General features: G+C 72.2%; 54 protein-coding genes, 2 tRNA genes and 1 pseudogene (2 of these 57 cut by a window edge). 30 read left to right on the top strand and 27 right to left on the bottom strand.

Translation table 11 applies throughout. The features are described from left to right. The 8 genes from ABD832_RS14965 to ABD832_RS15000 all read right to left on the bottom strand — a co-directional run. Positions 1–350, bottom strand: partial view of an MBL fold metallo-hydrolase gene (locus ABD832_RS14965; protein WP_344894595.1) — the 5' portion only. 286 nt of this gene lie to the left of the window's left edge; 350 of the gene's 636 nt are visible here — the first part of the coding sequence; it begins with the start codon at positions 348–350; its stop codon lies beyond the left edge, outside the window. A gap of 122 nt (positions 351–472) precedes the next feature. Further along, entirely contained in the window at positions 473–1,579 is a 1,107-nt protein-coding gene (locus ABD832_RS14970) for a LacI family DNA-binding transcriptional regulator (RefSeq protein WP_413224187.1), read from the bottom strand. Between the two features lie 55 nt (positions 1,580–1,634). Next, the gene (locus tag ABD832_RS14975) at positions 1,635–2,441 is read right to left on the bottom strand and encodes an IclR family transcriptional regulator domain-containing protein (protein WP_344894598.1); all 807 of its coding nucleotides are present in this window, start codon (positions 2,439–2,441) and stop codon (positions 1,635–1,637) included. Further along, positions 2,425–2,892 (bottom strand): 4-carboxymuconolactone decarboxylase, encoded by a 468-nt coding sequence (gene pcaC, locus ABD832_RS14980; RefSeq protein WP_413224186.1) that lies wholly within the window; start codon positions 2,890–2,892, stop codon positions 2,425–2,427. The genes ABD832_RS14975 and pcaC overlap by 17 nt, the downstream gene beginning before the upstream one ends. Further along, positions 2,889–4,259: a 3-carboxy-cis,cis-muconate cycloisomerase gene (pcaB, locus tag ABD832_RS14985; RefSeq protein ID WP_344894601.1), complete on the bottom strand. Its 1,371-nt coding sequence runs from the start codon at positions 4,257–4,259 to the stop codon at positions 2,889–2,891. The genes pcaC and pcaB overlap by 4 nt, the downstream gene beginning before the upstream one ends. 187 nt (positions 4,260–4,446) lie before the next feature. Then, positions 4,447–5,628 carry a thiolase family protein gene (locus tag ABD832_RS14990; RefSeq protein ID WP_344894604.1) on the bottom strand — a complete coding sequence of 394 codons (1,182 nt, stop codon included), beginning with the start codon at positions 5,626–5,628 and terminating at the stop codon, positions 4,447–4,449. Further along, on the bottom strand, positions 5,625–6,374 hold the full coding sequence (locus ABD832_RS14995) for a CoA-transferase subunit beta (protein WP_344895971.1): 750 nt from the start codon (positions 6,372–6,374) through the stop codon (positions 5,625–5,627). The genes ABD832_RS14990 and ABD832_RS14995 overlap by 4 nt, the downstream gene beginning before the upstream one ends. A 35-nt stretch (positions 6,375–6,409) precedes the next feature. Continuing rightward, positions 6,410–7,210: a CoA transferase subunit A gene (locus tag ABD832_RS15000; protein WP_344894607.1), complete on the bottom strand. Its 801-nt coding sequence runs from the start codon at positions 7,208–7,210 to the stop codon at positions 6,410–6,412. Positions 7,211–7,525: 315 nt separating this feature from the next. Between ABD832_RS15000 and ABD832_RS15005 the strand changes: the two genes are divergently transcribed. The 3 genes from ABD832_RS15005 (at position 7,526) to ABD832_RS15015 (ending at position 11,256) form a co-directional block, all read left to right on the top strand. After that, positions 7,526–8,632, top strand: a complete 1,107-nt coding sequence (locus ABD832_RS15005; RefSeq protein ID WP_344894610.1) for an epoxide hydrolase family protein — start codon at positions 7,526–7,528, stop codon at positions 8,630–8,632. Between the two features lie 313 nt (positions 8,633–8,945). Beyond that, positions 8,946–10,139 (top strand): CynX/NimT family MFS transporter, encoded by a 1,194-nt coding sequence (locus tag ABD832_RS15010; RefSeq protein ID WP_344895974.1) that lies wholly within the window; start codon positions 8,946–8,948, stop codon positions 10,137–10,139. A 19-nt stretch (positions 10,140–10,158) separates the two neighbouring features. Continuing rightward, positions 10,159–11,256 carry a glycerophosphodiester phosphodiesterase gene (locus tag ABD832_RS15015; RefSeq protein WP_344894613.1) on the top strand — a complete coding sequence of 366 codons (1,098 nt, stop codon included), beginning with the start codon at positions 10,159–10,161 and terminating at the stop codon, positions 11,254–11,256. A gap of 145 nt (positions 11,257–11,401) precedes the next feature. On the opposite strand, the gene ABD832_RS15020 is transcribed toward ABD832_RS15015, so the two are convergent. Beyond that, entirely contained in the window at positions 11,402–12,208 is an 807-nt protein-coding gene (locus ABD832_RS15020; protein WP_344894616.1) for a CPBP family intramembrane glutamic endopeptidase, read from the bottom strand. 124 nt (positions 12,209–12,332) lie between these two features. Between ABD832_RS15020 and ABD832_RS15025 the strand changes: the two genes are divergently transcribed. Continuing rightward, positions 12,333–13,484 carry a sensor histidine kinase gene (locus ABD832_RS15025; RefSeq protein WP_344894619.1) on the top strand — a complete coding sequence of 384 codons (1,152 nt, stop codon included), beginning with the start codon at positions 12,333–12,335 and terminating at the stop codon, positions 13,482–13,484. Then, entirely contained in the window at positions 13,481–14,146 is a 666-nt protein-coding gene (locus tag ABD832_RS15030) for a response regulator (RefSeq protein ID WP_344894622.1), read from the top strand. Before ABD832_RS15025 ends, ABD832_RS15030 begins: the two co-directional genes overlap by 4 nt. A 224-nt stretch (positions 14,147–14,370) precedes the next feature. Here the strand turns inward: ABD832_RS15030 and ABD832_RS15035 are convergent, their stop codons facing one another. Beyond that, positions 14,371–14,802 carry a PPOX class F420-dependent oxidoreductase gene (locus ABD832_RS15035; RefSeq protein WP_344894625.1) on the bottom strand — a complete coding sequence of 144 codons (432 nt, stop codon included), beginning with the start codon at positions 14,800–14,802 and terminating at the stop codon, positions 14,371–14,373. Between the two features lie 172 nt (positions 14,803–14,974). Continuing rightward, on the bottom strand, positions 14,975–15,907 hold the full coding sequence (locus ABD832_RS15040; protein WP_344894628.1) for an NAD(P)-dependent oxidoreductase: 933 nt from the start codon (positions 15,905–15,907) through the stop codon (positions 14,975–14,977). A 50-nt stretch (positions 15,908–15,957) separates the two neighbouring features. On the opposite strand from ABD832_RS15040, the gene ABD832_RS15045 reads away from it, so the two are divergent. Continuing rightward, complete coding sequence (locus ABD832_RS15045) at positions 15,958–16,374, top strand: MerR family transcriptional regulator (protein WP_344894631.1); 417 nt, start codon at positions 15,958–15,960, stop codon at positions 16,372–16,374. Between the two features lie 40 nt (positions 16,375–16,414). Here the strand turns inward: ABD832_RS15045 and ABD832_RS15050 are convergent, their stop codons facing one another. The 3 genes from ABD832_RS15050 to ABD832_RS15060 form a co-directional block, all read right to left on the bottom strand. After that, entirely contained in the window at positions 16,415–16,840 is a 426-nt protein-coding gene (locus tag ABD832_RS15050) for a nuclear transport factor 2 family protein (protein ID WP_344894634.1), read from the bottom strand. Positions 16,841–17,077: 237 nt separating this feature from the next. Then, positions 17,078–17,596: a cysteine dioxygenase gene (locus ABD832_RS15055; protein ID WP_344894638.1), complete on the bottom strand. Its 519-nt coding sequence runs from the start codon at positions 17,594–17,596 to the stop codon at positions 17,078–17,080. 145 nt (positions 17,597–17,741) lie between these two features. After that, on the bottom strand, positions 17,742–18,713 hold the full coding sequence (locus tag ABD832_RS15060; RefSeq protein WP_344894641.1) for an amidohydrolase family protein: 972 nt from the start codon (positions 18,711–18,713) through the stop codon (positions 17,742–17,744). A 239-nt stretch (positions 18,714–18,952) separates the two neighbouring features. Here ABD832_RS15060 and ABD832_RS15065 point away from each other — a divergent pair, with 239 nt between their 5' ends. Further along, positions 18,953–19,906, top strand: coding sequence for a LacI family DNA-binding transcriptional regulator (locus ABD832_RS15065; protein WP_344894644.1), 954 nt, complete (start codon positions 18,953–18,955; stop codon positions 19,904–19,906). 50 nt (positions 19,907–19,956) lie between these two features. Here ABD832_RS15065 and ABD832_RS15070 read toward each other — a convergent pair whose 3' ends face one another. After that, positions 19,957–21,363, bottom strand: a complete 1,407-nt coding sequence (locus ABD832_RS15070; protein ID WP_344894647.1) for an aromatic amino acid lyase — start codon at positions 21,361–21,363, stop codon at positions 19,957–19,959. A gap of 114 nt (positions 21,364–21,477) precedes the next feature. Further along, a complete protein-coding gene (locus ABD832_RS15075) occupies positions 21,478–21,846 on the bottom strand; it encodes a phage holin family protein (protein WP_344894651.1) in 369 nt (122 codons plus the stop codon). A 280-nt stretch (positions 21,847–22,126) separates the two neighbouring features. Between ABD832_RS15075 and ABD832_RS15080 the strand changes: the two genes are divergently transcribed. The 9 genes from ABD832_RS15080 to ABD832_RS15120 all read left to right on the top strand — a co-directional run bounded on the left by ABD832_RS15080 (position 22,127) and on the right by ABD832_RS15120 (position 28,599). Further along, complete coding sequence (locus ABD832_RS15080; RefSeq protein WP_344894654.1) at positions 22,127–23,188, top strand: NADP-dependent oxidoreductase; 1,062 nt, start codon at positions 22,127–22,129, stop codon at positions 23,186–23,188. Further along, a complete protein-coding gene (locus ABD832_RS15085; protein ID WP_344894657.1) occupies positions 23,185–23,508 on the top strand; it encodes a hypothetical protein in 324 nt (107 codons plus the stop codon). The genes ABD832_RS15080 and ABD832_RS15085 overlap by 4 nt, the downstream gene beginning before the upstream one ends. A 97-nt stretch (positions 23,509–23,605) precedes the next feature. After that, the gene (locus ABD832_RS15090) at positions 23,606–24,001 is read left to right on the top strand and encodes an OsmC family protein (protein WP_344894660.1); all 396 of its coding nucleotides are present in this window, start codon (positions 23,606–23,608) and stop codon (positions 23,999–24,001) included. Between the two features lie 746 nt (positions 24,002–24,747). After that, positions 24,748–24,824 (top strand) — tRNA-Lys (locus ABD832_RS15095). A gap of 132 nt (positions 24,825–24,956) precedes the next feature. Continuing rightward, a complete protein-coding gene (locus ABD832_RS15100) occupies positions 24,957–25,814 on the top strand; it encodes a 3-methyladenine DNA glycosylase (protein WP_344894663.1) in 858 nt (285 codons plus the stop codon). Positions 25,815–26,080: 266 nt separating this feature from the next. After that, positions 26,081–26,956 (top strand): lytic polysaccharide monooxygenase, encoded by an 876-nt coding sequence (locus tag ABD832_RS15105; protein ID WP_344894666.1) that lies wholly within the window; start codon positions 26,081–26,083, stop codon positions 26,954–26,956. A gap of 90 nt (positions 26,957–27,046) precedes the next feature. Further along, the gene (locus ABD832_RS15110) at positions 27,047–27,790 is read left to right on the top strand and encodes a DUF305 domain-containing protein (protein ID WP_344894669.1); all 744 of its coding nucleotides are present in this window, start codon (positions 27,047–27,049) and stop codon (positions 27,788–27,790) included. Between the two features lie 155 nt (positions 27,791–27,945). Continuing rightward, positions 27,946–28,215, top strand: coding sequence for a DUF6458 family protein (locus ABD832_RS15115; RefSeq protein ID WP_344894672.1), 270 nt, complete (start codon positions 27,946–27,948; stop codon positions 28,213–28,215). 132 nt (positions 28,216–28,347) lie between these two features. Then, positions 28,348–28,599, top strand: a complete 252-nt coding sequence (locus ABD832_RS15120) for a DUF4235 domain-containing protein (protein WP_344894675.1) — start codon at positions 28,348–28,350, stop codon at positions 28,597–28,599. Positions 28,600–28,867: 268 nt separating this feature from the next. On the opposite strand, the gene ABD832_RS15125 is transcribed toward ABD832_RS15120, so the two are convergent. Further along, the gene (locus ABD832_RS15125; RefSeq protein ID WP_344894678.1) at positions 28,868–30,139 is read right to left on the bottom strand and encodes a glycosyltransferase; all 1,272 of its coding nucleotides are present in this window, start codon (positions 30,137–30,139) and stop codon (positions 28,868–28,870) included. Positions 30,140–30,284: 145 nt separating this feature from the next. Between ABD832_RS15125 and ABD832_RS15130 the strand changes: the two genes are divergently transcribed. Continuing rightward, a complete protein-coding gene (locus tag ABD832_RS15130) occupies positions 30,285–30,530 on the top strand; it encodes a BON domain-containing protein (RefSeq protein ID WP_344894681.1) in 246 nt (81 codons plus the stop codon). Then, positions 30,527–31,240, top strand: coding sequence for a metallophosphoesterase family protein (locus ABD832_RS15135; protein WP_344894684.1), 714 nt, complete (start codon positions 30,527–30,529; stop codon positions 31,238–31,240). Before ABD832_RS15130 ends, ABD832_RS15135 begins: the two co-directional genes overlap by 4 nt. Before the next feature lie 433 nt (positions 31,241–31,673). On the opposite strand, the gene ABD832_RS15140 is transcribed toward ABD832_RS15135, so the two are convergent. Together ABD832_RS15140 and ABD832_RS15145 are read right to left on the bottom strand one after the other, a co-directional pair. Then, positions 31,674–31,823: a GPGG-motif small membrane protein gene (locus ABD832_RS15140; RefSeq protein ID WP_184719841.1), complete on the bottom strand. Its 150-nt coding sequence runs from the start codon at positions 31,821–31,823 to the stop codon at positions 31,674–31,676. A 22-nt stretch (positions 31,824–31,845) separates the two neighbouring features. After that, entirely contained in the window at positions 31,846–32,358 is a 513-nt protein-coding gene (locus ABD832_RS15145) for a DUF6328 family protein (RefSeq protein ID WP_344894687.1), read from the bottom strand. A 67-nt stretch (positions 32,359–32,425) separates the two neighbouring features. Here ABD832_RS15145 and ABD832_RS15150 point away from each other — a divergent pair, with 67 nt between their 5' ends. Next, complete coding sequence (locus ABD832_RS15150; RefSeq protein ID WP_344894689.1) at positions 32,426–33,019, top strand: nucleotidyltransferase family protein; 594 nt, start codon at positions 32,426–32,428, stop codon at positions 33,017–33,019. A 377-nt stretch (positions 33,020–33,396) separates the two neighbouring features. Here the strand turns inward: ABD832_RS15150 and ABD832_RS15155 are convergent, their stop codons facing one another. Continuing rightward, on the bottom strand, positions 33,397–33,768 hold the full coding sequence (locus tag ABD832_RS15155; RefSeq protein ID WP_344894691.1) for a PRC-barrel domain containing protein: 372 nt from the start codon (positions 33,766–33,768) through the stop codon (positions 33,397–33,399). Between the two features lie 270 nt (positions 33,769–34,038). On the opposite strand from ABD832_RS15155, the gene ABD832_RS15160 reads away from it, so the two are divergent. Then, a tRNA-Lys gene (locus tag ABD832_RS15160) sits at positions 34,039–34,115 on the top strand. Between the two features lie 265 nt (positions 34,116–34,380). On the opposite strand, the gene ABD832_RS15165 is transcribed toward ABD832_RS15160, so the two are convergent. The 5 genes from ABD832_RS15165 to ABD832_RS15185 all read right to left on the bottom strand — a co-directional run bounded on the left by ABD832_RS15165 (position 34,381) and on the right by ABD832_RS15185 (position 40,184). Further along, positions 34,381–35,238 carry a hypothetical protein gene (locus tag ABD832_RS15165; RefSeq protein ID WP_344894693.1) on the bottom strand — a complete coding sequence of 286 codons (858 nt, stop codon included), beginning with the start codon at positions 35,236–35,238 and terminating at the stop codon, positions 34,381–34,383. Positions 35,239–35,415: 177 nt separating this feature from the next. Then, entirely contained in the window at positions 35,416–36,921 is a 1,506-nt protein-coding gene (locus ABD832_RS15170) for an RICIN domain-containing protein (protein WP_344894695.1), read from the bottom strand. A gap of 25 nt (positions 36,922–36,946) precedes the next feature. Next, positions 36,947–37,855: a carbohydrate ABC transporter permease gene (locus ABD832_RS15175; RefSeq protein ID WP_344894698.1), complete on the bottom strand. Its 909-nt coding sequence runs from the start codon at positions 37,853–37,855 to the stop codon at positions 36,947–36,949. After that, positions 37,852–38,901, bottom strand: coding sequence for a carbohydrate ABC transporter permease (locus ABD832_RS15180; protein WP_344894701.1), 1,050 nt, complete (start codon positions 38,899–38,901; stop codon positions 37,852–37,854). The genes ABD832_RS15175 and ABD832_RS15180 overlap by 4 nt, the downstream gene beginning before the upstream one ends. Beyond that, a complete protein-coding gene (locus ABD832_RS15185) occupies positions 38,898–40,184 on the bottom strand; it encodes an ABC transporter substrate-binding protein (protein WP_344894704.1) in 1,287 nt (428 codons plus the stop codon). The genes ABD832_RS15180 and ABD832_RS15185 overlap by 4 nt, the downstream gene beginning before the upstream one ends. A 292-nt stretch (positions 40,185–40,476) precedes the next feature. Here ABD832_RS15185 and ABD832_RS15190 point away from each other — a divergent pair, with 292 nt between their 5' ends. From ABD832_RS15190 to ABD832_RS15200, 3 genes are read left to right on the top strand one after another with little or no spacing between them, the layout of a single operon-like run. Further along, a complete protein-coding gene (locus ABD832_RS15190; RefSeq protein WP_344894707.1) occupies positions 40,477–42,387 on the top strand; it encodes a DUF2264 domain-containing protein in 1,911 nt (636 codons plus the stop codon). After that, complete coding sequence (locus ABD832_RS15195) at positions 42,384–43,418, top strand: LacI family DNA-binding transcriptional regulator (protein ID WP_344894710.1); 1,035 nt, start codon at positions 42,384–42,386, stop codon at positions 43,416–43,418. The genes ABD832_RS15190 and ABD832_RS15195 overlap by 4 nt, the downstream gene beginning before the upstream one ends. 40 nt (positions 43,419–43,458) lie before the next feature. Beyond that, positions 43,459–44,550, top strand: coding sequence for an NAD(P)-dependent oxidoreductase (locus ABD832_RS15200; protein WP_344894713.1), 1,092 nt, complete (start codon positions 43,459–43,461; stop codon positions 44,548–44,550). Here ABD832_RS15200 and ABD832_RS15205 read toward each other — a convergent pair. Beyond that, the gene (locus ABD832_RS15205; RefSeq protein WP_344894715.1) at positions 44,510–45,805 is read right to left on the bottom strand and encodes an Nramp family divalent metal transporter; all 1,296 of its coding nucleotides are present in this window, start codon (positions 45,803–45,805) and stop codon (positions 44,510–44,512) included. The two genes, ABD832_RS15200 and ABD832_RS15205, sit on opposite strands and share 41 nt — an antisense overlap. 768 nt (positions 45,806–46,573) lie before the next feature. Between ABD832_RS15205 and ABD832_RS15210 the strand changes: the two genes are divergently transcribed. Further along, positions 46,574–49,534 carry a glycosyl hydrolase gene (locus ABD832_RS15210; protein ID WP_344894718.1) on the top strand — a complete coding sequence of 987 codons (2,961 nt, stop codon included), beginning with the start codon at positions 46,574–46,576 and terminating at the stop codon, positions 49,532–49,534. Between the two features lie 41 nt (positions 49,535–49,575). On the opposite strand, the gene ABD832_RS15215 is transcribed toward ABD832_RS15210, so the two are convergent. Beyond that, the gene (locus ABD832_RS15215) at positions 49,576–50,559 is read right to left on the bottom strand and encodes an SCO6745 family protein (RefSeq protein WP_344894720.1); all 984 of its coding nucleotides are present in this window, start codon (positions 50,557–50,559) and stop codon (positions 49,576–49,578) included. A gap of 290 nt (positions 50,560–50,849) precedes the next feature. Here ABD832_RS15215 and ABD832_RS15220 point away from each other — a divergent pair, with 290 nt between their 5' ends. The 6 genes and pseudogenes from ABD832_RS15220 to ABD832_RS15240 form a co-directional block, all read left to right on the top strand. Continuing rightward, a complete protein-coding gene (locus ABD832_RS15220; RefSeq protein WP_344894722.1) occupies positions 50,850–51,917 on the top strand; it encodes a hypothetical protein in 1,068 nt (355 codons plus the stop codon). A gap of 244 nt (positions 51,918–52,161) precedes the next feature. Next, the gene (locus ABD832_RS15225) at positions 52,162–53,247 is read left to right on the top strand and encodes a hypothetical protein (RefSeq protein WP_344894725.1); all 1,086 of its coding nucleotides are present in this window, start codon (positions 52,162–52,164) and stop codon (positions 53,245–53,247) included. Positions 53,248–53,443: 196 nt separating this feature from the next. Continuing rightward, positions 53,444–54,400: a TIGR03885 family FMN-dependent LLM class oxidoreductase gene (locus ABD832_RS15230; RefSeq protein WP_344894728.1), complete on the top strand. Its 957-nt coding sequence runs from the start codon at positions 53,444–53,446 to the stop codon at positions 54,398–54,400. A 506-nt stretch (positions 54,401–54,906) separates the two neighbouring features. Then, positions 54,907–55,050 (top strand): annotated as a pseudogene (locus ABD832_RS42140) (hypothetical protein); the annotation flags it as partial. Positions 55,051–55,105: 55 nt separating this feature from the next. Beyond that, positions 55,106–55,315: an ATP-binding protein gene (locus ABD832_RS15235; RefSeq protein ID WP_344894731.1), complete on the top strand. Its 210-nt coding sequence runs from the start codon at positions 55,106–55,108 to the stop codon at positions 55,313–55,315. Between the two features lie 170 nt (positions 55,316–55,485). After that, positions 55,486–55,558 carry the 5' end (the start) of an MFS transporter gene (locus ABD832_RS15240; protein WP_344894733.1) on the top strand. The gene runs 1,202 nt beyond the window's last position, so 73 of the gene's 1,275 nt are visible here — the first part of the coding sequence; it begins with the start codon at positions 55,486–55,488; the stop codon falls past the right edge of the window.

Genomic DNA, 55,558 nt, shown 5'->3' on the forward strand with positions numbered 1-55,558 from the left:
ACCGGTGGCACGTCGGGATGGCTGAAGTGGTGCTTGTCCCCCACGACCGACACCTCGAAGCCCGCGATCGGCAGCACGTCCCCCTCCTGGGCCACGTGCACGCGGTCACCGAGCCACTCCAGGTGCCGGGCCACGCCGGGGCAGGTGTACACGACCAGGCCCGGATCGGCGGTGGCGGCCGCGCGCAGGCGATCGGGCTCGAAGTGGTCGAAGTGCTCGTGGGTGATGAGCACGGCCTCCACGCCGGTCAGGGCGTCGGCCTCCGGGGTCATCGCGCCGGGGTCGATGACCAGGGCCCGTCCGTTCTTCTCCAGCCGCACGCAGGCGTGTCCGAACTTGGTGATTCTCATGTGTCTCATACTGGGCGCCACGGGGTGACCCCCCGTCCGGATCCGCCACGGGCGAACGTTCCCCGTGGGCCGGAACGGCGGGTCAGGGCCGGTCAGGGCAGGTCCGGACTCAACGGGACCGGTCAGGGCGGGAGCTCTCCGGATCCGCGGGGGATGAGCCGGGTCGGCAGCTCGATCCGCTCGGGGGCGCCGCGGTCGCCGGACAGGCGGCGGAAGAGCAGCTCGGCGGAGGTCCTGCCGAGCCCGGCCGGATCCTGGGCCACCACGGTCACGCCGGGGACCAGCAGGTCGGCCAGCTCGAAGTCGTCGAAGCCCACCAGGGCCTGGCGGTGCCCGGCGCGCAGCACCGCCACGGTGATCCGGCTGTTGCCGGTGAAGACCGCCGTGGGCGGGTCTCCACCGGAGAGCATCCGGGTCAGGGCGGCACCCGCCTCCTCGGCGGGGCCGGTCGAGACCAGCGACTCCTCGAAGGGCAGGCCGGCCTCCTCAAGTGCGCGGCGGTAGCCCCGCAGTCGTTCGCCCGAGGTGAAGATGGACGCCCTGTCGCCGACGAAGGCGACGCGCCGGTGCCCGTGCCGGATCAGGTGGCTCACCCCGGCGTACGCGCCCCCGGCGTTGTCGCACAGGACGGTGTCGCACGAGACGGCGCCGCCCGAGACGCCCGGGACGTCGTGACCGGGGCCGGAACCGGGGTCGTGACCGGGGGCGGAGCCGGGGCCGGGGGTCGTGCCGTACGCGGTGCCGTACGGGGCGGTGCCCGGTCCTCCCGGCCGGTCGGCGAAGACCGCGGCGATGCCCGCGTCCAGCTCGGGACGGAGGTAGTCGTGGTCGGTCCCGGAGGGCACGATGATCAGGCCGTCCACCCGGCGGGAGCAGAAGGTGAGGATCAGCTCCCGCTCGCGCAGCGGATCCTCCCCGGAGGAGCCGCTCAGCACCAGAGAGCCGTGCCGCAGGGCCACCTCCTCGACCGCGCGGCCGAACACCGAGTAGAACGGGTCCGCCACGTCCTCGATCACCAGGCCGATGCTGGACGTACTGCCCCGGCGCAGGACGCGGGCGCTCTCGTTGGGCCGGTAACCGAGCCGCTCGATGGCGGCGGAGACCCGTTCCGCGGTGGCCGGGGTGACCCCCGGTTCGTCGTTGACGACCCGGGAGACGGTCTTCAGCGCCACCCCGGCCGCCTCCGCGACGTCCTTCATGGTGGGACGTCCCCGCGCACTCTGTGTCACGTCTCGATCATCACCTAGGTTCGCCGTACCGACAACGTTGTCACCGGGTCGCCGGTCAGCGGCGCGAGGAGACGCCGCCACCGGCACCGGTGGCGTGCAGGTCGGCCTCCACCCGCGCGACGGTGGCCAGCAGCGGGGGCAGCAGGTGGCGGCGGGCCGAGTCGGTGGTCGTACGGCTGGCGTGCGAGGAGATGTTGATCGCGGCGGTCACCCGCCCCGACCGCTCCCTGACCGGCGCCGCGATCGAGCGCAGGCCCTCCTCCAGCTCCTGGTCGACCATGGCCCAGCCCTGGGCGCGGACCCGTTCCAGCTCCGCCCGGAGCGCGGCGGTCGAGGTGACCGTCCTGGCGGTGATCCTGCGCAGCTCGACGCGGCCGAGGTAGGCGTCGAGGTCGTCCGGGGACAGCCCGGCCAGCAGCACCCTGCCCATCGAGGTGCAGTACGCCGGGAAGCGGGTGCCGATGCTGATGGTCACCCGCATGATCCTGCTCGTCGCCACCCGGGCCACGTAGACGACGTCCTCGCCGTCGAGCACCGCCACCGACGCCGACTCGTGCACCTCGGCGACGAGCCGTTCCAGATGCGGCTCGGCCACCTCGGGCAGCGAGAGGCTGGACAGGTAGGCGTACCCGAGGTCCAGGACGCGGGGGGAGAGCGCGAACAGCCGCCCGTCGGTCCTGACGTAGCCGAGGTCGACGAGCGTCAGCAGGAAGCGCCGGGCCGCCGCCCTGGTCAGGTCGGTGGCACGGGCGACCTCGCTGAGCGTCAGCTCGGGGCTCGTGGCGCTGAACGCCCTGATCACGGAGAGGCCGCGGGCCAGCGACTGCACGTGGTCGGAGCCGCGGTCAACCGGTTCGATCATTCCCGTCCTCCTCGTCCCGGCCGGACTCCAGTGCCGCCCGCGCGACCGCGAACGCCCTGTTGGCCGCGGGCACGCCCGCGTAGATCGCGGTCTGCAGCAGCACCTCCTTGATCTCCTCCTCGGTCAGGCCGATCCGCAGCGCCGCCCGTACGTGCATGCCCAGCTCGTGCTCGTGCCCGAGCGCGGCGAGCATGGCCAGCGTGATGCAGCTCCGGGTACGCCGGTCCAGGCCGGGACGGGTCCAGATCTCCCCCCACGCGTAGGTGGTGATGAACTCCTGGAAGTCCGCGGTGAACGGTGTGCTCTCCGCGACGGCGCGGTCCACGTGCTCGTCGCCCAGGACGGCCCGGCGCGTCGCGTCCCCGGCCTCCCATCGGTCCCGGCCGGTGCCGGTGCCCGTGCTTGCGTCCGCACTCGTGCCGGTGCCCGTGTCGGCCCGTCTCGCGTTCATGGTCCTGCTCCCGTGCCGTTGTGGTGGGCGGCGAGCGCCCGGTCGACGAAGGTGTCGGCGGACCCCAGGGCGCCCGCGGGGTCGAGGGCCGCGTCGATCTCCTCGGCGCTCAGCGCGATGCCGGGGGCGGCGAGCAGCGCCTCGCGCAGGGACAGGCCCTCGTCCACGGCGCGCGCGCAGGCGGCGTCCACCGCCTGTCGGGCCCCCGGGGTGCCGCCGAGCCCGGCCACGACCCGCTCGGCCATGGGCAGCCCCCGGGTCAGGTCGAGGTTGGCGCGCATCCGGCCCGCGTCCACGGTCAGCCCCTCCAGCACCTCGCGGAGCCAGGCGGCGGCGCTGCCGGTGAGCCGGAGCAGCTCGCCCAGCGTCTCCCACTCGGCCTGCCAGGGACCGGCCGCGCGCTCGTGCTCGGCCACCATGCCACCGAGGATCGAGGCGACCAGCCCCGGGATCCGCTGCACGCAGGCGAGCACCGACATCGAGCCCACCGGGTTGCGCTTGTGCGGCATCGCACTGGAGGTGCCCCGTCCCGGCCCGGTGGGCTCGGCCACCTCCGCCACCTCGGTCTGGGCGAGCAGCTTCACATCGTTCGCGATCTTGGCGAGGGTCCCGGCGGAGACGCCGAGCGCGCAGGCCAGCCGGGCCACCGGGCCCCGGTCGGTGTGCCAGGGAACGACCGTCTCGGCCAGCCCCAGCTCGGCCGCGAGCAGCGGCGGCACCTCGTGGCCCCGGTCGCCCAGCACCGACAGGGTGCCGGCCGCGCCGCCGTACTGGACCGGCAGCGGCACCCGGGTCAGACCGGTCCGGGCGCCGTCCAGCGCGCTCAGCCAGAGCGCCGCCTTCAGCCCGAACGTGATCGGTACGGCGTGCTGCAGCACGGTCCGCCCGATCATGACGGTGCCGCGGTGCCCGGCGGCCAGGCGCGCGCACGCGCCGGCGCAGGCGGACAGATCCTCCAGGATCGGTTCCAGGGCACGGCGGGCGAGGAGCATCGCCGCGGTGTCGTTGACGTCCTGGCTGGTGGCGCCGTAGTGGACGAAACGTCGCAGGCCGGGGTCGACCCGCTCGCGCAGGGCGGCGACCAGCGGGATGACGGGGTTGCCGGTCCGCGCGGCCGCGCGTCCCAGCTCGGCCGGGTCGTAGAGCCCGGGACGGCAGGCGGCGGCCAGCGCCGCGGGCACCTCGGCGGGGACCAGGCCGATCCGCGCCTGCGCGACGGCCAGCGCGGCCTCGACGTCCAGCATGGCGGCCAGCCAGGCGGCGTCCGACACCTGCTCCGCGGCCCCGCCCCTGGCGGTCGTCCCGGAGAACAGCCCGCCCCCCGGGGACGCCGGAGGGAACGGCCCGTCGTTCGCCGGAGGACTCATGTCCACCTCCGCGTGCTCTGCGGCACCGGTGTCTCCGGAGCCGGTCGTGCGCCTGCCGTCCGTGTACCCGATCGTCGCGTACCGGCCGCCTGTGCACCCGATCGCCGCATACCGGCCGACGTCCCGGAGCGGTCCGCGGTCGTCGCGGTGCGACGGGTCACGGCCGTGCGCGGTGTGCCGTGGCCGTTCAGGACCCGTTCCCCTCCAGGACCACGGCCAGTCCCTGGCCGACGCCGATGCAGATGGCCGCCAGACCGTACCCGCCGCCCCTGCGGTGCAGCTCGTGGGCGAGGGTGCCCAGGATGCGCGCGCCCGAGGAGCCCAGCGGGTGGCCGAGCGCGATCGCGCCGCCGTTCACGTTGACGATCTCCGGATCGAGGTCGGGCCACTCGGCCAGGCACGCCAGCGACTGGGAGGCGAACGCCTCGTTGAGCTCCACCACGCTCAGGTCGCCCCAGCCGATACCGGCCCGCTTGAGCGCCGTGCGGGCGGCCTCGACCGGGCCGATGCCGAACAGCTGCGGCTCCACGCCGACCACCGCGCGCGAGACGATCCGCGCCAGCGGGGTCCGTCCCGCCCGCGCCGCCCCGGCCTCGTCGCCCAGCAGCAGCGCGGTGGCGCCGTCGTTCAGCGGGGAGGAGTTGCCCGCGGTGACGGTGCCGCCCGCGCGGAAGACCGGCTTGAGCCGGGCGAGCGACTCCTCGGTCGAGTCGGCCCTGATCGACTCGTCGTGGTCGAGGGCGTCGAGCGGGGCGAGCTCACCGGCGAAGACGCCACGCTCCCGGGCCGCGGCCGCGCGCCGGTGACTGCGCAGCGCGAACCGGTCCTGGGCCTCGCGGCCGATGCCGTAGCGGTCGGCGAGGATCTCGGCACCCTCGCCGAGCGCGACCGTCCACTCCTCGGGCATCCGGGGGTTGACCATGCGCCAGCCCAGCGACGTGTCGTGCAGGGTTTGGGGCCCCCGGTCGAAGGCGCGGGCCGGCTTGGGCATCACCCACGGCGCCCGGCTCATCGACTCCGAGCCCCCGGCGATCACCAGGGACGCGTCGCCCACGGCCACCGCGCGGCAGGCCGCGACGGCCGCCTCCATGCCGGAGCCGCAGAGCCGGTTGAGGGTGGTCCCGGGCACCGTGACCGGCAGCCCGGCGAGCAGCACCGCCATCCGCGCGACGTCGCGGTTGTCCTCGCCCGCGCCGTTGGCCGCGCCGAAGAACACGTCCTCGATCGCGGCGGGGTCCAGGGCGGGGGAGCGGTCCACGAGGGCCCGGACGACGTGCGCGGCCAGGTCGTCCGGCCGGACGCCGGCCAGCGCGCCGCCGTGCCGGCCGATCGGGGTGCGGACCGCGTCGAGGATGTGGACGTCGTTCATGATCGGTCACTCCTGTCCGAGGGATGCCGTCCGGTGAGCGCGCGCAGCGCGTCGAGTTCCGCGGCGGACGGGGCCGCGGTCTCGCGCAGGCCGGGGGCGGCCTCGAGGTCCCAGCCGGTGGCGGCGCGGGCGGCCTCCAGGGTGACGCCGGGGTGCAGGTGGGTGAGGACCAGCTCGCAGGTGCCCGGGTCGGGCTCCAGGATGCCCAGGTCGGTGATGACCGTACGCGGGCCGCTGCCGCGCAGGCCCAGGCGCTCGCGGTCACCCGGCCCCGAGCCGAAGCCCACCGAGGTGACGAAGTCCACCCGTTCGACGAACGCGCGCCGGCTCTGCCGCACGATCACCGTCACCTCGCGGCAGGACGCGGCGATCTCCGGGGCCCCGCCCGCGCCGGGAAGGCGGACCTTGGGGTCGTCGTACGGGCCGATCACGGTCGTGTTGATGTTGGCGAACCGGTCGATCTGGGCGGCGCCCAGGAAGCCGACGTCGATGCGGCCCGGCTGGAGCCAGTAGTTGAAGATCTCCGGCACGCTGACGACGGCGTCCGCGGTCTCGGCCAGCACGCCGTCCCCGATGGACAGCGGCGGCCGGTCCGGCTTGGCGCCGATGGTGCCGGACTCGTAGATCAGGACCAGGCCGGGGGCGTGCGTGCGGCGGGCGAGGTTGGCGGCGGTGCTGGGCAGGCCGATGCCGACGAAGCAGCACGCGCCGTCGCCCAGGCGCCGGGCCGCGGCCACCGTCATCATCTCGTCGGAGGTGTACGCGTCGGCGGTGGAGGATGTCACAGCACGTGCTCCCTCATCCAGGCCGCGAACGTCTCCCGGTCGCGGCTGATCTCGTCCCAGGCGAGGTAGAAGTCGTTGTCGCGGCTGGAGTACCCGGCGCTGTAGGACGGGTGCGAGCCGCCGGGCACCTCGCAGACGCGGGTGATCGCCCAGCCCGGCAGCACGATCGCGCCCGGCCGCGGCTCCAGCTCCTCGACGATCTCCTCGACGGTGACCAGCGAGCGGCGGGCGGCCAGGACGGCCTCCTTCTGCACGCCGGTGATGCCCCACAGCTGCACGTTGCCCTGACGGTCGGCGCGCTGGGCGTGCACCACCGCCACGTCGGGGTTGATCGCGGGGACGGCGGTCAGCTCCTCGCCGGTGAACGGGCAGGTGATGGGCTTGATGTTCGCGGTCCTGCCGGGCAGGTCGGTGCCCCGGTAGCCGCGCAGCACCGCGAAGGGGAGCCCGGAGGCCCCGGCGACGTAGGCGTTGGCGATGCCGGCGTGGCTGTGCTCCTCGATCTCCAGCGGGCCGGGCCAGCGGTTCTGCACGGCGTCGCGGAAGCGGTGCAGCGACCCCACCCCGGGGTTGCCGCCCCAGGAGAAGACGAGCCTGCGGGCACAGCCCATCCCGATGAGCTGGTCGTAGATCAGGTCCGGGGTCATCCTGATCAGCGTCAGGTCGCGGCGTCCCTGCCTGATGATCTCGTGGCCGGCCGCGTAGGGGATGAGGTGGGTGAACCCCTCCATCGCCACGCTGTCGCCGTCGTGCACGAGGTCGGCCACCGCCTCGGCGAGCGGAACCACCGTGGCCATTGATCCCCTCCCGATGTTCGCCATGCGAACGGATGTTCTTCCATCGAACATATCCGGCACGCCTCCGGACGGTCAACCCGGCCGGGGCCGTACGGGCGACGGGGTGCGCAGGCTCGGCCGGTGCGGGATCGCCGGTGGTCGGTGGTCGAGGGCCGGGCGGGTTCTCTCGGGCGGTAGGCGCCTTTCCCGGTGGAGTCTCCGGGGATGAGCCCGAACAAATCGTTGGTGTCACCAATGGTTATGGTATCGTCCGGACATCAAACGTTGGCCACGCCAACGTTTGGACACCGAACGCGTTCCCCTGGAGTCACGACCATGATCAAGCCGTTCCGCATCGACATCCCCCAGGCCGACCTCGACGACCTGGCCGACCGGCTCTCCCGCACCCGCTGGCCCAACGAGGTCGCCGACGCCGGGTGGGACTACGGTTTCCCGCTGGCGCGCCTGCGGGAACTGGCCGAGTACTGGCGCACCGGCTACGACTGGCGCGAGCACGAGGCCAGGCTCAACGAGCTTCCGCACTTCACCACCGAGATCGACGGCCAGAACATCCACTTCGTCCACGTCCGGTCCTCGAACCCGGACGCGCTCGCGCTGGTCCTCACCCACGGATGGCCCGGTTCGTTCCTGGAGTTCCTCGACGTGATCGAACCGCTCTCGCGTGACTTCCACCTGGTGATCCCCTCCATCCCCGGGTACGGCTTCTCCGGGCCGACCCACGAGCGCGGCTGGGACATCGTCCGGGTCGCGCGGGCCTGGGCCGAGCTGATGCGTCGTCTCGGGTACGAGCGTTACGGCGCGCAGGGAGGTGACTTCGGCTCGGGTATCTCGATGGCGCTCGGCGCCGTGGCACCCGAGCGGGTCGCCGGGGTGCACGTCAACTACCTGCCGACCCGGCCGGTCCCGGACGCCGGCATCGAGCTGTCCGAAACGGACGAGGCGCGGCTGGACAAGGTCAGGCAGCTGATGACGAGCCGTCCGCCGTACCAGGCCCTGCAGGCCACCACCCCGCAGACCATCGGCTACGCGCTGACCGACTCGCCGGTGGGCCAGCTGGCCTGGATCGCCGAGCGCTTCGCGCAGTGGACGGACCCTCGGTCGCCGATCGACGACGAGCGGATGCTCACCGACATCTCGCTGTACTGGCTGACCGCAACCGCGGCCTCCTCGGCCCGGCTGCACCGCGAGGCCCCGCGGCGGATCGAGCCGTGCCCGGTACCGGTCGGCGTGGCGGTGTTCGCGCACGACATCACGCAGTCGGTACGGCCGCTGGCCGAGCGGTTGTACGACGTCAGGCACTGGTCGGAGTTCGAGCGCGGCGGCCACTTCGCCGCGATGGAGGTGCCGGAGCTGCTCGCCGAGGACGTCCGGGCCTTCTTCCTCGCCCGCGTCACGTCCGACCTCCCGGACGCCACCCGCTGACAGGCCTGCGAGACCGTCGCCCGGAGAACCGGCCCCGGCCGCATCCGGTCCCCGCGACCGGGCCGCTCCTGAATCGATCCCGGCCACCCTCGATCCCCCACGGCCGGGCCGCGTCGGACCCACCCCTGAACCGATCCCGGCCACACTCGGTTCCCACGGCCGGAGCGCGTCGGGCCCACCCCTGAACCGATCCCGGCCACACCCGGTCCCCGCCGCCGGGCCGCGTCGGACCTACCCTTCGCCCGGTCGGCCGGGAGCGCTGTGGGAGGGTGGGGCGGTGCTGAAAGGGGTGGATGTGTCGCGTTTGTCGCGAATGTCGTGGGCGGTGCTCGTCGCGGGATTCGTGCTGGCCTCGCTCAACCTGAGGCCCGCGCTGGCGGGGGTCTCCCCGGTGCTGGACGAGATCATGGACGACCTCGGGCTGAGCGCCGCCGGGGGAGGGGCGATCACCACGGTCATGGTGGCCTGCCTGGGCCTGCTCGGCCCGCTCGCGCCGCTGCTCGCGCGCCGCTTCGGCCTGGACCGCACGCTCCTGGCCGGGCTGCTGCTCGTGGCCGCCGGGGTGGTCCTGCGCGCCGCCGGAGGCGTCCCCGCCCTGTACGCGGGTGCGGCCGTCGCCGGTACGGCCATCGCCGTCATGAACGTCGTGATGCCCGGCGTGGTCAAGCAGCACTTCCCCGGCCGGGTCGGGCCGTTCACCGCGGTCTACGTCTCCGGCCTGGTGCTGGGCGCCGCCGCCGCGTCCGGGCTGGCGGTCCCGCTGGAGCGTGCCACCGGGTACGGCTGGCGCGAGGTGACCGCCATGGCCGCGATCCCGGCGCTGGCGGCCGCGGCGCTCTGGCTGCCCCAGGCGTTGCGCCGCCCCGCCCGCTCCGAGGCCACGCCCCGGCCGTTCGCCCTGCTGCTGCGCACCCGGGTGACCTGGTACGTCACCGTCTACATGGGCCTGCAGTCGCTGACCTTCTACATCATGCTGGCCTGGCTGCCGACGATCTTCAAGGACGCGGGCCTGCCCGCCGACCAGGCCGGGTACATGCTCAGCCTCACCAACCTGGCCCAGGTGGCGGCCACCCTCACCGTCCCCGTCCTGGCGGGCCGGGCACGCTCGCAGGTGGCCTACGTCACGGCCGCGACCGTGCTGACCGTGGCCGGATACCTCGGCGTGCTCCTCGCCCCGGCCACCCTGCCGTGGCTGTGGATGGTCGTCCTGGGGGTGGGACAGGGCGCCTCGATCGCGCTGGCCCTGCTCATCATCACGCTGCGCGCTCCCGACCCGGTCTCGGTGACCGCGCTGTCGGCCGTGGCCCAGTCCTTCGGGTACGTGCTGGCCGCCCTCGGCCCGCTCCTGGTCGGCGCGCTCCATCAGAGTTCGGGCGGCTGGACGCTGCCGCTGCTGGCCGGGCTGGGCGCGTGCGGCCTGCAACTGGTGGCCGGTTTCCTGGCGGGCCGCCCGATCGTAGCGCCCGTCCCGCTTTCTTCGCGCATCGTTGTTCCTCCGGCCACCTGAGTCTTCTACCGTCCTGGGCATGATCCGTAGGCTTCTGGCCGCGGCGCTGGCGGTCCTCGCGACCGGTACCGTCGCCGTTGTGCTGCAACGACCCGAACCCGTCTCCGCCGACCTCCGCGGACGCGCCCCCCTCGTCATCGGCCACCGCGGCGCCAGCGCGCACCGGCCCGAGCACACGCTGCTCTCGTACGAGGCCGCCATCGCGCTCGGCGCCGACTACATCGAACCCGACCTGGTCTCGACCAAGGACCACGTGCTCGTCGCCAGGCACGAGAACGAGATCGGCGGCACCACGGACGTCGAGAACCACCCCGAGTTCGCCGGTCGCCGTACGACCAAGACCATCGACGGCACCCCCGTCACCGGCTGGTTCACCGAGGACTTCACGCTCGCCGAGCTGAGGACCCTCCGGGCCGAGGAGCGCATCCCCGACCTGCGCCCCGACAACACCGCCTTCAACGGCCTCGCGCAGATCCCCACCTTCGACGAGGTCGTCCAGCTCGCGCGGCGCCACGGCGTGGGCGTCTACCCCGAGACCAAGCACCCGAGCTACTTCGACTCCATCGGCCTCTCCCTGGAGGAGCCGCTGCTGGAGGTGCTCGGACGGCACGGCTGGAACGGGCGGCGCGCCCCGGTCTTCATCCAGTCGTTCGAGACCGCCAACCTGCGCGAGCTGAGCAGGAAGACCAGGGTGCCGCTGATCCAGCTGATCACCGCCACCGGTTCCCCGTACGACTGGATCGCGGCCGGTGACCCGCGCACCTACGACACCATGGTCACCCCCGCCGGACTGCGCGAGGTCGCGGGCTACGCGGCCGGTATCGGCGTCGACACCCGGCGCCTCGTGCCCGTCGGCCCGGACGGCAGGCTCCTGCAGCCCACCACCCTCGTCAGGGACGCCCACCGGGCCGGTCTGAAGGTCCACACCTGGACGGTCAGGAACGAGAACGCCCAGCTCCCGGTGGACTTCCGGCTCGGCAACCCGGCCAGCCCGGCCTACCCGCGCGCCACCGGAGACGTGATGGGCTGGCTGGAGAAGCTCTACGGCCTCGGCCTGGACGGCGTCTTCGCCGACGACCCGGGAGTGGCCAGGGCCGTCCGGGAACGGGTGAGCTGACCCTCCCCTTTCGTTCCCCCTCCCACCCCCGGTCCCGCTGCTCCCACTCCCGGTCCCGCTGCTGCTCGGTCTCGCCGACGGCGCCGGGACCGGGGTGGTGGGCGATGGCCTGGGATCCCCCGCCCTGACACGGGTGGAGGAGATGTCATACACGGGAGTGGAGAGCCGCGTCGGCCGGGCGCGGGCTTGTGCGGGACCGGGGCAGGACGGCCAGCCCGACCAGGAAGAGGATGCAGGTCAGCAGGATGAGCTGCACGTCGTAGCGGAGGTCCTTGGTGGGCGTCAGCATGTTGCCGATGTGGAAGCCGGTGTGCACGCCGACCGCCATCCACACCGCGCCGCTGCGCGCCCGTGCGGCCGTGCAGGCGAAGCCCAGGGCGGTCGCCTGCACGACGTAGAGCAGTTTCTCGGCGACGCTGTCGGCCGGGCTCTGAGAGACGATGTGCAGGACACCGAAGCCCGCCGACACGACGAACAGGACCATGCGCGGCGAGAGGCGGCCCGAGAGCGTGTCGAACAGGTGCCCCCTCCAGAGCAGCTCCTCGGGGAACGCCTGGCCGAGAACGACGAACGCGACCGCGAGCGCGATGTAGGGCGGCGTGGGCGCCACCCCCTGCTCCCACGACGCCCAGGTGGCCACGCCCAGCGCCACCGAGAGCGCGTTCCCGGCGACCATCGGCACGACGCCGACGAGGATGCCGGCCGGCAGGTGCCACGCGGCCGACCAGGACCGTGTCAGCCGCACCCCCGACCAGCTCTGACGGCCCAGGTAATGGCGGATCGCGTACACCAGGGCGATCGAGGCGACCGTGATGCCGAGCATGCCCAGCGGTCTGTAGAGCGGGTTCGCCCGGTCCATCAGCAACGTGACGGGCAACGTGCCGGCCAGGACCTGGACGAACATGGCGGCCATCGTTATCGGTACGGCCCAGACGGGGTGAGTGGCTCTCATGGACGGCAACCCTAGGAACGGAAGCCGCGTGGCACATCGAGCGGCGGATAGAGACGACCATGACCACGGTCATGGTGCCTCTGGGGGGATCACCCGGGGGAGTCCGGCGGCCTAAGGTCGTGACATGCCGCGTTTGGACTGGCTCCGCGACGACGACCGGCCCTTCCTGTTCAGCGTCGTGTTCTGGAGCGTGCTCGTCGCCACCGCCGTCGCCCACGCGCTCTCTCCCAGCGGCCCGCTCGCCCGCGTGCTGACCGGGCTGAACCTCGCGCTGGTCGCGGGCCTGTGGCTGGTGCTGCCGTGGGACCTGTCACGGGGCCGCCACTTCGTGGCCCCGATGTTCCTGGTGGCCACCCTGCTGCTGGGGGCCACCGGCTCCAACGGCACCCACACGCTGCTCCCGCTCATCGCCGTCGCCAACCTCGCCTTCCTGTACGGCATGCGCGCCGCGTCGGTCATCCTGACGTCACTGGGGGTGTGCCTGTTCGCGGCCGTCCCGCTGCTCTTCGGCAAGCCCGTCCTCGACGGGCTGGCCCAGGTCGGGAAGATGGCGATGTTCTCCGTGTTCGTGCTGGGGATGGCCTCCTCCACGCTGGCCGCGCGCCGCAGCCGCGAGGAGACGCGGCGTCTGCTGGGACGGATCAGGGAGCTCGCGGTCGCCGAGGAGCGGGCCAGGATGGCCGCGGAGATGCACGACTCGATCGGGCACCACCTGACCGTGATCAAGATGGACCTGGAGAACGCCGAACGCTTCCGCGAGCGCCGCCCGGAGGCCGCCTGGGACGAGGTGCGCCATGCCAAGGAACTGACCGTCGAGGCGCTGACCGACGCCCGGCGCTGGGTGCGCGCGCTACGCCCGCTCGCCCTGGACGGCCGGGTCGGCAGCGCCGCGCTGGAACGGCTGGCCGCCTCGTTCGACGGCACCGGCATCACGGTCACCTTCGAGGTCGAGGGCACCGAGCACCGGCTGGAGGCCGATGTCGAGCTGGTGCTGTACCGGGTGCTGCAGGAGGGGCTGACCAACGCGCTGCGGCACTCCCGGGCGCTGCACGTGACCGTCAGGCTCGTCTTCGGCGAGGCGCGGATCGTGCTCGTGGTCACCGACGACGGCAAGGGCTCCGGCGAGGGCTCCAGGCGGGGGTTCGGGCTGACGTCGCTGACCGAGCGGGCCCGGGCCCTCGGCGGTACGCTGACCGGCGGGAACGCCCCCGAGGGCGGGTTCGCGTTACGGGCCGAGCTGCCGGTCGCGCCGGCCGGGGTGGGGAGGCGGTCATGAGCTCGATCAGGATCGTCCTGGTCGACGACCAGGTGCTGATGCGCCAGGGGCTGCGCAAGCTGCTGGAGGTCGAGCCCGGGATCGAGGTGGTGGGGGAGGCGGCCGACGGGGTGGAGGCGCTGCGGGTGGTGGCGGAGACCGACCCGGACGTGGCCCTGGTGGACGCGCGGATGCCCGGGATGGACGGGGTGGAGCTGATCGTCCGGCTCTCCGCCGAGCACCCGCGGGTGGCCGCGATCGTGCTCAGCACCTTCGACGAGGACGACTACATCTTCGGCGCGCTGCGCGGCGGTGCCCTCGGCTACCTGCTCAAGGACTGCTCACCCGAGGAACTGGTCTCGGCCGTCCACCGGGTCGGCCGGGGAGAGACGGTGCTCGGCGCACCGGTGGCCGCCAGGCTGGTCGCCGAGCTCCGGCACGCACCCGCGGCGGGCGGGGGGCCGCGGGCGGAGGACCTGCTGGCCGCCCGCTTCCGCGGACAGGAACTGCTCTCCACCCGCGAGGTCGAGGTGGCCAGGATGGTCGCCCAGGGAGCCGCCAACCGGGAGATCGCGGCCCGGCTGTTCATCACCGAGGGCACGGTCAAGAACCACGTCTCCAGCGTGCTGCGCAAGCTGGGCCTGCGCGACCGGATCCAGCTCGCCCTGCACCTCAAGGAGTGACGGTGACCGGATCCGGCTCGTCGTGTGCCCAGGGGGATCATGATCGGAGTCGTCCCGCTCCGCGTCCCGGGGAGTGACCAGATCAGGTTCGTGCTGTGCCCCGGGGAGTGACGGTGACCGGATCCGGCTCGTCGAGGAATCGTGACCGGATCCCTCCCCCCTCCGGGAAGGATCCGCCCGCCGGGGCGGGGCATGGTGGACGTGGCGGGTCGTCCCCGGTGCCGTCAGCGGATCTCGGCGCCGTACACGTGGTCGACCGTCATCATCATGAGCACCCTGCGATCGGCCACCACCACCGACCGGTACTCCTCCCAGTCCGGGTGCTCCCCGGCGGCGAGGCGGTAGTAGTCCACCAGCGCCTCGACCTCGGGGCCGTGGGGGTCGGTTCCCGGGCCGGTGAGCGTCGCGATCCCCTCGGCGGTGGCCCAGGACAGGCCGTCGGGGCCGGTGACCTCCAGCGTGGCACGCGGGTCCCGCCGCAGATTCGCCGTCTTGGCCGTTCCCTCGTTCATCGAGACGTAGACGAGCTCGGTCGCCCGGTCGTAGAAGGGCATGACAGGGGAGAGCTGAGGACGGCCGTCGGACTTGATCGTCGCGAGGACACCGAGCCGGCTCTCCGCGAGCAGCGCGCGCGGGCTGAACGGAGTGGCGGTCATGTCCGGGACCGGGTGGTGACCGGACGCCGCCCGATCCCGGAGGTCCCGGAGGTCCCGGAGGTCCTGGCGGTTCCTGCGGTTCCGGGCCGGTGACCGGCCGCGCCCGCGCCCCCGCGACGGGCGTACGTGACCGGCCACCGGCCGTTCGCGGCGGTTCCGGGCCGGTGGCCGGTCACGCCCGCGCTCCCGCGGCGGGCGTGCGGAACTGCTCGATCATCGCCGCGTAGCCGTCACCGCCCCGCCCGTCGGCCACGGCCCGCTCGGCCAGGGCCTTGACCAGCCGGGGGAACTCGGTGCTGACCCCGAGGGACTCGCTCTCGTGGACGAGGTGCTCCATCGCGGTCAGGTGGGTGCCGATGGTGGCGTCGGGGGCCGGGTACGTGCCGTCGTCGATCTGCTGCGCGTAACCGGCCACCCAGTCGGCCACGGTGGCGATCCCGGTCGTCGCGACCGGGGTGAACGCCGTGGCCTTCACACCCGCGGCGCCGAGCAGGGCGGCACCCTGCAGGAAACCGTTGAGGATGCCCCACATCAGTCCCAGCACGGCCACGTCGTACAGCGACGACAGGGCGTGGTCGTCACCGAGGTACGTCGTGCCCGCGCCGAGGACCCTCAGGGTCGGCTCGTGCGGGTCGAAGGCCGATCGCGGCCCGCTGTAGAGGATGGCGGCATCGGCGCCGATGCCCTGAGGGGCGGCCAGGATCGCGCCGTCGAGATAGGCGCCGCCCTTCCGCTCCACCCGTTCCGCGGTCTCGCGGGCCGTCAGCGACGTGCCGGAGGTCAGGTTCACCAGGACCCGGCCGTCGAGGACGTCACCGAGGGAATCGAGGAGTTCCCGTACGGCGTCGTGGTCCGCGACGCAGACGATCACGAGCGGGGCGGCCGCGGCGGCGTCGGCGGGTGAGCCGGCGAGCTTCGCGCCCTGGGCGACGAGGGGCTCGGCCTTCGCTGCGGTGCGGTTCCACACGGTCGTGGGGTGTCCCGCGCGAAGGAACGCCTCGGCCAGCGCCCGTCCCATCAGCCCCAGGCCGAGGACCGCCACGGGAGCGAGGCCGGTGTCGAGATTCTGCATCATGTGCTCCTTCTTCGGAGAATCGGTGCTCATGGCAGAATCCTCAACGTTCATACCGGTATGAAGGTCAAGGGGGAACGGGCATGCTGATCGGGGAGCTGAGCCGGCGGACCGGCGTCCACACGCACCAGCTGCGCTACTACGAGGCTCAGGGGCTGCTGGAGCCCGACCGCGCCACCAGCGGTTACCGCGAGTACGGTGACGACGCCGTCCTGACCGTGATCCAGATCAGGAAGCTGCTCGAGGCCGGCCTGTCGAGCCGGCAGATCGCGTACCTGCTGCCCTGTGTCACCGGCCCGGCCCCCGACCTGGAGCCCTGTCCCGAGCTCCTGGACACCCTGCGAGCCCGCCTGTACGGGCTGGAGGAGCAGATCGACGCGCTCGGCCGCTCCCGCGACGCCCTGCGCGACTACATCGACGTCACCGAGCGGCGGGTGTCACCGCACTACCCGCCGTGCGACGCCACCGCGCCGGAGCCGGAGCCGGTACCGGCACGATGACCGGGCCCGGTACCGGCACGACGAGCCGCTCGCTTACCGATCACGGCCGGGCACTGAGGGCCCGCGCGACCGCGAGGCTGTCCTCGTAGATGTGGTAGCGGGTGATGAGCCCGTCGGTGACGGTGAGGCGCAGGGCGAACGGGGAGGTGTACGCGACCCCGGTGCTCCGTACCGTCTGCACGATCTCGCCGAGCACGACGGCGTCCGCCCCGTCGACCAGGATGTGCGACACTGACGTGCCGTTCAGCTCGGGCACGTGGTGGGCCTCCAGTGACCGGAAATGGTCCGCCACGTCGGTCCTGCCGGACCGGGGACGGATCCACGGCACCTCGGGGTGTCCCTCGTCGGGCCAGCTCAGCAGCCAGTCGACCGGCTCGGCGAACAACTCCGCCGTACGGTCGTGATCCCCCTCGGTCATCCGGCGCATCAGTTCTTCCACGGTGCTGCGGGTGTCGTCGCTGCTCATGGGCCCAGCCTTTCGGACCGGGTGCGGACCGTCGATTACCGCCAGGGTAAGGCGGCTTCGGGGTTCGGGCGGTGAGGACCCGTCCGGGACCGGGACGGGAAAGGGCCCGGCCGAAATCGAGGGGACGGAGAGCCCGCCGGGACGGGGAGGAGCCCGCCGGAGCCGGGCCGGACGAGGAGGGACCCGCCCGAGCCCCGAGCGCGGGACCGGGACGGGTCGCTCCTCGTCGTGCGGACCTCAGGCGACCCCCGCCATCTGCTCGGCGTCGTCCATGGGGCGCAGCTCGTCGGCGTAACTGACCGAGACGCGGCGCATCACGCCGCTGTCGCTGATCGAGTACTGCCCCAGCCGCCAGAGCGGCGGCGAGTAGGCGTGGATCGAGACGCTGCCGTGCACCGCGCCGGTCAGCCGGTGGATGTGGTCGGGTCCGAAGGAGAACGACTCGCCCTCGGAGACCACGGTCTCCAGGTGCTCGCCGCCGATGCGCGGGTTGCACTCCAGCAGCGTCCCGGCCACCACCCGGACCGCGCCGGAGGAGGTGTCGTGGTCGTGCCAGCCGGTGTCGTCCTCGGGCCGCCAGCACAGCAGCCAGACGTCCACGTGCGAGTCGCGGTAGAGGGAGGCGAAATGGCGTCCCCCCTCCTCGGGGAACTCCACCTGGTCCCGCCACCGGGACGGGTCGGCGGCCAGCTCGTTGACCAGGTCGAGGAGTTCGCGCCGGTCGAGGGCGCGGGCGGGCAGCGACTCGTAGCTCATCGGGTTCCCCCGGCGGCCCGGCGGGACGGACCGGAGCCGGGCGCCCCGGCGTGCGGGCCGGGCCCGTCGGCCCGTGCTCGCCCCTCGCGGGTGAACGTCGCCTGGGGCGCACAGCTCTCGCGGCCCCGGGACTGGTTCGTTTGCTTCATGTGCGCGACTCCTTTCCGTTCAGTAGACGGCCGGGATTGGTGACCGCGATGGCGTGCCAGGCGGCGTCGCCGAGCGTGGGGTCCGGTGCGGTGGCGTAGGGGCGGTCGGAACCGCTGACCACGACGTCGACGCCGAGTTCGCGGACGATCGCGTCGATGGCGCGCGGGCCGTAGGAGGAGGTCTCCAGGAACAGGTCGGTGTCGACCCGTCCGCGGCCCTCGCCACCGCGGTTGGCCAGGCGCTCCGAGTGCAGCGGGGCCAGCCCGGCGAGCAGCGCGAAGCAGACCCGCAGGCGGGGGTGGCGGGCGCGGCCGAAGGTGGTGAAGGCGTACCAGGCGGCGTGCATCTGCTGCACGTACGGCACGACCGCGGGCCACCAGCCGGGCTCCCCGGGCCCGGAAGCGGTCCGGCCCGCGGGGGCGGCGGGGGCGGGGCCGGGGTGCACGAAGAGCGGCAGGTCGCGTTCGGTGAGCACGTCGAGCAGCGGGGCGACCCGGTCCAGGCCCTCGGCGTCGGACACCGCGGTCGCGGGGAGCTGGAGGCCGGCGAACCCTCGTCCGGTGAACCCCTGGACGGCACCCAGCGCGCCGTCCTGACCGGCTCCGGCGGTGTCGAGGGTCTTGGCCAGCCTCGCGGGGTCGATCTCGCCGAGGCAGGTCGCCGCCCAGGCGCCGAACGGTGCGGGCAGGGCGAGGGCGTCCTCGTGGTAGGCGTCGATGACGGGCCAGGACTCCTCGGGCGGCAGCGACTCGACGCCGAGCGGGCTGGACAGGGAGACCAGGGCCAGGTCGAGGTCCGCGTCCAGCGCCAGCCTGCGGGTGAGGTCGTGGGTGGCCGGATCGACCCGGTAGGGGGGCTCGCCGTCCAGGTGGAGGGTCCAGCCGTCGAGGAAGGGAGCGGTCGTGCGGCGCCTGAGCGCGTCCACGAACGCGGGCGTCCACAGGTGCTGGTGAACGTCGACGGACATGGGTCGATCCCCTCCTCTCCGGTGTTTCGAGGTATTACCTACCTAGAATATAGGTAACTCCTCCCGCCGCACCACACATCCATGTGATGCGTTTCAGTGAACCGTTTCAGTGAACCGCTTCACCTGGAGCGCTGTCAATCCCCGCGAAAGCCGTGACCGTGTTCCCGAACGCTTCCGCAGGCCCCTGGCAATAGGCTGGACCGATGCCTCAGCCTCGGAAACGAGCGACCATACGCGAGGTGGCGAAGGCCACCGGTCTGTCACCCGCCGCCGTGTCGTACGCCCTGCGTGGCATGCAGGTCTCGGAGGAGACCATCGAGCGGGTACGCCGGGCCGCGGCCGAGCTCGGGTACGAGGCCGACCCCATCGCCCGCGCGCTGGCCAGCGGCAGGACCGGGATGATCGGCCTGCTCTGCGGCTCGCTGGAGGACCTCTGGCAGCAGGCGCTGGCCGTCGGCATCGGCCGCGCGCTCAAGGACAACGACCGCTACGCCCTGATCCTGGACGCCGCGGGGGACCCGGCCAGGGAGCACACGCTCGCCAGGCAGCTCCGCGACCAGCGGGTGGACGCGCTGATCGTGCAGCCGGTCGACCCGGCGGCGCCGCTCTGGGCCGATCTGTGCGACGGGCTGCCGGTGGTGTCGATCGGCGACGCGCTGGCCGGGGGACGGTCGGCGGGCGAGGTCGTCTTCGACAACCGGGCCGGGGTCACCCTCGCGCTGGAGCACCTGCGCGGCCGGGGCCACCGGCGCATGGCCGTCCTCACCTCCACCCGGGCCAGCACCCCCGACCGGCCCGCCGACGTGCACGTCATGGCCGAGGCGGAACGGCTGGGCCTGGAGATCGGGACGGTCACCGCCCCGCAGTCGCTGGCGGCGGCCACCCGGGTCGCCGGTGAGATGCTCGACGCCGGGCACCGGGCGTTCTTCTGCTTCGCGGACTCGATCGCCTACGGCGTCTACGCGGCCGCGGCCGAGCGGAAGCTGGGCATCCCGTCGGACGTGTCCGTGATGGGCTACGACGACCACCCCATGTCGGGCCTGCTCACCCCCGGCCTGACCACGGTCGACTGGGACATCGACGGCATCGTCCGCGCCGCCGTCCGGATCGTGGTGGCCGCCGCCGACGGCAACACCCGCCGCCGGCGCATCGTGCAGTCGCCCCAGCTCCGCGAACGCGGCTCGGTGGGCTGACGCGCCGGACCTGCGGGCATCGGGCCCGGCCGACGGCCGGAAGGGGAAGGTCAGGGGGCCAGGGAGGGCAGCAGCGCGCGGGCCGCGTCGAGGTCGCCGTCGAGCGGGCGGTCGCCCGTCGCCGGATCGAGCGGCACGTCACAGGGGATCCCGCGCAGCCGCAGTGCCCGTACCGAGGCGACCAGCTCGCACGCCAGGACGATCTCCAGCGGTTCGGCGGCGGCGAGCGAGGAGCGGGCCGCCTGCGGGGTGAAGCTCGCGTGGTCCTCGGTCCCCAGCGAGAGCACGGCACCCCCCAGGGTGACCGGGGCGGCCAGGTGGCGCAGCTCGCCCAGGGCCGAGTGCGCGACGTACTCCAGGATCATCACCCCGGACAGCCCGGGACGTTCGGCGAGGAAGGGCAGGAGCCCGGTGTGCGCGGGGTCGTTCAGGGTGGCGAGCCTGGCCGCGCTGAGCGTCGCGGTCTGCACGAGCGCGGCCCGCAGGGCGTCCAGGGCCAGTGCCACCCGCGCCGAGTGGAAGTTGCCGTTGTGCCAGGCCCGCCCCCCGGCGATCAGCGGGTTCTCCGGGGACGCGTTCATCTCCTCGGTGACGGTCCGCTCCGCCCGCCCCAGCGCGTCCAGCGCCGCCCCGTGCACCTGCGGGAAGGCGCGGTATCCGTACGGGTCCTGGACGCGGCGCGGGGTGGTGAGCCCGACCAGGGCCCGCAGGTCGGCGGCGACCGAGGTCTGCTCGGGGCCGCGCTGCACCTGGGGCGAGAGCGGTTCCAGCGAGCCCTCGACGGCCCGGAAGGAACGGGCCGCGACCGCGGTGGCCGCGGCCAGCAGGAGCCGCAGCCGGTGACAGGCCAGCGCCGCGTCCGCCAGTGTCGCCGCGCCCGAGCTGATGAAGGGCAGCGCGTCGGAGGAGGCGAGCGCGAAACGTGGCACCGCCTCCCCGCTGCGTCCCGGGGCCGGGCCGCCGCCGGGCCCCGTGCCCGCCGAGGGAAGGCCCGCCGACGGTGGCGTCCAGGCGATCTCCCCCAGCAGGCAGAGCGCGGTGGTGGCCAGGGCGGTCAGGTCGCCGGTGCCGATGGCGCCGTACCCGCGGATCGGTGGCGTCAGGCCCTGGTTGACGGCGGTGGCCAGGACGGGCAGCAGGGCGGGGTCGACCCCCGAGCCACCGGCGAGGAGCTGGTTGAGCCGGACGACGAGGGTGGCGCGGGCGCGGGTCTCGCCGATCGGCGGCCCGGCGCCGCCCGCGTGGCTGCGGAGCAGGTCCAGCCCGGAGCCGTCGGTCTCCACGTCCTTGTTGGCGCCCACGCCGGTGGTCCGGCCGTACACCGGCCCGTCGAGCAGGGTGGCCGTCCGCCAGGCCGCCTCCGCGGCGGCGGTGGAGCCCAGCTCGATCCCGGAGCCGTTCGCCGCCCGGTCGACCTGCTCGCAGGTCAGGTGGGCGCCGTCAAGGACGAAGGTCATCTTCTGGGTCCTCCGGGTCGTCTCGGTGTCCCCTCAGTGTCCCCGGTCCCCTCGGTGTCCCCGGTGCCCTCGGTGTCCTCGATGTCCTCGACCGCCTCGACCGCCTCGGCCGTCTCAGTCGCCGAGGATCAGGTCGAGCACCCAGCTGATCAGGCCGATGAGGATCGCGCCCCAGAACGCCGGCCAGAACCCCGACACGTGGAAGGGCAGGCGGAACTGCTCGGCGATCCAGCTGGTCAGCAGCAGCAGCCCCGCGTTGACCACCAGGGCGAACAGGCCGAGCGTGAGGACGTAGAAGGCACAGCCGAGCAGTTTGATGACCGGCTTGAGGACCGCGTTGACGACCCCGAAGACGAAGGCGACGGCGAGGAGCGTGCCGATCTCCCTCAGCGGGGTTCTCGCGGAGACCGCGATGCCGTCCACGAGCTGGGTCGTCGCCCACAGTGCGGCCGCCACGGCCAGGATCTTGATGAAAATTTTCACGTTTCGGCATCCTCGCATGGATGATCGAGCGGACGATGAATCCGTACTCCAAAGGTGGACATATACAAATACTGATGATTTTTCCGGCCCGCCGCGTACCCGCCGGTCCGCAGATCGGAAGCCGGTTCCGTGGAGAGTGTCGCATCCGTGACCGTACGTGGTTGCGAAAGCGGCGAGTCCCGGCCGGAACCGCCCGACCCCCGACGGGGAGAACCGCCCGGAGATGGGAAGGCCCAGGTGAGAAGCCCGGATCACGGGGTGTGGCAGCAAAGGGGCGGACATGTCCGAGAACAGATCGTCCACCGGCCGTACGGTCTCCCGGGAGGTACGGCTCGTGTCGCGCCCCTCCGGCCCGCCGGTCCCGGAGAACTTCGAGCTCGCCGAGACCGACCTGCCCGCCCCCGCGGACGGTGAGATCCTCGTCCGCAACCTCTTCATGAGCGTCGACCCCTACATGCGGGGACGCATGAACGAGGGCGAGTCCTACGTCCCGCCCTTCCGGATCGGCGAACCGCTCGACGGGGGCGCCCTCGGCGAGGTCGTCGTCTCCCGCGCACCCGGCCTGTCGCCCGGGGACGTGGTCTACCACGGGTACGGCTGGCGCGAGTACGCCGTGCTCGACGCCGCGCGGGCCCGCCCGGTCGGGGAGACGCCCGGCGTCCCGCTCTCGGTCCATCTCGGCGCCCTCGGCGCGACCGGCCTGACCGCGTATGTGGGACTGCTCGACATCGCGGGCCTGAAGGAGGGGGACGTGGTGTTCGTGTCCGGCGCGGCCGGGGCGGTGGGCAGCCTGGCCGGGCAGATCGCCCGCCTGAAGGGGGCCTCGCGGGTGGTGGGCAGCGCCGGATCACCGGAGAAGATCACCCACCTGCTCGACGACCTCGGCTTCGACGCGGCCTTCGACTACCACGACGGCGCGATAGGCGAGCGGCTCGCCAGGGCCGCCCCCGACGGGATCGACCTCTACTTCGACAACGTCGGCGGTGACCACCTGCGGGCGGCCATCGGCGCGCTGAGGACGTACGGCAGGGTCGCGATGTGCGGGGCGATCTCCGCCTACAACGCCACCGGCCCAGTGCCGGGCCCGGACAACCTGGGCCTGGCCGTGGGAAAGCGGCTCACCCTGCGCGGGTTCATCGTCTCCGACCACCTGGACCGGATGCCCGACATGGTCGCCGAGGTGGGCGCCTGGATCCGCGAGGGCAGGCTGGTCTTCACCGAGACCGTGGTGAACGGCCTGGAGAACGCCCCCATGGCCTTCATCGACATGCTGGGTGGCGCCAACACCGGAAAAATGGTGGTCCGGCTGGGCAACCGAGGTACGTACCGAGATCGCGCATGACGTCCGCATTCTGGGGGCAGAAGGGGCGTGAGGGGGTGGGTCTGTTGGAGACGGACGAGCTTGAGGCGCTGTCGGCCCAGGAACTGCATGACCGCGCGGTCCACTACGCCGTGCACCACGGAGATCTCGGCTTCCTGTGGGAGCTGCTCACGCTGATCCCGGCGGCGGAGGCGTCCTCGGGGAACGAGGATCAGACGACCAACGACCTCAGCCGGGTCTCGGCCCTGCTCAGCGACGCCATGGCCTCGGGCCACGGGGAGCTGGGCGAGGCGCTGCGGCCGTTCTACATCGATTACCTGTCCAAACATCCGGAGGCGTGAGCCTTTCCCGCGGGTCATCCCGATGTCCGGCCCTCTGTAGGGTGATCGGCGGATCCGGGGCAGTCCGAGCATCCGGGACAGGCCGAGGGAGGACGCCATGGCGCGGGTGAGTGTGGAGCGGACCGAGGACGGTTTCGTGGCGCGCAACGACCGCGGGGCCGAGGTCGCCATGGGCGGCGGTGACGAGCAGGGGACGTTCACGCCCGTCGAGCTGCTGCTCGCGGCGCTCGGCGGCTGCAACATCGTCACCGTGGAGCCGCTGACCGCCCAGCGCGGCCACCGCATGGTCCGCCTGGCGATGACCGTGCACGCCGAGAAGGTCGAGGCCACCCGGCTGGGGCCGATCACCATCACCTACGACGTGGAACTGCCCGAGGGCGACGAGAAGGCCGGGGAGGTCCTCGACGCGGTGGCCCGCCGTGTCGAGGAGAAGTACTGCACGGTGAGCCGGGCCCTGAGGGAGACCACCCAGGTCCGCCTCGAACTCCCCTGAGGGGGCGCCAGGGCCCGATCCGGGTTCTCCGGGCCGGTTCCCGGCCGGGGGCTCTGGGTCCAAGGCTCTGGGACGGGACGAGCTCTCGATCACGGCCCTGGGCCGGGGTGGGTGGCCGGCCGGGGCCGTCGACCGGGACGAGACAGGCGATAGCGGCCGAACCAATGAAATCGAAACCCGAACCAATGGGATCGGTGCTCCGGAGCCCGATTTTCGCGTGTCAGGCGGAGATGGCGGCCCTTCGGTGATACCGGGTCAAGGTTGGGTGTAGGCGCAAAATCAACCTTTGGATGACGCGCACGTTACATTTGGCCAGGTAGTGTGGTTGCAGGTCGAGGGGGTTGGGAAGCCTCCGGAACCGCAAGAGCCTTTCACCGGATAAAGGGCGCGAGGGGGATCGCGTTCCTAGCGGAGCCGCCGGAGTCTTGGGGGAGACGAAGGCATAGCCCGCAAAGAGATCGGGGCCGGACAGTTGGGGGACTGTCCGGCCCCGAGTCTTGTCCGGGGCCGGATCTCCGCCCCGGGGCTCGTCCGCCTCCGGCTCCCGAATCCGCCCGGCCCCCGGCTCGTTCGATCGTGAGCCCGTCCGACGTGAGCCCGTCCGATCCCGGACCCGCTCGATCCGGGCCGCAAGGGCCGGAACGACGATCGGAGCACCGGCCGGGCGGCCTCGCGAGGGAGATCGATCCGAGATCAACCGGGGTGCGAGCGCGTCGAGGCTGCTGCTAGAGTTACCCCCGTTGCGGGCGCCGCTAGCTCAGTTGGTTAGAGCAGCTGACTCTTAATCAGCGGGTCCGGGGTTCGAGTCCCTGGCGGCGCACCACGATCAGAAAGCCCAGGCCGGCACGTCCGGCCTGGGCTTTCCTCGTTCCCAGGCCCTCCCCGGCGAGGGCGGGCCCGTGACCGGGCGGACTCCGTTTACCGCTCGTCGGCCGGGGCTTCCTACGATGCCGGTATGGAAGTGCTGAGCGAGCGGGAGTGGCGGCGCCGGGATCTGGCGCACCGGGACCGGGTCGGGCCCTGGATCGAGCCGCATCTGCGCCGTGGCCGGGAGCGGGTCACCCATCCGGTCGAGGACTTCCTGTTCACCTACTACAGCTTCCGGCCCGGACGCCTGCTGCAGTGGCATCCCGGGGCCGACGTGGTCCTGGCCGGGGCACGCTCCTTCGGGACCCACTACCGCGACTGCGCCGAGGGCGCCGTACTGGATCTCGACGAGGTCCTGCCCCGGCGCACGACCGTGATCGGCTGGATCCGGGACCTGCTGGCCGCCACCGCGAGCCGGCCGCCGCACCTGGGCTGCTTCGGGATGCACGAGTGGGCGATGGTCTACCGGACGCAGGAGGAGGAGATCCGGCACTCCTCCTTCCCGCTCAGGCTCTCTCCCGAGCGGATCGAGGAGATCGTCGACCGGCGCGGGGTGCGGTGCGGCCACTTCGACGCGTTCCGTTTCTTCACCGCTCCGGCCCGCCCGCTCAACACGATCCAGCCGACCCGCGAGCTCCAGCGGGAGCTGGAGCAGCCGGGCTGCCTGCACGCCAACATGGACCTGTACAAGTGGGCCTACAAGCTGTCGCCCCTGGTCGGCAGCGAGCTGGTCGCGGACTGCTTCGCGCTGGCCCGCGACATCCGGACCGTGGACATGCGGGCCAGCCCGTACGACCTGAGCGCCCTGGGGTACCGGCCGATCCAGGTGGAGACCACCGACGGGCGCGCGGAGTACGTGACCGCCCAGCGCGGCTTCACCGAGCGGGCCGCCCCGCTGCGCGAGCGGCTGCTGCGGGAGTGCGACCGGCTGCTCGCCCTGACCTGACCGCCCCCGGCCGAGCGCGCCGCGGCCCTCAAGAAGATCATGAAACACCTGATCGGATGACCGTGCCCACCGGCCCTCGCCGGTGGGCCGATCGCGTCACGGGCCGGGCGTCGCACACGCGGCGTCCGGCCCCGGCGCGCAGGGAATCTTCCCGAACGGCTGGCGTCCGGAAGGGGACTGTTAGTAAGGTTTCTTGTTAATAACGTGCTATCCGTCGGCCGTTGGACATGCTCCGCCTCCCATTTCCCCTTTCTGGAGGAGTCGACGTGCGTTTGCGCAACAAGATCATCACTGCCGGTACCGCCGTGGTCAGCGCGGGATCACTGCTCGTCCTGCTGCCGTCCGCCCCGGCCGTCGCCCACGGATCCATGTCGAACCCGCCCAGCCGGGCCTACGTCTGCAAGACCGAGGGCCCCGAGACCGCCAAGTCCGCGGCGTGCAAGGCGGCCGTCGCGGCGGGAGGCACCCAGGCGTTCTACGACTGGCACGAGGTGTCCCGCCTCGAGGCCGGCGGCAACCACCGCCAGATCATCCCCGACGGCCAGCTCTGCGGCGCGGGACGTGACAAGTACCGCGGGCTCAACCTGGCCAGGACCGACTGGCCCGCCACCAGGGTCTCCACGGGCCCGCTGACCGTCACCTACCACGCGACCGCGCCGCACGCGAACAGCAACTTCGAGTTCTACATCACCCGGCAGGGCTACGACCCGTCCCAGCCGCTGCGCTGGTCGGACCTGGAGCACATCAGGACCTTCAACAACCAGAACCCCACCCAGTTCACCAACTGGACGATCAACCTTCCGCAGCGGAGCGGCCGCCACATCCTCTTCTCGATCTGGCAGCGCATCGTGGGCAGCACCGAGGCCTTCTACACCTGCTCCGACGTGGAGTTCGGCGGCGGTGGCCCCGGCCCCTCGCCGACCCCCACCCCGACCGTGACCCCCACGGTGAAGCCGACCCCGACGCCCACCCCGACCCCGACGCCGACGAGCCAGCCGGGTGGCAGCTGGAGGGCGGGCACCGCCTACGCCACGGGCACCCAGGTGACCTACGGCGGCGCGACCTACCGGTGCCTGCAGGCGCACACCGCGCTGGACGGCTGGGAGCCGCCGAACGTCCCGGCCCTGTGGCAGCGTCTCTGATCAGGTCCGTGCCCCGGTGAGACCCGGCCGGGACGGCCCGCGACCCGCGGCCCGTCCCGGCCGGGACCGTCGCCCTGCGAAGGAGTTCCGATGAGGAGTGCGGTACCGGCGGTCGTGATCGGCGTCCTGCTGCTGTCCGGCTGCGGCGCCCACGACGTCCAGCAGCTCCGCGGCGCCTCGGGTCACGGAGCGCACGGCGCCTCCACCCCGGCCACCACGGGCGCCCCGGCGTCCGGCACGCCCGGTGCCTCGGCGTCCGGTACGCCGGGCGCGTCCGGGCACGGGACGCACGGGGAGCACGGCGGCCATGACGGGACCGGCGGGGGAGGGCCCAGCCCCTCTCCGGCGCCACCGGTGGGGACCGCCGCGGGGGTCGCCTTCAACGCCCCGGACGTGATGTTCCTGCAGATGATGGTCCCGCACAACACCCAGGTGGCCGGGCTGGTGCGGCTGGTCCGCGGGCGGGAGGTCCGTCCCGAGGTGCGGGAGCTGGCCGAGGCGATCGGGGTGACCCAGGAGCGCGAGGCCGCCTCGATGGCCGCCCTGCTGGCCGCCTGGGGACAGCCCGCGACCGCGGAGGACGACGAGCACGCCGCCCACGGAGGGATGCCCGGGGTGAGCGAGGAGGAGATCGAGGCCCTCACCTCCGCCCCACCGGCCGAGTTCGAGAGGAGGTTCCTGGACATGATGATCGCCCAGCAGGACGACGCCTCCCAGATGGCCAAGGTGGAGGTGGCGACCGGGCTGCACTCCCAGGTCACCGAGATGGCCAGGCGGGTCGACGTCTCACGTACCGCGCAGGTCGCACAGATGCTGGCCCTGCGCGGCCGGTAGGGCTCCGCGGCCCGTACGGCGGAACGATTCCCGCGGGACGCCGGGCCGTCTGACGGCCGCGGGAAGGGCGGGGACAGGCACATGCCTCCGCGGGTGACGTTTGAGATCCGTGGGGGGGATAGATGGTCAGATGTTGGCTCGAAGGAGGAGATCCCATGACCATCGCAGGCGGCATCATTCTCATCATGCTCGGCGCCATCCTCACGTGGGCGGTCGAGTTCGACATCGCCGGATTCGACATCAACGTCGTCGGTGTCATTCTCATGATCGGTGGCCTCGCCTGGCTGCTGTTCGCCGTCTACCGGCTCAGCCTCGCCCGCCGGGCGGTGGCGGACTCCGCGGCGACCGCGGTCATCGACGACGACCCGGTCGTCCAGCGCCGCGTCTACGAGGAGCGCCGTTACAACGACCCGCCGGTGGTGTGATCCGTCTCCCCCTTCCCGGGGGAGCCACGGCAGGGCGGAGATCCGCCGGTCCTTGATCGGGGCGGATCCGTTACGAACCTCTCCGGGCGGGTAACCGTCCTTTCTCGGTAAAAGCGAACGGAGGACAGGACGTTGAGCAGGGTCGTATCCCGCGGTGCGAGTGCCGCGAGCGGAATGCTCGGTGGTGCCATCGCCGGCGCCATCTTCAAGCAGGTCTGGAAGTTCGCCTCGGGTAAGGACGACGCGCCTCAGGCGACGAACGAGGAGTACGGCTGGCGCGAGGTCCTGGTCGCCGCCGCCATCCAGGGGGCGATCTTCGGCGTGGTCAAGGCCGCGATCGACCGATCCGCCGCGCGGAGCATTCACAGGGCCACCGGCAAGTGATCCCATGAGAGCCACCACAGGCGGCTGAGACCGGTCGAGCCGGTGACACCGGTCCGGCGCCAGGAGCCCCGGCCCTCTTGCGAGGGCCGGGGCTCTCGCGCGTCCGGACGGCCTTCCCCGCGTCCCGCACGAACCGGAGGACCGGCCTCGTACGAACCTGAGGATCCGGAACGGCCTGGTAGGGCCGGAGGATCCGGAACGGCCTCGTAGGCCGGAGGAGCCGGGAACGGTGGAGGGCGACGGGGACCGACGGGGACCGGAGGCCGGGTCAGGCGACCCCGGTGTACGGCCGCCTGCGACCGGTCCGCCGCGCGGGGAGATCATGGCCTCGCCGGGTGCCGCCGGTCCTCCGGTCGGGGGTCCGGCGGGAGAGCACCTCCGCGTAGACGGCGCAGGTACGGGCGGCGACGCCCTCCCAGTCGTAGTGCGCCCGCGCGTGGTCGGCCGCGGCCGCACCGTACGCGGACAGCAGGTCCGGTGCGGCGAGCAGCCGGCGCAGCGCGCCGCCCAGGGCGTGCGGCTCGCGCGGCGGGACCAGCAGGCCGGTGACGCCGGGCAGCACGGTGTCCAGGTGCCCTCCCACGGCCGAGGCGACCACCGGCACGCCGCAGGCCATGGCCTCCAGCGGCACGATCCCGAACGGCTCGTACCAGGGCACGGTCACCACGACGTCCGCCGAGCGCATCAGGGCCGGGACGCTCTCCCTGTCCACCCTGCCGAGGAACCTGACGCGGTCGCCCACCCCGCAGCCGGACGCGACCCGCGCGAGCCGTCCGGTCTCCGGGTCGTCCGGATGACCGCCGGCGACCACCAGGGTGGCCTCCGGGACGGCGACGAGGGCCCGGATCGCGGTCTCCACGCCCTTGCGGGGCACCGGCCGGCCGATGGAGAGCAGGATCGGCCCGGGGCCCAGGTCCATCCGGGGACCCTCGGGGGTGAAGGCGCGCACGTCGACACCGCACGGCACCACCCTCGTCCGATGGCCGGGCACGCCCATCCGGCGCAGCTCCTCCACCTCGTCGGAGCAGGTCGCGATGGTCACGTCCGCGTGGCAGGCGACCGTGGTCTCGATGCCGACGCGCTCGGGCGGGCTGGTGTCGGCCGTGCCCTGGTGGCGCCGCTTGACCGTGCCGAGGGCGTGGAAGGTGTGCGCGACCGGGATCCCGGCGTCCCGCGCGGCGGCCAGGGCGGCCAGGCCGCTCATCCAGAAGTGGCTGTGCACCATGTCGGGCGGCGCCGACGCGCGCGACTTCCAGCGCCGGGCGAGCCAGCGGCCGAAGTCCGGGATCCAGGGGAGCAGGTCGTCCTTGGCCAGGACCACGGCGGGCCCGGCCGGGACGTGGACCACGGTCACCCCGGGGGCCAGGGCGACCTCCTCCTGCTGGAGGGGCGACTCCCGGCGGGTGTAGACGGTCACTTCGTGCCCGTGTCCGGCGAGCGCCCGCGAGAGGGCGTCGACGTGGACGTTCTGGCCCCCGGCGTCGGCGCCGCCGACGGTCGCGAGGGGGCTGGCGTGTTCGGACACGATGGCGATCCGCATGGGCACGTCTCCTCCTGAGGTACGAGGTAGCCGTGCCTGCGTCCTAGGCACACGTGTCTCACCTGCCCCTGCGGAGGGCTTTAAACGTGTTTGACCTCGGCATACGTGGGAAGGCGAACTGCTTCGGACGGAGAGGAGTTCGACGATGGAGGCTCCGCAGTACATCGCGGCACGCGTGCAGAGCGCGCTCGCCGAGGACGAGAGGACCACGGAACTCGGCATCCGGGCGGACGTCCGGGGGGACCAGCTCTACCTGCGCGGTCAGGTCACCGCTGCCGAACGCCGTGACCTGATCGCCGAGGTGGCCGGTGAGGCGGCCCCCGGCCTGGTCGTCCACAACGAGATCGATGTCGTGGACGTACGGGAACCGGGGAAGGAGGAGAAGCTGTGAGAGAGCTGCGCATCGCCGCGGTCGGGGACGTGCACCTGGACGAGAGCCTGCGGGGGCAGTACCGCAAGCGGCTCGAGGGTATCGAGGAGCGCGCCGACGTCCTGCTGCTCGCCGGTGACCTGACCCGGCACGGCACGCTGGAGGAGGGGCGGGTGGTGGCCGACGAGTTCCGCGACCTGCCGATCCCGGTGGTCGCCGTGCTGGGCAACCACGACCACCATTCCGACCTGCCCGCCGAGATCGCCGCCCTGCTGCGGGACGCCGGCATCCACGTCCTGCACGACGACGCCACGGTGCTCGACATCGACGGGGTGCGGCTCGGCGTGGTCGGCGGCAAGGGGTTCGGCGGAGGGTACGCCGGCAAGTGCGCCAGTGACTTCGGCGAGCCCGAGATCAAGGCGTTCGTGGGTCACACCAAGCGGATCGCGGAGCGCTGGCGGGTGGCCCTGAAGGAGCTGGAGGCCGACCGCACGGTCGTGCTCTCCCACTACTCGCCGGTCAAGGACACGCTGGCGGGCGAGCCGCTGGAGATCTACCCCTTCCTCGGCAGCTACCTGCTGGCCGAGGCGGTCGACGCCGAGGGCGCCGACCTGATCGTTCACGGTCACGCGCACGCCGGTACGGAGAAGGGCGTGACGCCGGGCGGTATCCGGGTGCGCAACGTCGCCCTGCCGGTGCTGGGCCAGGCGTACGCCGTCTACTGCCTGTAGGGACGACCCGCCCGCCGGGGTGCGCGGTTCCACGCCCCGGCGGGCGTCCCCGGCGGACGTCTCCGGCGACGCGGGACGGCCCCGGCGGGCCCGAGCTCGTCGAGGGCCGCGAACGGGCTCTCGCGACGCGACACACGCGCATAAATAGCGCAATACCCGTACAAAGCGTACATACGTGATGGGTGATCACGCCGGAAACGGCGGCGCGGGAAGACGCGGACCGGCGGGTGAGGGATCCGGACAAGAAGAAGCGGGCCGGGGGATACCCGGCCCGCGAAGCTTCTATGGGAATACGGGGCGACTTCGGTTCTGCTCTTTCACGGGCCGCGAGGCCCGGTCTTCACTCGTGTGCCGACGTCAGGTCAGCACGGGACGGGGTACGGACTCCATGCCCGCACCGGGTGTTCGGTGTCCGGCGAGCGCGAGGCCCGCGTCAGACGTTGAAGATGCTCACACCTCCGGGGCCCACGAGGAAACCGAGGACGATCAGGACGATCCCCCACAGGAGGTCGCGACGGGCCAGGATGACGTAGATCCCGGAGATGACGAGAACGACTGCGATGATCCAAAGCAAGGTAGCCATAACCGGCCTCTGCCCTCACAATTCACGACTTAACATCTTCATCATCCTCGGTTCGGTACAGATCAATAATCGGTTGGATGAACCACAACCAAAGGCTGGTCAGCGCCACGACGGCGCCGAACAACGCGGCGGGCCAGGCGTTGATGACCGTCTCCGCGACCAGCGCGACCGCGCTGGTCATCGCGACCGCCAGGAAAGCGGCGCCCGCGATGCCGAGCGCGTTGGAGCGGTGCAGCATCCTCTCCTTCAACCCGGTGCGGAACAGCAGGCGGTGCTGGGCGGCCGGGGTGATGAAGAGGATGGAGGCGATGGCGGCGCTCAGCAGGGCGATGAAGAACAGCCAGCGTCCCAGGACGTCCACCTTCTGGAACCCGGGGGCGAAGGGGACGGTGAGCAGGAACGCGAACAGCACCTGCACGCCGGTGACCGCGACGCGCAGTCCCTGCAACAGTTCCCCGAGCTCCCGGTCGACCCGTTCCTTACGACTCTCTCCCGGATGCGGGTCATCTTTTTGTACGTGTTCGGGCTGAATCATGAACAGCGTTTACCCAGCGTCGGGTTTGCCATGCCTAGCTGCGGCGTTATGGGGTACGCGAGTGCCCATGGGACACAGTCACGAGGTCACCGACGCGATCCTGGAGACGCTGAAGCGGGCCAGCAGCGGTCTGAAGGACGCCGACGTCAGGTTCGCGCTCGCGGGAGGCTGTGCCGCGTACGCGCGCGGAGCCGCCCCTTCAATGCACGACGTTGATTTTGTCCTCCCCCAGGAGGACGTGCCGACCGCCCTGGAGGCGTTGAGCAAGCTGGGCTTCGAGACGGCCAAGCCGCCGGAGGACTGGCTCGTCAAGGCCTACGACGAAGGCAGGCTGGTCGATCTGATCTTCTCCATCTGCGACCATCCGGTGACCCCGGAACTGCTGAAACGAGCCGAGCCGATGAAGGCGTCGGCGGTGATCCTGCCGGTCCTGGAGGCGACCGACCTGGTCATCTCATGGCTGTTGCCGCTCTCGGAGCACAGTTGCAACTACAGCTCGCTGCTGCCGCAGGTACGGGCCCTGCGCGAGCAGGTCGACTGGAACCGCGTCGCCTCCGTCGTGCAGGACTCCCCCTACGCCTCGACCTTCCTCGTCCTTCTCGAACGCCTCGACGTCCTGCCCGGCCCCCTCGACTCCTCGGGAGACCCGAGCTGGCCCTGACAGTGTGAACCGCGTGTGAATTTTCGGCCCTTCCGAAGAACAAATCGAACGACCGGCGCCGCCTCCGCGGCGCCGTCTTTATGAACGACCTCGCACCGTCTCCGGGAGGAGTCCCGCACCGCCTTCGGGGGAGTCTCGCGCCACCTCCGGGGAGAAGGACGGCTTCGGGAAGCAGGACGGCTCCGGGAAGCAGGACGGCTTCGGGGAGATGGACGGCTTCGGGAAGAAGGGCGAGCCCGGGAACGGGAAGGGCCCCGCCGTGGCGGGGCCCTCGTCGATCATCATGCCCGGTCGGCACCTCTCCGGCCGCACGTCCTCGTCAGGACGTGCCCGTTCGGATCGCCCTCGTCAGGGCGTCTCCGGCCGGGCCGTTCTTCTCAGAACGTTCCAGGTCCGCCGCCGAACGGGAAGCGGCCGTAGTACTCGCCGACCCGGTCGCGGTACGCGGGCTCCTTGAAGGTGGCCTCGTCGAACTCGGGGGCGTCCTTGATTTCCTGCTTGGTCCGCGCCACGTAGATCTTCTGCTCCTGGGGGTCGATCTGCGTCACCGTGCTCGCCGGCAGCAGGACCTTCTTGCCGAAGATCCAGGGCCCCGTGTCGACGACCAGGTAGCTCTGGCCGACCTCGTAGGTCGCCTCGTCGACGGAGCCGATCTTCCCGTCGGTGGCCTCGACGTGGTAGCCGGCGACGTCGAGCGTCCTGTCCTGGCCGTAGACGTCGGATCGGTAGTTCCAGAGTTCAGGCTGCATGGTCGAACATCTCCCTTGAACGTGACTCTCTGGGCTCCGCTTCAGTACCCGAGGCAGGAGCCCTAAACGACGTCTGCCCATGTCGGAGGGGATACAACACCATGCCTCGTCCCTTCGGGCGCCACGCGGCGGCCGGGCCGGTGGGTCGGGGCTCGATCCGCAGGGCGTGGTGGGTCTCGCCCTGCCGCGCGGCCGATGGGCCGGGTGGTGACGGCATGTCGGCACATGTACGGACCATGACGCCGGGTCCGGTAGTCTTGTCCAGGTCGGGCGCCGCTAGCTCAGTTGGTTAGAGCAGCTGACTCTTAATCAGCGGGTCCGGGGTTCGAGTCCCTGGCGGCGCACCAGCACGAAGGCCCGGGTTCCGGTTCGATGGATCATCGACCGGAACCCGGGCCTTTCGGCGTTCCAGACCCGGTCTCAGACCCACCAGACCCAGATCCAGCCCCATGTCCAGGTCCAGTCCTGGATCCAGGTGCAGGCCCAGACCCAGGTGCGGGGCCGGGTCCCGGGTGATCTCAGGCTCGGCACCGACACTGACGCCGGTGTCGGTTCCGAGCACCGCGTCGGTGATCACGATCATCGACGCTGCCCGCGGGGCACCGGCCCGGGTCAGCGTGGGACGCGGCGGCGGCGCAGCAGGAGCCCTCCCGCAGCGGTGAGGATGAGCAGGGAGCCGGTCAGTACCAGGGGCCGGCCGTCGGGCCCGGCCTCGCCGCCGCCCCCGGTCGCCGCCGATCCCTCCGGGGTCTCCTCCACCTCGCCGCTCCCCGCGTCCGCCTCGGTATCCGTCCCCGTGTCGGTGCCCGTGTCCGTCCCGGTGTCGGTCCCGGTGTCCGTGCCGGTGTCCGTGTCGGTCCCGGTGTCCGTTCCCGTGTCGGTGCCCGTGCCGTTCGTGCCGCCGATCACGAGGTTGCTGGTGGTCAGGAGGTCGGCGTTGACCACCTCGCACTCGATCACCGGAGCGTTGGCGGCGGTCCCGACGTTCAGGGCGGCCGGCTTCACCGTGGCCGTCCCGGCGGTGGAGGCGGTGGTCTTCATGTCCACCGTGGCCGTCGGCAGCGGGATGACCTGGCTCGCGCCGACCTGGCCGAGCGTGCCCGTCCCGGTGGCGGAGGTCAACCCGGACATCCCGCTGATGGACGCGTACGCGTACAGCGAGGCGCCGGTCGCCAGTCCCGTAGTGGGCGCCTTCAGCCCGGTGCCGCCCGCGTAGGTCCCGCGCCAGCCGATGGTCATCTGCGTGCCCGGCGTGGCGCCGGTCGGCATCGTCAGCTCGACCTGGACCTTGATGCTCTGCGGCTGGGACTCACCGTCGGTCGTGCACGTGTAGTCCACGATGTCGGTGACCGTGTGCGCGACGGCGGCCCGGCTTCGCGGCGTCTCGGGGACGGCCGCCTGAGCCGGCGCCGGGAGCAGGACCGGACCACAGGCCAGGAGAAGGACGGAGAGGACTGAGGGGGCTCGCACGGCGACTCCTGTGGCGACACATCGGACAAGGGGGAGACGAGTCGCGCAGGTGTTTGGTTGTCCCTGTGTCCGCATTTGGACATTTTCTTGTCTTGAGCGGTGAAGTGCGTTAGTAAGTCCCGTCTCGCGTACCGCCGGACCCGGTACGCGGGACGGGACGGACCGCCCGTCGCGCGGTCAGAGCGCGGTGCGGGTGAACTGCTGGTGGGTGCCGGTGCCGCAGGGATACTGCTTGAACTGGATGTTGTCCTGCGAGCCGCTCGGCAGGTCCACGCACTTGCCCGAGTGGCGGGCGACCAGCCGCAGGTAACCGCCCCCGGCGTCGGCCAGGGTGAACTGCTGGTTGCTGCCCGTACCGCAGGCGTACTGGTGGATCGCGGCGCCGTCGGCGGTGCTCACGTCGCTGACGTCCAGGCACCTTCCCGAGTGGCGGGCGATGATCTGGACGTGGCCACCGCCGATCGTCTGGATGCGCCACTGCTGGTTGGTGCCGCCGCCGCAGGTGTACTGGATCACGGCGGCGTTGTTGGCGGTGGACTGGTCCTTGACGTCGGCGCACTTGCCGGAGTGGCGTACGGCGAGCCGGTCGTAACCCGATCCGACGGGGGTGACGGTGCCGGCCGCCGCGTCGATGGTCAGCTGCCGGGCGTTGGACAGGCTCATCGTGGTGTTGCCGGAGAACTGCACCGGCAGCCACACGTACCGGGAGTCGTTGACCGGCCCGCCCCAGGCCCCGGCCCACCGGTCGCCCAGGTAGAGGTACGAGGTGCCCTGGCTGCCCTGGACCGGCAGGACGTAGGCCGGCTGGGAGCCGTGGGTGAGGCCGTCTCCCACGTTCTGCCAGGCGCTCCAGGTGCCGGTGATGCTGGTCGCGGTGGCGTACTTGGCCTGGTTGGGGCTCCAGCCGGTCGCGCCGGAGGTCAGCATGAAGTAGACGCCGTTCCGCTTGAACAGGGCCGGTGCCTCCCGGTGGTCGCCGTCCCAGACGCGTACCAGGGCCGCGACGTCGGTGTAGTTCGCGGTCAGCCGGTAGACGTGCAGGTCGTAGTTCTCGTCGGCGGCCGAGATCATGTAGCCGGTGCCGTCGGTGTCCACGAACGCGGTGATGTCCCGGGACATGTGCCCGAGCGGCCGGAAGCTGCGCAGGTAGGTGTAGTTCCCGTCCACCGTGGAGGAGACCGCCACGGCCGCCCGCGCCTCGCCGTAGTCGCTGCCGTTCTCCTTGTGCATCCACATGACGTACTGGCCGGTGCTCGCGTTGAAGACGACCTTCGGCCGCTCGATGTTGGCGACCTGCAGCTCGGCCGCGCTGGACTGGGTCAGCACGTGGTTGCGGAACTCCCAGTTCCGCAGGTCGGCCGACCGGTAGGCCGAGACGTAGCGGAATGTGCCGTTGGCGTTGCGGTTCTCCCCGAACCAGTAGTAGTACGAGCCGACCTTGAGCACGCCGCCGCCGTGGGCGTGCAGCGCGTTGCCGGAGGTGTCGGCGAACGGCGCGCCGACCGGTACCGTGACTGGCGCGGCCTGGGCGGACGCGGCCCCGGCCGGCGCGGTCGCGGCCTGGACCGATGCGTCCTGAACGGTCGCGGCCCGGGCGGGCGCGGCGCCGATCGGCACGCCGGCCAGGGCGAGGCAGAGCACGGACAGCACGGACAGCAGGGGAAGGAGGCGGGGGCGGGGCATGAGAGGACTCCTCTCGAAGGGGGGTTCAGCCTTTGATGCCGCTGAGCAGGACGCCCCTGACGATGTAGCGCTGGGCGACGAGGAACAGGGCGACCAGGGGCAGGATGGCCACCAGTGCCCCGGCGAAGAGCGCCGGCAGGTTGACCGCCTGCTGGTTGAGGTTGGTGGAGAGCGCCACCTGCACGGTCCAGTACGCCGGGTCCTGGCCGATGACCAGCGGCCACAGGAAGGCGTTCCAGTGCTCGATGAAGGACAGGATGCCGAGCGAGGCGAACAGCGCGCCCGAGTTGGGCAGCGCCAGCCGCAGGTACAGGCCCAGGTGGCCCAGGCCGTCCACCCGGCCCGCGTCCTCCAGCTCGCGCGGGAAGCGCAGGTAGAACCCGCGGAACAGCAGCACCGCGAACGCGCTGAACAGGCCGGGCACGATGAGCCCCCACAGCGTGTTCACCCCGCCCATCGAGCCCACCACGACGAACGTGGGGATGAACGTCGCGGCGCCCGGCACCATCATCGTGGCGATGATGAAGAAGAACACCGGCCGGGAGGCGGGAACCGGGATCCGGGCCAGGCCGTACCCGGCCATGGAGGCCAGCAGCGTCGCGACCGGGGCGGAGATCGCGGAGATCAGCGTGGAGTTCCACAGCGCGTGGACGAGCGGCACGGCCTCGTTGCCGAAGGCGTCGGCGAACCCCTGCAGGCTGACCGTCTCGGGCCACCAGTGCCAGTCCAGCGAGCCGAGTTCTCGCCTGCTCATCAGCGCGTTGCGGATCAGCAGATAGAACGGGAGCAGGAACGGCACCGCGAGCACCACGGCCGCCAGGTAGGTGCCCAGGTTGCGCCTTCCCGGCCTGCCCGGCCTCCTCGAACCCCCCGGCCCCGCCGGTCTCCGCGCGCTCGCCGGGCTCGCCGGGCTCGCCGGGCTCGTGGACGTCATCGGGCCTCCTCCTCGGCCGTCCTGCCGAAGCCCGCGAGGCGGCCCTGCAGCAGCGTGAAGGCCACGATGAGCAGGGTGACGACGAACGCGCCGGCCGAGCCCGCGCCGTAGTTCTGCTCGCCGAGCGCGGTCTGGAACAGGTAGATCAGCGGGGTCCTGCCGTCCGCGCCGCCCAGTCCCGACAGGTTGGAGGCGAGGATGTTGTAGAACTCGTCGAACGCCTGGAAGGCGTTGATGATCAGCAGCAGGGTGACCGCGACGGAGGTGTTGCGCAGCATGGGCCAGGTGATGTGGCGGAACAGCCGCCACCCCGACTCGGCCCCGTCGACCCGCGCGGCCTCGTACAGCTGGGCGGGGATCTGCTGGATCCCGGCCAGGAAGAGGATCATGTAGAAGCCGGTCTGCAGCCAGAGCCGCACGGTGACCAGCACGATCCAGTACAGCGGCGGGTCCACGGTGGCCACCCAGCCGATCGACTCCTCGTACCCCAGCAGGTAGGCCAGGCTGTTGGCCACCCCCGAGGGCGTGCCGCTGAACAGGCTCATCTTCCACACCAGGGCGCCGACCACGTACGAGACGGCCGCCGGGATGAAGAAGGTCGTCCGGAAGAACGCCCGGCCCCCGCGCAGGCGGTTCACCAGCACGGCCAGGCCCAGCGCGAACGCGAACGTCACCGGCACGATGATCAGCGTGAACACCACGATCGTGACCAGGGACCTGGTGAACGCCGGGTCGGCCAGCAGGCGCCGGTAGTTCTCCAGGCCGTTCCAGGCGCCCAGGCTGATCGTGCCGCGCGCCTCGTTGAAGCTGAGCAGCAGACCCCAGCCGATCGCCACGTACTTGAACACGAACAGCCCGGCCACCATCGGCAGCGTGAGGAGGAGGAACGCGCCCCAGGCGGGCCCGCGCCGTGCCCTTCCCGCCCTTCCCGCCCCTTGCGCCGGGCCCGCCGGCCGTCCGGCCGGCCCGGTCCGCCACGGCCGCCGCGGCGCGGGCCCGGTGGCCGCCCCGCCGGAGGGCGTCCCGGTCGCGGAGGCCGAGCTCACAGCGCGGGCATCCGGTCGAGGATGTCCTGGGAGCGTCTGGCCGCCTCGGCGAGCGTCCTGGCCGGGTCGGCGTCCTTCTTGACGATCGCGGTGACCGCGTCGGTGTACGGCTGGCGCACCTCGGGCGTCCACAGGGCGGGCTGCTTGACGCCGTTGGCGGCGGTGGCGTCCATCACGGTCTTGGCGAGCCCGGTCCGCAGCTTGCCGGCCTGGGCGGCGATGCTGGTGCGCGGCGGGAGGTGGAAGCCGTAGGCGAGGTTCCAGTCGGTCTGCGCGGCCGTGTTCTCCACCCACAGCCAGCGGACGTAGCGCTTGGCGGCCTCCAGGTTGGCGCTCTTGCCGTTGACGACCTGCACCCAGCCGCCCATGTTGACCACCGGCTTGCCACCGGCCTCGAACGCGGGCAGCGGGAAGGCGCCGACGTCGTCGCCGAGCGCCTCGGTCATGCCGGGCACGGCCCACATGCCGCCCCACTGCATGGCGGCGGCGCCGGTGACGAGCGCGCCCGGGTCCCACCAGTCGGTGGAGTAGCCCTGCAGGGTGGCCTTGGCGTCGTAGAGACCCTTCAGCGCGGTCAGCACCTCGACCACCGCCGGATCGTCGTAGACGATCTTCCGGTCCCGGACCAGCGGGTTGCCGTTGGACCACGGGACGACCGTGGCCAGCGGGCCGATCCCGTCGTTCCCGGCGAACAGGCCCTTCTGCTTGCCCGCGGTGAGCTTCTTCGCCGCCCCGGCCAGCTCGTCGAAGGTGGTCGGGACGGGCAGCCCGGCCTTCTGGAACAGGGACGGGCGGTAGAAGACCAGCATCAGGTCGACGACCATGGGAACGGCGTAGACCTTGCCGCCCCAGGTGTACGGCTCCAGCACCGCCGGGTTGAAGTCGGCCTTCTCCGCGCCGAGGACGTCGTCGAGCGGGGTGACCTGGTTCGCCTTGACCATGTTCGGGCTGACGTCGTTGACCTCGTAGACGTCCGGGCCGCCCGGCGTGAGCACCGCGGCCGTCCACTTGGTCGCGTAGTCGCCGGGGATCCAGGACACCTTGACGGCGATGTCCGGGTTGGCCTTGGTGAAGTCGGCCGCGTAGCGCATGGCCGCCTGCTGGGTGCCCGCCTCACCGTACTCGTGGTACCAGTGATTCAAAGTGATCTTGGGGGCGCCCGCGGGGGAGGCGCCTCTCGCCTTGGCCATGGGGTCGCCGCCGGAACAGGCGGAGACGGCGGCGCCGGCGACGAAGAGCACGGACCCCTTCAGGAATCCGCGACGGGTGGAAGGGCTGTCCATCGGGTGTCACCTCTCGCGTGGGGGGACGGAACGGTGCCGATGTCAGGTAACCGGTTACTTCGACGTCATGAGGCGGACGCTAGACGCGGGAATCGGGTGCCGTCAAGGTTCGGACGGACGCCGCACATCGCCCTGTAGCCGGTTGTCAGGGCTGACCTGGATCTCTGTCAGAACGCTTCCGCCGACTGTTAACTTTTCGTTACAAATGCCCCAGGAGTCCCTTGACGCCCCTGCGGGGGATCTTCTAGCGTCGGGGCACGGCCTAGTAACCGGTTACCTCCCCGGGAGTGTCATGAGACTGCCGCCCGACGACCGGATCCTCTCCCCGTACACCGGCTACACCCGCGAGCACTGGCTCGCCGCGGCCGACGGCCTGCTGGAGGCCGTCGTACCGTACGCGGTGCCCGGGTTCGCGCAGATCCGGCTGCCCGGCAGGCAGAGCTGGGCCGGCCCGGACTCGGACGGCCTGGAGGGGTTCGCCCGCACGTTCCTGCTCGCCGCGTTCCGGGGCGACGCCGCCGTGCTGGAGCGCTACGCCGAGGGGCTGGCGAGCGGCACCGACCCGTCCTGCCCGTACGCCTGGCCGGAGCTGACCGACAACTCCCAGCAGATCGTCGAGGCCGCGTCGATCGCCCTGGCGCTGCACGAGAGCGGCCTGTACGACACCCTCGCCCCGGACGTCCGCGAGCGCCTGGCCGCCTGGCTGGGCGGCATCGTCGGCACCCGGACCTGGCCGTGCAACTGGGTGTTGTTCAAGGTGGTCATCCAGCAGTTCCTGGCCAACGTCGGCGCCCCGCACGAGCCCGCGGAGATCGCCGAGGCGCTGGAACAGGTCGAGGGCTGGTACGTCGGCGACGGGTGGTACACCGACGGCGACGGCCAGAACTACGACTACTACTGCGGTTGGGCCATGCATCTGTACACGCTCTGGTGGACGCGCATGTCGGGCGCGTCCCCGGACGTCTACCGCGACCGGCTCCGGCTCTTCCTGGAGGGGTACGCGCACTTCTTCGCCGCCGACGGCGCCCCGGTGCACCAGGGCCGCTCGCTGACCTACCGGTTCGCCGCGGCGGCGCCGCTGTGGCTCGGCGAGCTCTTCGACGCCACCCCGCTCTCCCCGGGCACCACCCGGCGACTGGCCGGCGGCACCCTGCGGCACTTCCTGGACCGCGGCGCCGTGGGCGACGACGGGCTGCTCAGCCTGGGCTGGCACGGTCCGTTCCTGCCGGTCACCCAGCCCTACTCCGGTCCCGGCTCGCCGTACTGGGCGAGCAAGGGCTTCATCGGCCTGCTGCTGCCCGCGAGCCATCCGGCCTGGACGGCGACCGAGGAGCCCGCCCCGGTGGAGACGGCCGACCGGGTCGTGGCGCTGCCCGCGCCCGGCTGGCTGCTGCACGCCACCCGGAGCGACGGGATCGTCCGGTTGCTCAACCACGGCAGCGACCACAACGCGCCCGCACCGGCGCAGGCCGTCGACGACCCGCACTACGCCAGGCTCGCCTACTCCACGCACGCCGGGCCCATCCATGCCACCACCGTGGACGGCGGTACCGGAGACGGCGGTACCGGAGACGGCGGTACCGGAGACGGCGGCACCGGAGACGCCGGTGAGGACGGTCGCGCCGTGGTCGTCGACAACCACCTGGCCGTCGTCGCGCCGGACGGCACCGCGAGCCGGCGCCGGCGCATCGAGCGGATCGGGGTGGCCGACCGCTTCGCCGCCTCGAAGTACACCGACGACACGCTGCCCGGTGGTCCCGTCACGGTGGAGACCGCCTCGGTCGTGCACGGCCCCTCCGAGATCAGGGTGCACCGGGTCACCGCGCCGGCCGGTCACGTCGTCCGGGACGGGGGACACGCCGTGCCCCCCGGTGGGCCGGAGAGCTCGATCGTCCCCCTGCACGGCTGGCTGCGCCGGGGCGTGTCCCGCTCGCCCGCCGGCACCGCCTTCGGGCCGGACGCGTGCACGCCGTACCTGGAGGCGGTCCACCCCGGCGGCACCGCGCTGTTCGCCTCCCTGGTGACCCTCGGCGCCACGGCCGCGCACGACGCCAAGGACACTACGCTGGACCTGCGGGTACGCGGGGACGCCCTGAAGATCGCCCTGCCCGGCGGGGAGCTGGTGGAGGTCGAGCTGGGCGACCGGCCCCGCTACCGCCGGTGCGGCCCGGACGGAGACGTCGTCACCTGGGAGGCGGAGTGAGCACGGTGAAGCGCGTCACCATCAGGGACGTGGCCGGTCGCGCCGGCGTCTCGGTGGCCACGGTCTCCCGCGTCCTCGCCGGTGACTACCCGGTGCTGGCCGCCACCCGCAACCGGGTGATGCGGGCGGTCCGCGAGCTGGACTACGTGCCCAACGCGCACGCCAGGGCGCTGTCCGCGGCCCGGCCCGGGGCCATCGCCATCGTGGTCAACACCGTGTCGGTGCCGTACTACGCCTACATCGCCCAAGGCGTGGAGGAACAGGCGGCGCGCGAGGGCAGGCTCTCGCTGATCTGCACCACCGGCGGCGACCCCGGCCGGGAGCTGTCGATCGTGCAGCTGCTGCGCGAGCAGCGGGCCGAGGCCGTCATCCTGGTGGGCAGCGTCGTGGTGGACGAGGAGTACCGCAAGCGGATGACCGAGTACGCGCGCTCGCTGGCCGCGGCGGGCTCGCGCCTGGTGCTGTGCGGGCGCCCGCCGCTGGAGGAGGGCGGGCCGGCCCTGGTCGTCGGGTTCGACAACGCCGGCGGCGCCCGCGCGGTGACCGCCCACCTGCTCTCGGCCGGTCACCGCAGGATCCTCTACCTGGGGCTGCGTCCCGGGCACTCCACCTCCGACAGCAGGGTCGCGGGCTACCGCGACGCGCTGGCCGCCCACCGGGTCCCCGCCGACCCCGCGCTGGAGGTCGAGGGGGAGTTCTCCCGGGAGGCCGGGTACGCCGCGCTGACCGCGCGGCTGTCGCTGGGGCCGCCCGACTTCACCGCGATCTTCGCGTGCAACGACCTGGTGGCCGCGGGAGCGATCCAGGCGCTGCGCGAGCACGGGCTGCGGGTGCCCGACGACATGTCGATCGTCGGCTACGACGACGTGCCGCCCGCGGTCGACCTCGGCCTGACCACCGTGCACCTGCCGCACGACGAGCTCGGCAGGACCGCGGTACGGCTGGCGCTGGGCCGCGACGTCACCGGCCCGACGATCCTCGGCACCCACATCGTGGTCCGCGACTCCGTCCGGCCCCTGGTCGTCCGATGACCCGTCCACGGCGTTCACCGCTCCGGCCCCTGGTGGCCCGATGATCCCGTCCGCGGCGTTCGCCATGCAGCCCGGCCTGCTGCCCGAGCTCTTCCCCGCCGACCTGCGGCTCCGGCTGTCACGGGTGGCGCGGGTGCGCGAGGGGGTGCTCTCCTCCTTCGACCCGCCGCCCGACGTGGAGATCCTGATCACCGGCTGGGGCTGCCCGCCGATCGGCGAGGACGTGCTGGAGCGCGCTCCCCGGCTGCGCGCGATCGTGCACGCGGCCGGCAGCGTCAAGGGGCACGTGACCCCCGCGGTGTTCGAGCGGGGCGTCGCGGTCTCCTCGGCGGCCGAGGCCAACGCGCTGCCGGTGGCCGAGTTCACCCTGGCGATGCTGGTGCTCGCCGCCAAGCAGGTGTTCGTCAAGGCGCGCGCGTACTCGGCGGACGGCTGGTCGGGTGACGCGCTGCCCGGTGTGGCGACGCCGGGCGAGGGCGGCGGGCTGAACGGGGCGGTCGTCGGCGTCATCGGCGCCTCCCGGGTGGGGCGGCTGGTGATGGAGCGGCTGCGCGGTCACGGCGCGCGCATCCTGCTCAGCGACCCCTACGTCGGCCCCGCCGAGGCGGCCGCCCTGGGGGCCGAGGCGGTGACGCTCGACGAGCTCTGCGGCCGGGCCGACCTGGTGACCGTGCACGCACCGGCCCTGCCGGAGACCCGGGGGCTGCTGGACGAGCGGCGCCTGGCGCTGCTCCGCGACGGCGCGGTGCTGGTCAACACCGCCCGCGGCTCGATCGTCGACACCGGCGCCCTGGTGCGGCACTGCGCCGGGGGGCCGCATCGGCGCGGTCCTCGACGTGACCGAACCCGAGCCGCTGCCTCCCGGGCACGCGCTGCTCGGCCTGCCGAACGTCCTGGTCACCCCGCACCTGAGCGGGGCCAGGGGCAGGGAGCTGCGCCGCCTGGGCGAGTTCGCGGTGGCCGAGGTCGAGCGGCTGGCGGCCGGTGTCCCGCTGCGCGGCGCCGTCCGTCCGGCGGACCTGGGCCGGATCGCCTGAGCACCGCCCCCGCCTCCCCCGTTCCGCCTGTGCGGGCGGCAGGGGGACGACGGCTCACAGGGTGGGGACGACGAGGGCGATCAGCACGAGGTTGAGGACGACGATGACGCTGGTGGCGCAGGCGGCGGCCACCGTGGTCGCCCGCCGGTTCACCCAGGCGCCCATCACGTCGGCGCGGCGGGTGAGCAGCAGCAGCGGGACGAGCGCGAACGGGATGCCGAACGAGAGCACCACCTGGCTCAGCACCAGGGCGTGGGTGGGGTCCACGCCGAACGCCAGCACCGCCAGGGCCGGGACCACCGCGATCAGCCGGCGCAGCGAGATCGGGATCCGGCGCCGCAGGAAGCCCTGCATGACGACCTGTCCCGCGTACACGCCGACGCTGGAGGAGGCCAGCCCCGAGGCCAGCAGGGCGACGGCGAACAGCGTCGCGGTGAGCGGGCCCGACCCCTCGGAGAACTGCGCATAGGCTCCGTGCAGGGTCGGTTCGGCGCCGGTGCCCCGCAGCAGCGACGCCGCCGAGACGAGCATCGCCATGTTGACCAGCCCGGCCACGCCCATCGCCAGGACCACGTCGATCCGCTGGGCGCGGATGAGCATCTCGCGGCGCGGCTCCTGGTCGCCGGTGAAGCGCTCCTGGGTGAGGGCCGAGTGCAGGTAGACCGCGTGCGGCATCACGGTGGCGCCGATGATGCCGGCCGCGAGCAGCACACTGGCCGACCCGTCGAACCCCGGGACCAGCCCCCTGGCCATCTCGCCGTAGGGGACCTGGGCGTTCAGCAGCTGGTAGAGGAAGGCCCCCACCACCACGGCGAGGAGCGCGGTGATGACCGCCTCGAACCTCCGCTGGCGGGCCGTGCGGATGGCCAGGACGATGAAGGAGGCGACCGCGATCAGCACGCCGCCCTGGAGCATGGGCATGCCGAAGAGCAGGTTGAGGGCGACCGCGCCGCCGATGAACTCGGCGAGGTCCGTCATGATCACGACGATCTCGGCCTGGAACCACAGTCCCCAGACCACCGGGCGCCGGTAGTGGTCGCGGCACAGTTCCGGCAGGTTGCGTCCGGTGGCGATGCCGAGCTTGGCCGAGAGGTACTGCAGCAGCATCGCGACGATGTTCGCGCTCAGCACCACCCAGAGCAGCAGGAAGCCGAACCGGGCGCCGCTCTCCACGTTGGTCGCGAAGTTCCCCGGGTCGACGTACGCGACGGCGGCCACGAACGCGGGCCCCATCAGCCCGACCATCCGCTGCCGCATCCGCCCCAGTGGCCGGCCGGGGAGCCTGCCCGGCCGGGGGGCCTCACCGGAGATCACGGGCTCCGGGCTCGAAGCGTGTGGAACGGAATCCACGGCACCTACCTTCGGAGGTCGAGAGACGAGAACGACACGGGCTTCGGTGGTGGATCGGGGACGACGCCCCTCTCCCGCGGGGAGAACCGGCTCCGGAACCGGCGCCACGGTGATGGCTCACCTCTTGTTGTACTGCGCCGGGATGGTCTCGTAACTGGATGGGCACGTTATGTAACGCTAACTTTTTGATTATCATCTGTGACGATCCGTCACTGGACGGGGTCGTGCGGCCACCGGCGTTCCGGACGGACGTGCCGCGCCGGACGGGGGGCGGGGGCCAGGGGGTGAGCCGGAGACGGCCCCTCGCGATGAGCCGGAAACGGGCCCCGAGCGCACGGGCGAGGATCGGGCGGGGGCAGGGTGCGAGGCCGGGCGGGAGCCGGGCGCGGGTCGTACGGGGGCCGCACGGAGGCCGGGCATGGGCCGTTCGAGAGGCGCGCCCGGGCCGGAAAAGGGCGTCGGCGATGACCGGCCGACGATGGGAACCGGCCGGTTATGAGAGCGCTCTCACTCCAGGATAGATTCCGTACGGGTGTCTTGGCCAGTGACCAAGGCGGGGACGAGTGTGCCGGAAGCGATGTGCGGTGCGGTAGAACGCCCTATTTTCTGTAGTTTCCAGTCTCCCGCCTGCACTTCCGCGCTTTACCTATTCGTTACCAATGCGAAACATTGACTGCCGTCACGCTGGCCGTTACTTTTCGGTCAGAGAGCGCTCTCTCAGATCGGTCCGCTCTCGATCCGCCACTCCTCTCCCGGAGGCACCCCCCAATGGATCTCTCGATCCGGACCGTCGGTCCGGACAGTGCGCACCCCCGCGGAGGGCGATCCGCCCTTCGCTCCAGGACCGGCCGCCGGCGCCTCGCCGCCGGTGTGGTCGTCGCCATGGTGGCCGGGCTGCTCGGCCTGGGCTCCGCCCGCACCGCCGAGGCCGCCACGGTCGGGGCCGGCAGCTACGCCGACACCCTCCCGGCCGGACGCTCACTGCCGGCCGGTTGCGGCTCCCTGTCCACCAACCCCCGCCAGTGGGTGACGGCCAACGCCCCCTCCGGGGCCGTGCCCACCAACGACTGGTGGTCGTCGATCCTGTACAAGAAGACCGACTGCGCGTACGGCGAGCCGCTGCACGCCCACCCGCTCTCCTACGACACCTACGCCAACGGCCTGGGCCTGTCCTACACCACCACCCCGGCGATCAGCGGCACCGCGACCGGGGTGGGGGAGTACCACTACCCCTACACGGAGAACATCCGCGTCGGCGTCTCCGGCCTGAACTCGCCGGACGTCAAGGTCGACGGCTGGAGCGACTGGACGGTCACCCCGTACTGGAGCGGCAACGGCCGGACCATGAAGGCCACCATCGGCCACGGCCTGCCGTTCTCGTACTACCAGGTCACCGGGGGCGACGCGCAGATCACCACGGCGGGCGTCCCGTCGGTGTGGTCCAACAGCGGCGCGACCATCGGGTTCACCGCGGGCGGGCGCGACTACGTCGCCTACGCCCCGACCGGCGCGACCTGGTCGGTGAGCGGCACGACGATCAGCTCCTCGCTGGCGGGCAGGGGCTTCTTCTCGGTGGCGGTGCTGCCCGCGGGCGGCGACCGCGCCGCGCTGGCGAACACCTACGGCCAGTACGCGCACGCCCACGTCACCGGCACCCGCGTCTCGTACTCCTACGACCAGGGCGCGAGCAGACTGGAGACCACCTACGCCTTCACCACCACGGCCAGGCAGGGCAGCCAGAGCGGCACGGTCATCGCGCTCTACCCGCACCAGTGGAACCACCTGACCGGCTCGACGCCGCTGGCGCAGACGTACGTCTCCGCGCGTGGCCAGATGAAGATCGTCACCGGTACGCAGTTCAGGACGTCGATGAGGTACACCGGCGTGCTGCCCGAGGTCCCGGCGGTGGCCGACAGCTCCGGCGCCGACCTCACCACGATCACCAACCAGCTCAACGCCGAGCTCGGCAACCCGATGGACATCCGCGGCGACGACACCTACTGGACCGGCAAGGGCCTGGGCCGGGCCGCGCGCATCGCGGAGATCGCCGACCAGCTCAACCTGACGTCGGTGCGCGACGCGGCGCTGAACGCCATCCGCGCCCGTCTCAACGACTGGTTCACCGCCTCGCCCGGCAAGACCACCCGGGTCTTCTACTACAACCCCTCCTGGGGGACGCTGCTGGGCTACCCGGCCTCCTACGGGTCCGACCTGGAGCTCAACGACCACCACTTCCACTACGGCTACTACATCGCCGCCGCCGCCACGCTCGCCAAGTTCGACCCCAACTGGGCCAAGCCCGGCCAGTACGGCGGCATGGTGGACCTGCTGATCCGCGACGCCAACAACTACGACCGGTCCGACACCCGCTTCCCGTACCTGCGTGACTTCGACATCTACGCCGGTCACGACTGGGCGTCCGGGCACGGCGGGTTCGGCTCGGGCAACAACCAGGAGTCGTCCTCGGAGGGCATGAACTTCGCCAACGCCCTCATCCAGTGGGGTCAGGCCACCGGCAACACCGCCGTCCGCGACGCGGGCATCTACATCTACACGACCCAGGCCGCGGCGATCCAGGAGTACTGGTTCGACTCCCGCGACCAGAACTTCCCGTCGGCCTTCGGCCACAGCACGGTCGGCATGGTCTGGGGCAGCGGCGGCGCCTACGCCACCTGGTTCAGCGCCGAGCCGGAGATGATCCAGGGGATCAACATGCTCCCGGTCACCGGCGGGCACTTCTACATGGGCGACAACCCCGGTTACGTGACCACCAACTACAACGAGCTGGTCCGCAACAACGGCGGGCCGCCCACGGTGTGGCAGGACATCCTCTGGGAGTTCCTCGCCCTGGGCAACGGCGACGCGGCGCTGGCGAACCTGCGGGCGAACAGCGGCTACACCCCCGAGGAGGGGGAGAGCAGGGCGCACACCTTCCACTGGATCCGCAACCTCGCGGCCCTGGGCACGGTGGACACCTCCGTCACCGCCGACCACCCGCTGGCCAAGGTGTTCAGCAAGAACGGCGCCCGCACCTACGTCGCGTCCAACATCACCGCGAGCCCCCTGCGGGTGACCTTCTCCAACGGCACCGTGCTCAACGTGCCGGCCGGGAAGACGGCCACCTCGGGCGCCCACACCTGGAGCGGCGGCAACGCCACCGGCGGCGGCACGGGCCCCGACCCCACGCCGACGCCCACCCCCACCCCGACTCCCACCCCGACCCCGACTCCCACCCCGACTCCCACGCCGACGCCGGGCCCGTTCGCGGCGACGCGCTACCTGCACTCCGGCGGGGCGCTGCCGGGCACGGCCGGCGCGGCGGGCAGCGTCACGCTGGCCGCGGCGAACGGCAACCACGACGGCAACCCGGCCAACGCGCAGGTCTTCACGGCGACCGGCCTCACCGCCGCGCACAACGGCGGCTCCACCGCGTTCGACCTGTTCGTGGACGCGGGCACCACGGTCGCCAACGGCACCCAGGTGCGGGTCTCCTACGACCTGACCGGCGACGGGAGCTGGGACCGGCTGGAGACCTACGGCTACTTCGCGACCGACCCGGTGACGGGCTGGGAGCACTACACCGCGGCCGGGGGACCGCGCTCCACCTCCGGGACGCTCGGCAACCTGTCGAACGGCCGGGTGAGGGTCGAGGTCTGGAACGCCATCGGCAACGGCACCACCAGCCTCGGCGTCGGCAACCGGTCCACGGTACGGCTGCCGTTCGGCTGATCCCCGGGTGGCCGGTCCCCGACCGGCCACCCCCGCCCTCTTCAGCCGACCTGTGACGGGACGGCCGGGAGCCCCCGATCCCGGCCGTCCCCCGTGCCGTCGCCGGGGACGTTCCCGTCCGGCCCGGCGCCGTTCGCCTCCGGGGCGTCGCCGAACGACGGCCACGGCAGGCCGACCGGGCTCGCCGGGGGCAGGACCCCCGACTCCACCACGGCCCGGGTGAACGGGGTGAGCAGCCGGGCCAGCTCGGCGGTCCGCTCCGGGCCGAGGGCCCGCCAGGGCACGGCCGCCGCCTCGTCGGTCAGGGTCTCGATCCGCTCGCGCTCCCGTACGGCCTCGGGCGTCAGGGCACCGGAGGCGTCCACCCACCCGCGCTCGCGCAGGGTGGCGGCGCCCGCCTCCCACTCCTCGTCCGTGAAACGCCGCGCGATCTTCAGCGTGGCCGGCTCCGTCTCGCCCGCCGCCACCTTGAGCAGGTGGGACTCGACCGGGGAGACGCCGTGGGCCACCAGTGCGGCCACGTGCCCGTCACCGCGGTGCTCGCGCAGCGTGGACGCCGCCTGCCAGAGCACCAGGTGCGGCTCGTCGGGCGCGGGCAGTGCCTGGTTCGCCCCGGCGAGCACCCGGCCCGCGGTGTCGGCGAGGCCCGCGGCCTCCCAGGCGAGCTCCGCGGCGGCCCGCAGGCCGTCCGATCCGATCGCCGCGTCGCCGAGCAGGGCCCGCAGCGCGTTGCCCGCGCCGTCGAGCCGGGCGCGCAGCACGTCCCCCGGGGTCGCGAACGTCCAGGCGTCCGGCAGGGCGCGGGCGACGTGGGCGGCCGGGAAGCCGTGGAAGGCGGCCGTGACGACCTGCGGCCCGACCGGTCCGAGCGGCGCCGCCCTGGTGGCGAAGTACCCCATCCAGAAACCGCGCATGCCGACCGCGTCGGCCGCGGCCCGCGCCTCGGCGGTGAAGTACGTGACGGCGTGCAGGGGTTCCAGCAGCGCCCACATGCCACGTGGAACGTTCGGATCGGGTAGCGGCACGGTTCTCACATCCCGTCTCGTGGATCCAGGGGAATCCGGCTGTGCATGCTCATACGGTACTCGGCGAGATGCTCGCACGATCTCCCGTGTGAGCGCTCCCATCTGGTCGGAACGCTGACCTGATCAGCGGGTACGCGCCGTCCCCGCGGCGCGAGGTTGGGCCTTCTCAAGGGGTGGCCGCCGGGTTATCAAGAGCTCAGAACGTCCGCTGCCTCCCGGCAGCCCACCCGCCGACGCCGACCGCGTCCAGCCCTCCACGGATGGAGAACGGCATGCCCCGGTTACGAAAAGTGACCTTCACGATCCTCTGCGTACTCGCGATGCTCATGACGGGACTCACCGCCATGGCCACCGGTGCGCGGGCGGCCGTCCCCGACCGGTGGGGATTCGCCCTGGTGAACATCACCTCCGGCATCCCCGACCCGTCCCACCAGGCCGGCAACTGGCCGGCCGGGTTCAACGTCAGCGTCAGCCCCGGAGGCGTCGGGCAGACGTACGTGAGGTTCCCGCAGATCGCGTCCCCCGGCGGGGTGGTGCACGTCACGGCGGTGTCGGACAACGCCCACTGGTGCCAGGCGCAGAAGTGGGCCCCCACGGGCCCCGACATGCTGGTGGCGGTGCAGTGCTACCGCTACGGGGGAGCCCCGGTCTTCACCCCGTTCAGCATCGTCTTCGAGACGAGCAGCGGCACGCTGCCCGCGCCGCAGGCGTTCGGCTACGTGCACTACAACGGCGCCGGCATCACGAGCCAGTTCAACTCGGCCGCGGGCGTCAACACCGTCGCCGGCGGTGCGGGCGTCTGGACCGTCCAGCTCCCGGGTCTGGGCTCGTCCGGCTTCGCGGGCAACCTCCAGGTCACCGCGGTCAACCCCGCCCAGCCCGCCCGGTGCAAGGTGGGCGCCTGGGCGCCGTCCGTCAACGCGCAGGCGGTCCAGGTACGTTGCCACAACGCCACGAACGTGCCGCTGAACACCGGATGGACCCTCAGCTACCAGCGTGAGCGCGCGATCACCGGCGGAGCGCTCCCGCCGGGCAGGTTCGGCTACACCTTCGACAACGTCCCGGCCAACCCCGGCCCGTACGCCCCGGTGCCCCCCGCGGTCAACTACAACTCCGGGGGGGCCACCAACACCGTCCAGAGCGCGGGCCTCGGCCTGCGCCTGGTGACCTTCCCGATCGTCGGCGCCCTGCAGGACCACGTCCAGGTCACCGCGTACGGACCCGGGCCCGAGTACTGCAACCTGCAGACCGTGTGGACCACCTCCGGAGGCTCGGCCTTCGTCCGCAACGTCGCCTGCTACAACGCCACGACCCGCGTCGACCGGGCGTCCATGGTCAGCTACACCTCCCGCTTCTGAGACCGGGCCCCCGACACGGCGGGGGTGCCGTGGCGAGCCGGTCCCCTCCGGCCGGCGCGGCACCCCCGCTCGGGAGGACCGGGCACTGACCCGGCGGGCGGGGGAGAGTCAGGGACGCGTGTGAGGTTGGGCCTTCTCAAGGGGTGATCGCCGGGTTATCAAGAGCTCAGGCGGGTGGTGACCTCCGGCGTCCCGCCCGCCGGCGCGACGACCGCGTCCACCTCCCTCGTGGATGGAGAACGGCATGCCCCGATCACGGAAAGCGATCTTCGGAATCCTCTGTCTCCTCGCGCTGTTCTCCACGGGCCTGCCCGCCGCGTCCGCGAGCGCGCAGGCGTCCGTTCCCGACCGGTGGGGATTCGCGCTGGTCACCGCGACCTCGGGCACCCCTCCGGCGGCCTACCAGGCCGGTAGCTGGCCGGCCGGGTTCACCGTCGGCGTCACCCCCGGCGGAGTCGGGCAGACGCACGTGAGGTTCCCGAAGATCGGGATCGACGGAGGTGTGGTGCACGTCACGTCGGTCGCGCCGACCGCCTCCTGGTGCCAGGCGCAGAGGTGGGTCCCCTCCGGGGGCAACATGGTGGTGACGGTGCAGTGCTACCGCTACGGCGGCACACCGGCCTTCACCCCGTACAGCATCGTCTTCGCGCAGAGCAGCGGCACGCTGCCCGCGCCGCAGGCGTTCGGCTACGTGCACCACACCGGCTCCTTCGTCGCGAACCAGTTCAACTCGGCCGGGGGCACGAATGTCGTCTCCGGTGGCGGGGTGGGCGTCTGGACCGTCAGGCTGCCCGGTCTGGGCTCGGCCGGGCTCGCGGGCAACCTCCAGGTCACCGCGGTCGACGCCACGCGGCCGGCCCGGTGCAAGGTGGGCGCGTGGACGCCGTCCGCCGACGCGCAGCTGGTCCAGGTGCGCTGCCACAACGCCACGGACGTGCCGCTGAACACCGGGTGGACCCTCACCTACCAGCGTGAGCGCGCCATCACCGGCGGCGCGCTCCCGCCGCACAAGTTCGGCTACACCTTCGACAACCTCCCCTACAACTCCGGGCCGTACGTTCCGGTGCCCGCGGCGGTGAACCACAACGGCCAGGGGAGCGTGAACGGCATCCAGAGCGCGGGCGTCGGCATGCGCCTGGTGACCTTCGGGGCGCTGGGCTCCCCGCCGGACCACATCCAGGTCACCGCGTACGGGCCAGGGCCCGAGTACTGCAACCTGCAGGGTGTGTGGGTCTCCGCCGGCTCGACGCAGGTCCGCAACGTCGCCTGTTACAGCGCCACGACCCGCATGAACCGGCCGTCCTTCGTCAGCCATGCCTCGCTCTACTGAGACCGGGCCGGGTGCCGGGGTGCGGCGCCGGCCCCTCCCGGGCCGGGCCCTTTCCCGGCCCGGAGCCCCTTTCCCGACCGGGCCCCTTCCGGGCCGGAGCCCCTTTCCCGGGCGGTGCCGTACGGCAGGTCAGCGCTGTGACCTGTTCAACGGCACGTCCCCGAATGGACCCCGTCCGGGCGGGTAGCCGGAGACAATGACGACTTTCGGTTTCCACTCCTCACACGAGCAGGTCCACCCGGCGGAGCTGCTGAAGGCGGTCACGCGGGCCGAGCAGGCGGGTTTCGACGCGGCGATGTCGTCGGACCACTTCTCCCCGTGGAGCAAGCGCCAGGGGCAGTCGGGATTCGCCTGGTCCTGGCTGGGAGCGGCGCTCCAGGCCACGAACCTGCCGTTCGGGGTGGTCAACGCCCCCGGACAGCGCTACCACCCCGCGATCATCGCCCAGGCGATCGGCACCCTCGGGGCCATGTACCCCGGCCGCTTCTGGGCCGCGCTGGGCTCCGGCGAGGCGAGCAACGAGCACATCACCGGTGATCACTGGCCGCGCAAGGAGCTGCGCATGCAGCGGCTGCGCGAGTGCGTGGACGTCATCCGCGCGATGCTGGAGGGGGAGGAGGTCAGCCACGAGGGCCTGGTGACCGTGGACCGGGCCCGCCTGTGGACCCGCCCCGAGGTCACCCCGAACCTGGTCGGCGCGGCGGTGAGCCCGGAGACGGCCCGCTGGTGCGCCGAGTGGGCCGACGGCCTGATCACGGTGAACGCGCCCGTCGAGCGGCTGCGCGAGGTCGTCGACGCCTACCGGGACGCCGGGGGCAGGGGCAAGGCGGCCCTGCAGGTCCACGTGAGCTGGGCCGAGAGCGACGACGAGGCCCTGGCCATCGCCCACGACCAGTGGCGGAGCAACGTCTTCTCCCCGCCGGTGCCGTGGGACCTGGAGACCGCCGAGCTCTTCGACGTGGTCTCCGAGAACGTCTCGCCCGCCCAGGTCGCCGAGTCCGTCAACGTCTCCTCCGACCTGGGCTGGCACGCCGCCCGGATCAAGGAGTACATCGACCTGGGGTTCGAGGAGATCTACCTGCACCACGTGGGCCAGGAGCAGAGCGCCTACATCGACGCCTTCGGCGCGAAGGTCCTGCCCCAGCTCCGCTGAGAGCGGACCCGGGGCGACACGGGGGGTGACGCGGGGGTGGCGCGGGGGGTGGCGCGGACGAGAACGCCCCGCGCCCGAGGAGGCTCAGGGCGCCGCAGGGCCGGGGCGTCGCGTCCGGGGGACGCCGCATCCGGGGAACGCCCGCATCCGGGGGACGCCGCATCCGGGGACCCCGCGTCCGGGGACCCCGCGTCCGGGGGCGTCGTGGACAGGCCCGTTCCACCTGGGAACGGGCCCGGTTGCGGGGGCGACCGTGACCCGGGACACGACGGCGTGGTGGAGTGATTTTTCGTCACTTTTGCGATATATGGAGGAAACAATTAGAGGGGATCAATTCCCAACTGGTAGGTGGATGTTCTACATTTGGTGTGGGAGCGCTCCCATCTGAAGGAGGCGCAGTGTCTCTCCACCACGACTCATCCGCGGCGTCCCTCGAAGCCGCCCCCGAGTACACGGCCGAGTGCCTGCTGCCCGCCACCCCCCTGAGCGTGCGCGACGCCCGCTCCATGGTCCGCCGGGAGCTTCGCCTGTGGGGCGCGGACGAGCTTCTCGACGACTGCCTGCTGGTCGTCAGCGAGCTGGTCACCAACGCCGTCGAGCACGGCGGGGCCGCGTGCGCGCTGCGGATCCGCGGCAACGAGGACCTCGTCCAGGGCGAGCTCTTCGACCCCGGGGAGGGGACCCCCCCGGGTGTGCGACCGCGACATGGACGCCACCGGCGGACGGGGCCTGCAGATCGTCGAGTCCCTCACCGACGACTGGGGCGTGACCACTCTCCCGTCCGGGGGGAAGATCGTCTGGTTCGTGATGGGCCTCCCCGTGCCCACCGTGCCCCTGCCGCCTCTCCCGTCCCTCCCGGCCATCGCGCCCGCCCCCTCCCGCCCGGCCATCGCGTCCGTCCTGCAGTTCAGGTGACGGCGGCGCCCGCGTAGGTCGCGTACGAGTCGCGTACGACCGGCCCCGAGGCGCAGGGAATCCGGGAGGGCCCAGGCAGTGGCCCCGGAACCCGGAGCCGGTGGGAGACGCCCGCGGCCCCGCCCGTAGTGTGCGGGAGGCCGCCTCCCACCGAAAGACGCGTATCCCTCATGACCTCGTACGACCGGACCCGCCGTGCCTGCTACACCGGGTACGTCACGCAGGCGATCGTCAACAATCTGG

The sequence above is a fragment of the Streptosporangium longisporum genome, assembly GCF_039534895.1.
Taxonomy (GTDB): domain Bacteria; phylum Actinomycetota; class Actinomycetes; order Streptosporangiales; family Streptosporangiaceae; genus Streptosporangium; species Streptosporangium longisporum.

Excerpts from the sequence above, each read along its gene's own strand:
- ABD832_RS15080 (WP_344894654.1), top strand. The coding sequence starts at position 22,127 with ATGTCCGAGAACAGATCGTCCACCGGCCGTACGGTCTCCCGGGAGGTA.
- ABD832_RS15235 (WP_344894731.1), top strand. The coding sequence starts at position 55,106 with ATGGACGCCACCGGCGGACGGGGCCTGCAGATCGTCGAGTCCCTCACC.
- ABD832_RS15100 (WP_344894663.1), top strand. The coding sequence starts at position 24,957 with ATGGAAGTGCTGAGCGAGCGGGAGTGGCGGCGCCGGGATCTGGCGCAC.
- ABD832_RS15155 (WP_344894691.1), bottom strand. The coding sequence starts at position 33,768 with ATGCAGCCTGAACTCTGGAACTACCGATCCGACGTCTACGGCCAGGAC.
- ABD832_RS15005 (WP_344894610.1), top strand. The coding sequence starts at position 7,526 with ATGATCAAGCCGTTCCGCATCGACATCCCCCAGGCCGACCTCGACGAC.
- ABD832_RS15040 (WP_344894628.1), bottom strand. The coding sequence starts at position 15,907 with ATGAGCACCGATTCTCCGAAGAAGGAGCACATGATGCAGAATCTCGAC.
- ABD832_RS15145 (WP_344894687.1), bottom strand. The coding sequence starts at position 32,358 with ATGATTCAGCCCGAACACGTACAAAAAGATGACCCGCATCCGGGAGAG.
- ABD832_RS15010 (WP_344895974.1), top strand. The coding sequence starts at position 8,946 with ATGTCGTGGGCGGTGCTCGTCGCGGGATTCGTGCTGGCCTCGCTCAAC.
- ABD832_RS15050 (WP_344894634.1), bottom strand. The coding sequence starts at position 16,840 with ATGAGCAGCGACGACACCCGCAGCACCGTGGAAGAACTGATGCGCCGG.
- ABD832_RS15025 (WP_344894619.1), top strand. The coding sequence starts at position 12,333 with ATGCCGCGTTTGGACTGGCTCCGCGACGACGACCGGCCCTTCCTGTTC.
- ABD832_RS15085 (WP_344894657.1), top strand. The coding sequence starts at position 23,185 with ATGACGTCCGCATTCTGGGGGCAGAAGGGGCGTGAGGGGGTGGGTCTG.
- ABD832_RS15150 (WP_344894689.1), top strand. The coding sequence starts at position 32,426 with ATGGGACACAGTCACGAGGTCACCGACGCGATCCTGGAGACGCTGAAG.
- ABD832_RS15000 (WP_344894607.1), bottom strand. The coding sequence starts at position 7,210 with ATGGCCACGGTGGTTCCGCTCGCCGAGGCGGTGGCCGACCTCGTGCAC.
- ABD832_RS15185 (WP_344894704.1), bottom strand. The coding sequence starts at position 40,184 with ATGGACAGCCCTTCCACCCGTCGCGGATTCCTGAAGGGGTCCGTGCTC.
- ABD832_RS15090 (WP_344894660.1), top strand. The coding sequence starts at position 23,606 with ATGGCGCGGGTGAGTGTGGAGCGGACCGAGGACGGTTTCGTGGCGCGC.
- ABD832_RS15200 (WP_344894713.1), top strand. The coding sequence starts at position 43,459 with ATGATCCCGTCCGCGGCGTTCGCCATGCAGCCCGGCCTGCTGCCCGAG.
- ABD832_RS14990 (WP_344894604.1), bottom strand. The coding sequence starts at position 5,628 with ATGAACGACGTCCACATCCTCGACGCGGTCCGCACCCCGATCGGCCGG.
- ABD832_RS15045 (WP_344894631.1), top strand. The coding sequence starts at position 15,958 with ATGCTGATCGGGGAGCTGAGCCGGCGGACCGGCGTCCACACGCACCAG.
- ABD832_RS15115 (WP_344894672.1), top strand. The coding sequence starts at position 27,946 with ATGACCATCGCAGGCGGCATCATTCTCATCATGCTCGGCGCCATCCTC.
- ABD832_RS15230 (WP_344894728.1), top strand. The coding sequence starts at position 53,444 with ATGACGACTTTCGGTTTCCACTCCTCACACGAGCAGGTCCACCCGGCG.
- ABD832_RS15055 (WP_344894638.1), bottom strand. The coding sequence starts at position 17,596 with ATGAGCTACGAGTCGCTGCCCGCCCGCGCCCTCGACCGGCGCGAACTC.
- ABD832_RS15060 (WP_344894641.1), bottom strand. The coding sequence starts at position 18,713 with ATGTCCGTCGACGTTCACCAGCACCTGTGGACGCCCGCGTTCGTGGAC.
- ABD832_RS15170 (WP_344894695.1), bottom strand. The coding sequence starts at position 36,921 with ATGCCCCGCCCCCGCCTCCTTCCCCTGCTGTCCGTGCTGTCCGTGCTC.
- ABD832_RS14975 (WP_344894598.1), bottom strand. The coding sequence starts at position 2,441 with ATGATCGAACCGGTTGACCGCGGCTCCGACCACGTGCAGTCGCTGGCC.
- ABD832_RS15140 (WP_184719841.1), bottom strand. The coding sequence starts at position 31,823 with ATGGCTACCTTGCTTTGGATCATCGCAGTCGTTCTCGTCATCTCCGGG.
- ABD832_RS15035 (WP_344894625.1), bottom strand. The coding sequence starts at position 14,802 with ATGACCGCCACTCCGTTCAGCCCGCGCGCGCTGCTCGCGGAGAGCCGG.
- pcaB (WP_344894601.1), bottom strand. The coding sequence starts at position 4,259 with ATGAGTCCTCCGGCGAACGACGGGCCGTTCCCTCCGGCGTCCCCGGGG.
- ABD832_RS15175 (WP_344894698.1), bottom strand. The coding sequence starts at position 37,855 with ATGACGTCCACGAGCCCGGCGAGCCCGGCGAGCCCGGCGAGCGCGCGG.
- ABD832_RS15130 (WP_344894681.1), top strand. The coding sequence starts at position 30,285 with ATGGAGGCTCCGCAGTACATCGCGGCACGCGTGCAGAGCGCGCTCGCC.
- ABD832_RS15190 (WP_344894707.1), top strand. The coding sequence starts at position 40,477 with ATGAGACTGCCGCCCGACGACCGGATCCTCTCCCCGTACACCGGCTAC.
- pcaC (WP_413224186.1), bottom strand. The coding sequence starts at position 2,892 with ATGAACGCGAGACGGGCCGACACGGGCACCGGCACGAGTGCGGACGCA.
- ABD832_RS15225 (WP_344894725.1), top strand. The coding sequence starts at position 52,162 with ATGCCCCGATCACGGAAAGCGATCTTCGGAATCCTCTGTCTCCTCGCG.
- ABD832_RS15070 (WP_344894647.1), bottom strand. The coding sequence starts at position 21,363 with ATGACCTTCGTCCTTGACGGCGCCCACCTGACCTGCGAGCAGGTCGAC.
- ABD832_RS15110 (WP_344894669.1), top strand. The coding sequence starts at position 27,047 with ATGAGGAGTGCGGTACCGGCGGTCGTGATCGGCGTCCTGCTGCTGTCC.
- ABD832_RS15210 (WP_344894718.1), top strand. The coding sequence starts at position 46,574 with ATGGATCTCTCGATCCGGACCGTCGGTCCGGACAGTGCGCACCCCCGC.
- ABD832_RS15020 (WP_344894616.1), bottom strand. The coding sequence starts at position 12,208 with ATGAGAGCCACTCACCCCGTCTGGGCCGTACCGATAACGATGGCCGCC.
- ABD832_RS15125 (WP_344894678.1), bottom strand. The coding sequence starts at position 30,139 with ATGCGGATCGCCATCGTGTCCGAACACGCCAGCCCCCTCGCGACCGTC.
- ABD832_RS15030 (WP_344894622.1), top strand. The coding sequence starts at position 13,481 with ATGAGCTCGATCAGGATCGTCCTGGTCGACGACCAGGTGCTGATGCGC.
- ABD832_RS14995 (WP_344895971.1), bottom strand. The coding sequence starts at position 6,374 with ATGATGACGGTGGCCGCGGCCCGGCGCCTGGGCGACGGCGCGTGCTGC.
- ABD832_RS15015 (WP_344894613.1), top strand. The coding sequence starts at position 10,159 with ATGATCCGTAGGCTTCTGGCCGCGGCGCTGGCGGTCCTCGCGACCGGT.